Origin of the sequence: Corynebacterium gottingense (assembly GCF_002285125.1) — a bacterium.
GTDB classification, from domain to species: domain Bacteria; phylum Actinomycetota; class Actinomycetes; order Mycobacteriales; family Mycobacteriaceae; genus Corynebacterium; species Corynebacterium gottingense.
On record NZ_NSGN01000009.1, the window covers coordinates 1 to 56177 of the forward strand.

Annotated in this window: 49 protein-coding genes and 5 tRNA genes (1 of these 54 running past the window's edge); 18 read left to right on the forward strand and 36 right to left on the reverse strand. The window is 66.1% G+C overall.

Features of this window, described 5'->3' with window-relative positions:
• A partial coding sequence (locus tag CKJ82_RS11960) for a hypothetical protein (RefSeq protein ID WP_205691401.1) occupies positions 1-190 on the forward strand: 190 nt, incomplete at its 5' end.
• A gap of 237 nt (positions 191-427) precedes the next feature.
• Here the strand turns inward: CKJ82_RS11960 and murA are convergent.
• Entirely contained in the window at positions 428-1684 is a 1257-nt protein-coding gene (murA, locus tag CKJ82_RS09005; protein WP_095537865.1) for a UDP-N-acetylglucosamine 1-carboxyvinyltransferase, read from the reverse strand.
• Positions 1685-1738: 54 nt separating this feature from the next.
• Positions 1739-2578: an acetate metabolism transcriptional regulator RamA gene (gene ramA / locus CKJ82_RS09010; protein WP_095537961.1), complete on the reverse strand. Its 840-nt coding sequence runs from the start codon at positions 2576-2578 to the stop codon at positions 1739-1741.
• Positions 2579-2888: 310 nt separating this feature from the next.
• Between ramA and cysK the strand changes: the two genes are divergently transcribed.
• Together cysK and epsC are read left to right on the forward strand one after the other, a co-directional pair.
• Positions 2889-3824: a cysteine synthase A gene (gene cysK / locus CKJ82_RS09015; protein WP_095279019.1), complete on the forward strand. Its 936-nt coding sequence runs from the start codon at positions 2889-2891 to the stop codon at positions 3822-3824.
• 100 nt (positions 3825-3924) lie between these two features.
• A complete protein-coding gene (gene epsC / locus CKJ82_RS09020) occupies positions 3925-4512 on the forward strand; it encodes a serine O-acetyltransferase EpsC (RefSeq protein ID WP_095279006.1) in 588 nt (195 codons plus the stop codon).
• Between the two features lie 5 nt (positions 4513-4517).
• Here the strand turns inward: epsC and CKJ82_RS09025 are convergent, their stop codons facing one another.
• The 8 genes from CKJ82_RS09025 to CKJ82_RS09060 form a co-directional block, all read right to left on the reverse strand.
• Positions 4518-4814: a GNAT family N-acetyltransferase gene (locus CKJ82_RS09025; protein WP_095537866.1), complete on the reverse strand. Its 297-nt coding sequence runs from the start codon at positions 4812-4814 to the stop codon at positions 4518-4520.
• 101 nt (positions 4815-4915) lie between these two features.
• Positions 4916-4988, reverse strand: a tRNA-Phe gene (locus CKJ82_RS09030).
• Positions 4989-5009: 21 nt separating this feature from the next.
• Positions 5010-5083, reverse strand: a tRNA-Asp gene (locus CKJ82_RS09035).
• A 124-nt stretch (positions 5084-5207) separates the two neighbouring features.
• Positions 5208-5426 (reverse strand): hypothetical protein, encoded by a 219-nt coding sequence (locus CKJ82_RS09040; protein WP_095537867.1) that lies wholly within the window; start codon positions 5424-5426, stop codon positions 5208-5210.
• A 52-nt stretch (positions 5427-5478) separates the two neighbouring features.
• Positions 5479-6669, reverse strand: a complete 1191-nt coding sequence (gene hutI / locus CKJ82_RS09045) for an imidazolonepropionase (RefSeq protein ID WP_095537868.1) — start codon at positions 6667-6669, stop codon at positions 5479-5481.
• A gap of 10 nt (positions 6670-6679) precedes the next feature.
• Positions 6680-8374 (reverse strand): urocanate hydratase, encoded by a 1695-nt coding sequence (hutU, locus tag CKJ82_RS09050; RefSeq protein WP_095537869.1) that lies wholly within the window; start codon positions 8372-8374, stop codon positions 6680-6682.
• 117 nt (positions 8375-8491) lie between these two features.
• Complete coding sequence (hutH, locus tag CKJ82_RS09055) at positions 8492-10039, reverse strand: histidine ammonia-lyase (protein WP_095537870.1); 1548 nt, start codon at positions 10037-10039, stop codon at positions 8492-8494.
• Between the two features lie 33 nt (positions 10040-10072).
• Positions 10073-10807 (reverse strand): IclR family transcriptional regulator, encoded by a 735-nt coding sequence (locus CKJ82_RS09060; RefSeq protein WP_095537871.1) that lies wholly within the window; start codon positions 10805-10807, stop codon positions 10073-10075.
• A gap of 36 nt (positions 10808-10843) precedes the next feature.
• Between CKJ82_RS09060 and hutG the strand changes: the two genes are divergently transcribed.
• The gene (hutG, locus tag CKJ82_RS09065) at positions 10844-11794 is read left to right on the forward strand and encodes a formimidoylglutamase (RefSeq protein WP_095537872.1); all 951 of its coding nucleotides are present in this window, start codon (positions 10844-10846) and stop codon (positions 11792-11794) included.
• A gap of 11 nt (positions 11795-11805) precedes the next feature.
• Here hutG and CKJ82_RS09070 read toward each other — a convergent pair whose 3' ends face one another.
• Positions 11806-13254 (reverse strand): YjiH family protein, encoded by a 1449-nt coding sequence (locus CKJ82_RS09070; protein WP_095537873.1) that lies wholly within the window; start codon positions 13252-13254, stop codon positions 11806-11808.
• A gap of 187 nt (positions 13255-13441) precedes the next feature.
• On the opposite strand from CKJ82_RS09070, the gene CKJ82_RS09075 reads away from it, so the two are divergent.
• A complete protein-coding gene (locus CKJ82_RS09075) occupies positions 13442-15037 on the forward strand; it encodes an alanine/glycine:cation symporter family protein (RefSeq protein WP_095537874.1) in 1596 nt (531 codons plus the stop codon).
• 136 nt (positions 15038-15173) lie between these two features.
• On the opposite strand, the gene CKJ82_RS09080 is transcribed toward CKJ82_RS09075, so the two are convergent.
• The 3 genes from CKJ82_RS09080 to CKJ82_RS09090 all read right to left on the reverse strand — a co-directional run bounded on the left by CKJ82_RS09080 (position 15174) and on the right by CKJ82_RS09090 (position 17538).
• The gene (locus tag CKJ82_RS09080; RefSeq protein WP_095537875.1) at positions 15174-17192 is read right to left on the reverse strand and encodes a vWA domain-containing protein; all 2019 of its coding nucleotides are present in this window, start codon (positions 17190-17192) and stop codon (positions 15174-15176) included.
• Between the two features lie 159 nt (positions 17193-17351).
• Positions 17352-17428 (reverse strand) — tRNA-Asp (locus CKJ82_RS09085).
• Between the two features lie 34 nt (positions 17429-17462).
• A tRNA-Glu gene (locus tag CKJ82_RS09090) sits at positions 17463-17538 on the reverse strand.
• A 102-nt stretch (positions 17539-17640) separates the two neighbouring features.
• Here CKJ82_RS09090 and CKJ82_RS09095 point away from each other — a divergent pair.
• Positions 17641-17940: a metal-sensitive transcriptional regulator gene (locus tag CKJ82_RS09095; protein ID WP_095279017.1), complete on the forward strand. Its 300-nt coding sequence runs from the start codon at positions 17641-17643 to the stop codon at positions 17938-17940.
• Positions 17941-18212: 272 nt separating this feature from the next.
• Here CKJ82_RS09095 and CKJ82_RS09100 read toward each other — a convergent pair whose 3' ends face one another.
• The 3 genes from CKJ82_RS09100 to CKJ82_RS09110 all read right to left on the reverse strand — a co-directional run bounded on the left by CKJ82_RS09100 (position 18213) and on the right by CKJ82_RS09110 (position 20589).
• Positions 18213-18533, reverse strand: coding sequence for a hypothetical protein (locus CKJ82_RS09100; protein ID WP_095537876.1), 321 nt, complete (start codon positions 18531-18533; stop codon positions 18213-18215).
• Positions 18534-18897: 364 nt separating this feature from the next.
• Positions 18898-18970: transfer RNA gene (locus CKJ82_RS09105), tRNA-Lys, on the reverse strand.
• Between the two features lie 116 nt (positions 18971-19086).
• The gene (locus CKJ82_RS09110) at positions 19087-20589 is read right to left on the reverse strand and encodes a succinyl-CoA:acetate CoA-transferase ScpC (RefSeq protein ID WP_095537962.1); all 1503 of its coding nucleotides are present in this window, start codon (positions 20587-20589) and stop codon (positions 19087-19089) included.
• 320 nt (positions 20590-20909) lie between these two features.
• On the opposite strand from CKJ82_RS09110, the gene dusB reads away from it, so the two are divergent.
• Both dusB and CKJ82_RS09120 read left to right on the forward strand, forming a co-directional pair.
• Positions 20910-22082: a tRNA dihydrouridine synthase DusB gene (gene dusB, locus CKJ82_RS09115; RefSeq protein ID WP_095278684.1), complete on the forward strand. Its 1173-nt coding sequence runs from the start codon at positions 20910-20912 to the stop codon at positions 22080-22082.
• A 121-nt stretch (positions 22083-22203) separates the two neighbouring features.
• Positions 22204-22926, forward strand: a complete 723-nt coding sequence (locus CKJ82_RS09120; protein WP_095537963.1) for a phosphate signaling complex PhoU family protein — start codon at positions 22204-22206, stop codon at positions 22924-22926.
• A gap of 68 nt (positions 22927-22994) precedes the next feature.
• Here the strand turns inward: CKJ82_RS09120 and pstB are convergent, their stop codons facing one another.
• The 5 genes from pstB to mshD form a co-directional block, all read right to left on the reverse strand.
• Positions 22995-23768, reverse strand: coding sequence for a phosphate ABC transporter ATP-binding protein PstB (gene pstB / locus CKJ82_RS09125; protein ID WP_095278685.1), 774 nt, complete (start codon positions 23766-23768; stop codon positions 22995-22997).
• 36 nt (positions 23769-23804) lie between these two features.
• Positions 23805-24644, reverse strand: coding sequence for a phosphate ABC transporter permease PstA (gene pstA, locus CKJ82_RS09130; protein ID WP_240510751.1), 840 nt, complete (start codon positions 24642-24644; stop codon positions 23805-23807).
• 142 nt (positions 24645-24786) lie between these two features.
• Positions 24787-25860 carry a phosphate ABC transporter permease subunit PstC gene (gene pstC, locus CKJ82_RS09135; protein ID WP_095537877.1) on the reverse strand — a complete coding sequence of 358 codons (1074 nt, stop codon included), beginning with the start codon at positions 25858-25860 and terminating at the stop codon, positions 24787-24789.
• Positions 25861-26020: 160 nt separating this feature from the next.
• Complete coding sequence (pstS, locus tag CKJ82_RS09140; RefSeq protein ID WP_095537878.1) at positions 26021-27151, reverse strand: phosphate ABC transporter substrate-binding protein PstS; 1131 nt, start codon at positions 27149-27151, stop codon at positions 26021-26023.
• Positions 27152-27423: 272 nt separating this feature from the next.
• Positions 27424-28293, reverse strand: a complete 870-nt coding sequence (gene mshD, locus CKJ82_RS09145; RefSeq protein ID WP_095537879.1) for a mycothiol synthase — start codon at positions 28291-28293, stop codon at positions 27424-27426.
• 22 nt (positions 28294-28315) lie between these two features.
• On the opposite strand from mshD, the gene CKJ82_RS09150 reads away from it, so the two are divergent.
• Together CKJ82_RS09150 and CKJ82_RS09155 are read left to right on the forward strand one after the other, a co-directional pair.
• On the forward strand, positions 28316-29119 hold the full coding sequence (locus CKJ82_RS09150; RefSeq protein WP_240510745.1) for an LmeA family phospholipid-binding protein: 804 nt from the start codon (positions 28316-28318) through the stop codon (positions 29117-29119).
• A 69-nt stretch (positions 29120-29188) separates the two neighbouring features.
• Positions 29189-29842, forward strand: a complete 654-nt coding sequence (locus tag CKJ82_RS09155; RefSeq protein WP_095278690.1) for a heme-binding beta-barrel domain-containing protein — start codon at positions 29189-29191, stop codon at positions 29840-29842.
• On the opposite strand, the gene CKJ82_RS09160 is transcribed toward CKJ82_RS09155, so the two are convergent.
• Complete coding sequence (locus tag CKJ82_RS09160) at positions 29839-30750, reverse strand: aminodeoxychorismate lyase (RefSeq protein ID WP_420838566.1); 912 nt, start codon at positions 30748-30750, stop codon at positions 29839-29841. The genes CKJ82_RS09155 and CKJ82_RS09160 overlap by 4 nt on opposite strands.
• Before the next feature lie 41 nt (positions 30751-30791).
• Here CKJ82_RS09160 and ygfZ point away from each other — a divergent pair, with 41 nt between their 5' ends.
• Together ygfZ and CKJ82_RS09170 are read left to right on the forward strand one after the other, a co-directional pair.
• Positions 30792-31838 (forward strand): CAF17-like 4Fe-4S cluster assembly/insertion protein YgfZ, encoded by a 1047-nt coding sequence (gene ygfZ, locus CKJ82_RS09165; protein WP_095537882.1) that lies wholly within the window; start codon positions 30792-30794, stop codon positions 31836-31838.
• Between the two features lie 128 nt (positions 31839-31966).
• Positions 31967-32170, forward strand: coding sequence for a DUF3073 domain-containing protein (locus CKJ82_RS09170; protein ID WP_095537883.1), 204 nt, complete (start codon positions 31967-31969; stop codon positions 32168-32170).
• Positions 32171-32279: 109 nt separating this feature from the next.
• Here the strand turns inward: CKJ82_RS09170 and purM are convergent, their stop codons facing one another.
• The 3 genes from purM to CKJ82_RS09185 are packed head-to-tail and all read right to left on the reverse strand — an operon-like array spanning position 32280 to position 35292.
• Positions 32280-33353 (reverse strand): phosphoribosylformylglycinamidine cyclo-ligase, encoded by a 1074-nt coding sequence (gene purM, locus CKJ82_RS09175; RefSeq protein ID WP_095537884.1) that lies wholly within the window; start codon positions 33351-33353, stop codon positions 32280-32282.
• Entirely contained in the window at positions 33346-34851 is a 1506-nt protein-coding gene (gene purF / locus CKJ82_RS09180; protein ID WP_095537885.1) for an amidophosphoribosyltransferase, read from the reverse strand. The genes purM and purF overlap by 8 nt, the downstream gene beginning before the upstream one ends.
• Before the next feature lie 39 nt (positions 34852-34890).
• Complete coding sequence (locus tag CKJ82_RS09185; RefSeq protein WP_095537886.1) at positions 34891-35292, reverse strand: sterol carrier family protein; 402 nt, start codon at positions 35290-35292, stop codon at positions 34891-34893.
• 16 nt (positions 35293-35308) lie between these two features.
• Here CKJ82_RS09185 and CKJ82_RS09190 point away from each other — a divergent pair, with 16 nt between their 5' ends.
• Positions 35309-36316, forward strand: coding sequence for an acyl-CoA thioesterase (locus CKJ82_RS09190; RefSeq protein WP_095537887.1), 1008 nt, complete (start codon positions 35309-35311; stop codon positions 36314-36316).
• Positions 36317-36701: 385 nt separating this feature from the next.
• Here CKJ82_RS09190 and CKJ82_RS09195 read toward each other — a convergent pair whose 3' ends face one another.
• The gene (locus CKJ82_RS09195; protein ID WP_095537888.1) at positions 36702-36905 is read right to left on the reverse strand and encodes a DUF2283 domain-containing protein; all 204 of its coding nucleotides are present in this window, start codon (positions 36903-36905) and stop codon (positions 36702-36704) included.
• Between the two features lie 594 nt (positions 36906-37499).
• Between CKJ82_RS09195 and CKJ82_RS09205 the strand changes: the two genes are divergently transcribed.
• From CKJ82_RS09205 to CKJ82_RS09215, 3 genes are read left to right on the forward strand one after another with little or no spacing between them, the layout of a single operon-like run.
• Entirely contained in the window at positions 37500-39152 is a 1653-nt protein-coding gene (locus CKJ82_RS09205) for an ABC-F family ATP-binding cassette domain-containing protein (protein ID WP_095537889.1), read from the forward strand.
• Entirely contained in the window at positions 39149-40393 is a 1245-nt protein-coding gene (locus CKJ82_RS09210) for an MFS transporter (protein ID WP_095537890.1), read from the forward strand. The genes CKJ82_RS09205 and CKJ82_RS09210 overlap by 4 nt, the downstream gene beginning before the upstream one ends.
• Positions 40390-41376: an IS481 family transposase gene (locus CKJ82_RS09215; RefSeq protein WP_165765420.1), complete on the forward strand. Its 987-nt coding sequence runs from the start codon at positions 40390-40392 to the stop codon at positions 41374-41376. The genes CKJ82_RS09210 and CKJ82_RS09215 overlap by 4 nt, the downstream gene beginning before the upstream one ends.
• Positions 41377-41441: 65 nt before the next feature.
• Here CKJ82_RS09215 and CKJ82_RS09220 read toward each other — a convergent pair whose 3' ends face one another.
• From CKJ82_RS09220 to purS, 4 genes are read right to left on the reverse strand one after another with little or no spacing between them, the layout of a single operon-like run.
• Positions 41442-41945, reverse strand: a complete 504-nt coding sequence (locus tag CKJ82_RS09220; RefSeq protein WP_240510526.1) for a hypothetical protein — start codon at positions 41943-41945, stop codon at positions 41442-41444.
• Positions 41946-41975: 30 nt separating this feature from the next.
• The gene (purL, locus tag CKJ82_RS09225; RefSeq protein ID WP_205691151.1) at positions 41976-44261 is read right to left on the reverse strand and encodes a phosphoribosylformylglycinamidine synthase subunit PurL; all 2286 of its coding nucleotides are present in this window, start codon (positions 44259-44261) and stop codon (positions 41976-41978) included.
• 3 nt (positions 44262-44264) lie between these two features.
• Positions 44265-44945 (reverse strand): phosphoribosylformylglycinamidine synthase subunit PurQ, encoded by a 681-nt coding sequence (purQ, locus tag CKJ82_RS09230; RefSeq protein WP_095278702.1) that lies wholly within the window; start codon positions 44943-44945, stop codon positions 44265-44267.
• A complete protein-coding gene (gene purS, locus CKJ82_RS09235; protein ID WP_095278703.1) occupies positions 44942-45172 on the reverse strand; it encodes a phosphoribosylformylglycinamidine synthase subunit PurS in 231 nt (76 codons plus the stop codon). The genes purQ and purS overlap by 4 nt, the downstream gene beginning before the upstream one ends.
• A gap of 192 nt (positions 45173-45364) precedes the next feature.
• Between purS and CKJ82_RS09240 the strand changes: the two genes are divergently transcribed.
• Positions 45365-49171, forward strand: a complete 3807-nt coding sequence (locus CKJ82_RS09240) for an ExeM/NucH family extracellular endonuclease (RefSeq protein WP_095537894.1) — start codon at positions 45365-45367, stop codon at positions 49169-49171.
• 31 nt (positions 49172-49202) lie between these two features.
• Here the strand turns inward: CKJ82_RS09240 and CKJ82_RS09245 are convergent, their stop codons facing one another.
• Genes CKJ82_RS09245 through CKJ82_RS09255 form a run of 3 tightly spaced genes read right to left on the reverse strand, consistent with a single transcriptional unit; the run spans position 49203 to position 52919 of the window.
• Positions 49203-49886, reverse strand: a complete 684-nt coding sequence (locus CKJ82_RS09245; protein WP_095537895.1) for a DUF2334 domain-containing protein — start codon at positions 49884-49886, stop codon at positions 49203-49205.
• A gap of 5 nt (positions 49887-49891) precedes the next feature.
• A complete protein-coding gene (locus CKJ82_RS09250) occupies positions 49892-51997 on the reverse strand; it encodes a S9 family peptidase (RefSeq protein WP_095537896.1) in 2106 nt (701 codons plus the stop codon).
• Positions 51998-52022: 25 nt separating this feature from the next.
• Positions 52023-52919, reverse strand: coding sequence for a phosphoribosylaminoimidazolesuccinocarboxamide synthase (locus CKJ82_RS09255; RefSeq protein WP_095537965.1), 897 nt, complete (start codon positions 52917-52919; stop codon positions 52023-52025).
• 37 nt (positions 52920-52956) lie between these two features.
• Between CKJ82_RS09255 and CKJ82_RS09260 the strand changes: the two genes are divergently transcribed.
• On the forward strand, positions 52957-53661 hold the full coding sequence (locus CKJ82_RS09260; RefSeq protein ID WP_133064060.1) for a hypothetical protein: 705 nt from the start codon (positions 52957-52959) through the stop codon (positions 53659-53661).
• A gap of 378 nt (positions 53662-54039) precedes the next feature.
• Here CKJ82_RS09260 and purB read toward each other — a convergent pair whose 3' ends face one another.
• Complete coding sequence (purB, locus tag CKJ82_RS09265; RefSeq protein ID WP_095537898.1) at positions 54040-55470, reverse strand: adenylosuccinate lyase; 1431 nt, start codon at positions 55468-55470, stop codon at positions 54040-54042.
• Positions 55471-55495: 25 nt separating this feature from the next.
• A protein-coding gene (gene purD, locus CKJ82_RS09270; protein WP_095537899.1) for a phosphoribosylamine--glycine ligase crosses the window boundary here: on the reverse strand, positions 55496-56177 show its 3' portion. 584 nt of this gene lie beyond the right edge of the window; 682 of the gene's 1266 nt are visible here — the last part of the coding sequence; its start codon lies beyond the right edge, outside the window; its stop codon occupies positions 55496-55498.

Sequence of the window (56177 nt, forward strand, 5' to 3'; positions counted from 1 at the left end):
TCACAAGCAGCGCCACCGGCACACACCAACCACACAAAACGTGCAGCCAGCACAACACAGGCACGCAACCAATCCACAAACAAAAGTACATTGGCACACTATCGAGTTCTCAAACAACACACGCACATTTACCCACCACCAAGCATTTTGCTCAGCAGCTGTAAAAAGCGACTTTGTCGACACTACATAAACCACAATCCGAAAGTCAAATCCTTGACCCTACCGGACCGAAGTCCATATTTTCTTATGTCGGCCAGCGATCGTTTTCCTGACCGCCATCTCACCAGCTTTACTCCCTTGCGGAGTCTGTCTGGCGGGGCGTTGTCGGTCTCGCTGACTCACATAAAGTTACACACACCCAAACACCAACACAAATCCCCAGCGTATGGGGCCTAAATCGCGCGTTAAAGGTGTCACTTGAACGCGCTTACGCAAGCGAACGCTCGATCTTGCCGCCGAGCTCGTTGATCTGCTCGACAAACTTGGGGTATCCGCGGTCAATGTGGTGGACATCGTGCACGGTTGTCTGCCCATCAGCGACCAGGCCAGCGAGCACGAGTCCGGCGCCGGCCCGAATATCACTGGACCACACGTCAGTCGATGAGAGGTTTTCCACTCCCCTGATCACCACGTGGTGGCCGTCGACATTGGCGTCGGCACCCAGGCGAAGCATCTCGTCGACAAAGCGGAAGCGGGCCTCGAACACATTCTCCGTGATCACGGTGACGCCCTCGGCGATCGCGCTGATGGCGATGGCCATGGGTTGCAGATCCGTCGGGAACCCGGGGAACGGCAAGGTCTGGTAGTCCACGGCCTTGGGGCGCTGGTCCATGCGGACGCGGAACCCGTTTTCGTAGGTTTCCACGTTGGCGCCCGCGAGCTTGAGCTTGGACAGCGCAAGGTGCAGGTGGCGCGGGGCGATACCGGTCACAGTGATGTCGCCGCGGGTAATCGCGGCCGCGTATGCCCAGGTACCCGCCACGATGCGGTCGCCCACCACGGAGTGCTCGGTGGGACGCAGCTCGTCCACACCGTCGATGGTGATGGTGGAGGTGCCAGCGCCGCTGATCTTCGCGCCCATGGAGTTCAGCATGTCGCAGAGGTCGACGACTTCGGGCTCGCGCGCGGCGTTGTCCAGCACCGTTTGCCCCTCCGCTAGGACAGACGCGGTGAGGATATTCTCGGTCGCGCCGACAGACGGAAAGTCCAGACTGATCTTCGCACCCGTGAGCTTCTCGGCGCGCGCAACGACGGCGCCGTGCTCGATGTGCGTCGTAGCCCCCAGCTTCTCCAGGCCGGATTGGTGCATATCCAGCGGTCGCGAACCGATCGCGTCGCCGCCCGGCAGCGCCACGTATGCCTCATGGCAGCGCGCCACCAACGGCCCGAGCACGGCGACGGAGGCGCGAAATTGGCGTACCGCATCGAAGTCGGCGCGGGGAGAGACGGTGGCCGGGGTAGTAATGCGGACGGTCGAGCCGTCGATGTCGACGTCACAGCCGAGCCCGATGAGCACGTCGCGCATGAGCGGAACGTCGAGGATTTCGGGGCAGTTGTGCAGCGTCGTCGTGCCCTCCGCGAGGAGTGCCGCAGCCATCAGCTTCAGCACACTGTTTTTCGCGCCGTCGACCTTGACCACGCCTTCGAGTCGGTTACCGCCTGTTACAAGAAATCGCTCTTTCACGGGGCCTACTGTACTCAACTCGGGGTGCGGCGTGGCGTCGATAAGCAAAAAGCGTTACGGCAAGGCACCGATGCGGCGCGCGGCGTTGACCGCCTCGTAGCGGGTGTGCGCGCCGAGTTTGCGCATCACGCTGCGCAGGTAGGACTTGACGGTCTCGGCGCCGATGCCCATTTCCTCTGCCGCCTCGACGTTGGTGTGGCCGAGCGCTACGCAGGACAGTACGTCCAGCTCGCGGGCCGAGAGCTTGGTCGACTGCTTGACGCGGACGGGCGAGACCATTTGGTCACACAGCTGCTCGAGCTCCTTGCGGAGCGCGTCGTCGTCGACCCGGTTGGCCAGCATGCGCAGCTTGGAGTGCGTGGAGCGGATCTGCTCCCACTCCGCGCCGTTCATCACGCGCCCCACCTTGGCCGTTCCCTTGCCACCGTCGGCATTGCGGAGCGCGGCGTTCACGGCCAGCTCCTGTTCGAGGGTGCGCGCCGTCATCGCGACCTCCTCGATCACCTTCTCCCCCAGCCGCACCGGCGAGTGGACGCCAACATAGAGGACACCGCGAATATCGCGCAGCACGATGACCGGGACAGCGACAACGGAGTGCAGCCCCTCGTCCTGAATCTGCTTATCGTACTCGTGCGAAATGACCGCCGCACGCGTGTAGTCCGAGACGCCAACGGCGCGCCGCGTACTCACCACGCGACCGCCGACGCCGGAGCCGGTGTCTAGCACGAGGTCCTGCAGCGCGGGAGTGCGCAGCCCGATCCACTGGGTGATCTGCAGCCTGTTGTCCGGCAGCAGCGTGCCGTACATGGCAACGGGGATGCCGGTCGCCGTCTTCAGCGCCGTCAGGGCTGCCCGAATCGCGTCGTCATCGTCCTTGATCCGCTGTGCGTCCATGGTCATTGCTGTTGAGCCTTCCACCCATCTGAGTGTCCCCACGGGGCCACCCGCGAGTTGAACTTGACGTTGAATCCCAACCATCATAACGCGACTTTGGGGGTAGCCAAAGTTCACCCCTCCCGCTGTATTTACACGCGCGGGTGTGGTTTTTGGGGGCGGTGGGCCTTCGCCTATCGACGCCCCCGCGCCCCCTCCCCGCTCCAACCAGACTGTTCAGTCTACTCCGGTGAGACTACATAGTCTGTTTTATCCGTGTATAGTTGGCCGCACAACGGATTTGGATATGAACAGCAAGGAGCTGATCACCATGGCAAAGATCGCCAACAACGTCCTCGAGCTCATCGGCAACACCCCGCTGGTTGAACTGCACGGTGTGTCCAAGGATTCCAAGGCCCGCGTGCTGGCCAAGCTGGAGTTCTACAACCCGGCAAACTCGGTGAAGGACCGCATTGGTAAGGCCATCATTGAGGCCGCTGAGAAGTCAGGCGACCTGAAGCCGGGCGGCACCATCGTCGAGGCAACCTCCGGCAACACCGGTATCGCCCTCGCACTGGCTGGCGCGGCCAAGGGTTACAAGGTCATCCTGACCATGCCGGAGACCATGTCCATTGAACGCCGCGTGGTCCTGCGCGCGTTCGGCGCAGAGATCGTCCTCACCCCGGGCGCGGCCGGCATGAAGGGCGCCGTGGAGAAGGCCGACGAGATCGTGGCTAATGATGAAGGCGCGATCCTGGCTCGCCAGTTTGAGAACGAGGCCAACCCGGCCATCCACTACGCCACCACCGGCCCGGAGATCTGGAACGACACCGACGGCGAGGTCGACATCCTCGTCGCGGGTGTGGGCACCGGCGGCACCATCTCCGGCGCCGGCAAGTACCTCAAGGAGCAGAAGCCGGACGTGAAGAACGTGGCCGTCGAGCCCGCTGCGTCCCCGCTGCTGTCCACCGGCGAGGCCGGCCCGCACAAGATCCAGGGTCTGGGCGCCAACTTCATCCCGGGCACCTTTGACCGTAACCAGATCGATGAGATCATCACCGTCTCCAACGAGGACGCCGTGTCCACCTCCCGCGAGCTGGCTCGCGAGGACGCCGTCCTCGCCGGCATCTCCGCCGGCGCGAACGTGAAGGCCGCACTCGAGCTGGCCGAGCGCCCGGAGAACGAGGGCAAGACCATCGTGGTCATCATCCCGGACTTCGGCGAGCGCTACGTCTCCACCATCCTCTTCGAGGACATCCGCGACTAGCGGAGGCGTTGGCCGCGGACTGCGCGGCGTCGAAAAGCACCACCCCGTGGTGCTTTTTTATTTGCGCGGTTGTCCGAAAAGAGTAGGTAGACTACCCGTCATGCTGAGCGTAATTTCCCGCATGAGAGAAGACCTGGCCAACGCCAGGGAGCACGACCCCGCAGCGCGCGGCGATCTGGAAAACGCGGTGGTGTATTCCGGGCTGCACGCGATCTGGGTCCACCGCATCTGCCACTGGATGTGGGAGCGGGAATGGAAGGGCGCGGCGCGCATCCTCGCGCAGGCCAACCGCTTCTTTACCGGGATTGAGATTCACCCGGGCGCGACCATTGGCCGCCGATTCTTCATCGATCACGGGATGGGCATTGTCATCGGCGAGACAGCCGAGATCGGCGACGGCGTCATGCTTTACCACGGCGTCACCCTCGGCGGGCAGGTGCTGACGCAGACCAAGCGGCACCCGACGATTGGAGACAACGTCACCATTGGCGCGGGCGCGAAGGTGCTCGGTCCTGTCACGATCGGGGCGAACTCGGCCGTCGGCGCGAACGCCGTGGTGACCAAGGACATTCCCGAGAACTCGATTGCCGTGGGCATCCCAGCGAAGGCGCGCGAGCGCAAGGATACGGAGCTGCGGCGCCTGGTGGACCCGGACAGCTACTTCGACAACGGTCAGTACGTCATCTAGGGCGCTTACTCCACCAGGTCCTTGTACTCTGGGTTCTGCACGATGTAGCGGGCGACCGCCGGGCAGGACGGGACAACGCTGAGGTTGTCCGCGCGGGCGTCGTCAAGCGCGAACTTGATCAACGGCTTGGACAGGCCCTCGCCGCGAAACTTCGGGTCCACGACGGTGTGCGGCAACTCGCGTGCGGTGCCGCTGTCCTTGTAGGTGGCAAAACCGGCGAGCTCGCCGTCCACGTGGATCTCGTACTGACTTTTGTCCTCATTCTTGGACAGTTCCACGTTTGCTTGTGAAGTCTCGGGCATGATCGCTCCTTCTGAGAAGTCCGTCGGAGAGTGTTCGCTCAATCGGTGGCCCAGCCTACCGAAAGCACGAAGCCCCTCCACAATGTGGAGGGGCTGGAGTGTGGCTAGAGCCAGGATCGAACTGGCGACCCCACACTTTTCAGGCGTGTGCTCTACCGACTGAGCTATCTAGCCAGAACTGCTCAGGCAGTTCAGCGACCCTGACGGGACTTGAACCCGCGACCTCCGCCGTGACAGGGCGGCGCGCTAACCAACTGCGCCACAGGGCCATTATTGTGTTGTCTGTGCGATTCCTTCAGTGTGTTGCACTGTCGCTCGCACGAGTTGATACATTACACAGACCCCGTGCGAGCAAGCAAATCGCCTGCACAGACCCCATTTCCGGGCGGCGCGCTAGGACTCCTGCATTGCGAGGTACCGCCCGGTCTCGGACCCGGTGTGCGCATGCTTGTCGACGAGCTCTCGCACCGTTCCCGCAGCCACCACCTTGCCACCAGCAGAGCCGACGCCTGGGCCGAGGTCGATGACGCATTCGGCACGGGAAACCAGGGCCAGGTTGTGATCGACGACGATGGCGTCGTGGGCGTCTGCCGCAGCTACTTGGTGGTTCACACCGTGGAGTGTAGCCGTCGCAGATGCTTATCGACGCCCACGCGAGCCGCCCCTACCCGTACACCTTCTTCCCGGCGACCCAGGTCTGCCAGGTGATCGGCATGCCGGGCCGGTACGCCAGGTTGATGGCGTTGTCGGCGTCCAGGATGTGCAGGTCCGCCGCCGCGCCCGGCGCGAGTGTGCCCTTCGCGGGGCGGCCCTGCGGGTCCTTGCCTCCGCCGACGTTGTGGCGCCGCAGCGCCTTCGCGCCGCCCGTGGTCGCGGCCTCGATGGCCTCGTCGAGGGTGAGGCGCTGCTGCAGGACCGCGGTGGTCACGCAGAAGTTCATCGAGGAGGTGAAGGACGTGCCCGGGTTGAGGTTGGAGGCGATGGCGACGGTGGCGCCGGCGTCGAGAAGCGCTCGGCCCGGCGCGAGCTCCTCGCGCGTAGACAGGTCGCAAGCGGGCAGCAGCGTGGCGACAGTGTCGGAACCGGCGAGGAGCTGGATGTCCTCCTCGGAGAGGTAGTTGACGTGGTCGACGCTGGCGGCCCCCTGCTCCACGGCGAGCTTCACGCCGGGGCCCTCACCGAGCTGGTTGCCGTGGACGCGCACGCCCAGGCCCGCGGCCTTGCCGGCCTCGAGGACGCGGCGGGACTGCGCCTCGTCGAACGCTCCGCGCTCGCAGAAGACGTCGATCCACTGCACATGGTCCTTCACCGCCTCCAGCATCGGGCCGACGACCTGCTCGAGATACTCGTCGGCCTCCTCCCCCGGCGGCACGAGGTGGGCGCCGAGGAAGGTGACCTCGTCGACGTGGCGCGAGGCCACGCGCGCGGCCTCCGCCTCGGACTCGACGTTGAGGCCGTAGCCGGTCTTGGTCTCGAAGGTGGTGGTGCCCAGCGCGTGGGCGGCCGCAACGCGCTCGGCCACCAGCTGGTCCAGGCGCTCCTCGCCAGCGGATCGGGTGGCCTCCATGGTCACTGCGATGCCGCCGGCGGCGTAGGACTCGCCGGCCATGCGGGCCTCGAACTCCTCGGCGCGGTTGCCGTCGAAAACCATGTGCGTGTGCGAGTCCACCCAGCCGGGCAGGACGGCGCGGTTGCCCACGTCCACGGTTTCGGCGTTGTTCGCCTCCGCCGGGGCTTCGTCGGCGGGGCCGGCCCAGGCGACCACGCCATCGTCGATAAGCAATGCGGCGTCTTTGATGGTCCCGAGCTCTGAGACGGTGCGGAGCTCTGAAATTCCGGTGATAAGGGTACTCATGGGTTCCTTTCTACTTGTCGCGCGCGTGGAACTCCATGGGGATGCGCACGCCGCGCTCCTTGGCCACCTCGTTGGCACGGGAGTAGCCGGCGTCCACGTGGCGGATCACGCCCATGCCCGGGTCGTTAGTAAGCACGGCCTTGAGCTTCGCCTCGGCGAGCTCGGTGCCGTCGGCGACGGTGACCTGGCCGGTGTGAATCGAGCGGCCCATGCCCACGCCGCCGCCGTGGTGGATGGACACCCAGGTCGCGCCGCCGGAGACCGCGGTCATGGCGTTGAGCAGCGGCCAGTCAGCGACGGCGTCGGTGCCATCGAGCATGGACTCGGTCTCGCGATACGGGGAAGCCACGGAGCCGGAGTCCAGGTGGTCGCGGCCGATGACAATCGGCGCCTTGACCTTGCCCTCCTTGACCAGGTTGTTAAAGATCACGCCGGCTTTGGCGCGCTCGCCGTAGCCCAGCCAGCAGATGCGGGCCGGCAGGCCCTCGAACTCGACGTATTCCTCGGCGGCGTCGAGCCAGCGGTGCAGGTGCTCGTTTTCCGGGAAAGCCTCCTTGATGGCCTGGTCGGTGACCTTGATGTCCTCCGGGTCGCCCGACAGCGCGACCCAGCGGAACGGGCCGAGGCCCTCGCAGAACAGCGGGCGGATGTACGCCGGGACGAAGCCCGGGAACTCGAAGGCGCGGGTGTAGCCGGCCTTGCGCGCCTCGTCGCGGATGGAGTTGCCGTAGTCGAACACCTCGGCACCCTCGTCCTGGAATTCCACCATGGCCTGGACCTGCGTGGCCATGGCCTCGCGAGCCTTCTTGGTAAAGGTGGTCGGGTCCTCGTCCGCCTCAGCATCCCAGTTTTCGAACGGGATCTCAGTGGGCAGGTAGGACAGCGGGTCGTGGGCGGAGGTCTGGTCCGTCACGATGTCCACGGTCAGCTCGCCCGCGCGGTGGCGGCGCAGCATCTCCGGGAAGATCTCGGCGGCGTTGCCCACCAGGCCGACGGACAGGGCGCGCTTCTCCTCCTTCGCCTCGGTGACCAGCTTGATGGCCTCCTCGAGGTCAGTCGTGACCTCGTCGAGGTAGCGCTTGCCCTGGCGGCGCTTCAGGCGGGCCTCGTCGACGTCCACGATGAGGCAGGCGCCGCCGTTAAGGGTGACGGACAGCGGCTGCGCGCCGCCCATGCCGCCGCAGCCACCGGTCAACGTGAGGGTGCCGGCGAGGGTGCCGTCGAAACGCTTCTTCGCCACTGCCGCGAACGTCTCGTAGGTGCCCTGCAGGATGCCCTGGGTGGCAATGTAGATCCAGGAACCGGCCGTCATCTGGCCGTACATCATCAGGCCCTCGTCCTCGAGCTTGCGGAAGTGCTCCCAGTTCGCCCAGTCTCCGACCAGGTTGGAATTGGCAATGAGCACGCGCGGGGCCCACTCGTTGGTCTTCCACACGCCGACCGGCTTGCCGGACTGCACCAGCAGGGTCTCGTCGGACTCGAGGTCCTTCAGGGTTTCCACAATCGCGTCGAACGCCTCCCAGCTGCGCGCGGCGCGGCCGGTGCCGCCATAGACGACGAGGTCGTCCGGGCGCTCCGCAACCTCTGGGTCGAGGTTGTTCTGCAGCATGCGCAGCGGGGCCTCAGTCTGCCAAGACTTCGCGGTGATGTCAGTGCCTCGCGGTGCACGGACCTCGCGCGCGCCTTCAGACCAGTTCTTCGCCATGGAAATGTCCTTTCGTGTTGTCCAACCGACTTACGGTAATGAGAGTAACGGTCATCACAAGTGGGCAAAAGGGTGATATACGGCGGGGTGTCTCGTATGCGAGACACCCGCGAGCCCCTACCGCAGCTCGCCGACCACGGCTTCCACGGCCGCCACGTAGTCACCGCCCTTCACCAGCTGCACGGAATGCTCCATCTCCGGGGCGAGGAAGCGATCGGTCGCGGGGGCGTCGACAAGCGCACGAAGCGCCCCAATCGCTGCCGCGGTACCGGCTGCCGGCTCACCCTCGCGCATGTCCAGGGCGCGCGCGGCGGTGAGGATCTCCACGGCGAGCACACGCTGCAGCCCGTCGACACTGCGGCCCAGCTTGCGCCCCGCGGCCCAACCCATAGACACGTGGTCCTCCTGCATCGCGGACGATGGGATCGAATCGGCGGAAGCGGGCGTGGCGTTGCGCTTGAGCTCGCTGACAATGCCCGCCTGCGTGTATTGCGCGATCATGTGGCCGGAGTCAACGCCGGGGTCGTCGGCAAGGAAGGCGTTGAGCCCGCGGTTGCGGGCCGGGTCAAGGAAGCGGTCGGAGCGGCGCTCGCTAATCGACGCCAAGTCGGCGACCACAATGGCCAAGAAGTCCAACGCGTAGGCCACCGGCGCGCCGTGGAAGTTGCCGTTAGAGGACACTCGGCCGTCCTTGGTCACCACCGGGTTGTCGATGGCGGAGGCGAGCTCCCGGTTCGCCACGTTGGTGACGTGCGCGAGCGTGTCGCGCAAGCCGCCGGCAACCTGCGGCGTGCAGCGCACGGAGTACGCGTCCTGCACGCGGGTGGCCTTGAACTCCTCGCGCGCCGCCGCCAAAATCGGTGAGCCAGCAGCCACGGTGCGGATGTTGTATGCGGCGTCGGCCTGCCCCGGGTGCGGGCGCAGCTGCTGAAGGTCGTCGTCGAATACGGTGAGCGTGCCGGTGAGCCCCTCCACGGTCATGGCGGTGGCGATGTCGGACACCTTGGCAGCTTCGCGCAGGTCCGCGATGGCCAGGCACAGCATGCCGAGCATGCCGTCGGTGCCGTTGATGAGTGCCAGGCCCTCCTTCTCGCGCAGGACGAGCGGCTCAATCCCCGCCTGGGACAGCGCGTCCGCCGCTGGCACGACCTCGCCGCCTCGCACGCGGACCTCGCCCTCCCCCAGCAGGGCGAGCGCGCAGTGGGCCAGCGGCGCGAGGTCGCCGGAGCAGCCGAGCGAGCCGTACTCGCGCACGACCGGGGTGATGCCCGCGTTCAGCGCCGCCGCGTACGTCTCTGCAACGACGGGGCGAACACCGGTGCGGCCCGTGCACAGGGTGGACAGGCGCAGCAGCATGAGCGCGCGGATGACCTCTTCCTCGACCTCGGGGCCCGAGCCGGCGGCGTGGGAGCGCACGAGCGAGACCTGCAGCTGGGCGCGCAGCTCCTCGGGGATGTGGCGGGTGGCAAGCGCGCCGAAGCCGGTGGAGACGCCGTAGACGGGGGTGGGGTCTGCGGCGAGTTCCTCGATACGGGTGCGGGTGTTGGCGATTTCTTCGAGCGCGGCCGGGTCGATGGCCACCTCAGCGCCGTGGCGGGCGACGGCGACGACGTCCTCGATGGTCAGCGCGCCGATTCCTACTGAAACTGTCTGCTTGTTTGTCATGGGCGCGATAATAGACCATGAATGTGTTCAATCTCATAACTGGCCGAAGAAATGTGCGCGCAGGTGCGCGGCGGCGTCGGCAAGCGCGGACGCCAGCTTTCGCTCGTCGGCGCTGCCAACCGGGTACGTCACCGCCAGCGCGGCCGCCGGGCGCGAGAGGTGGTCGAGCACCGCCACGGCGACCGACTCCTGCCCGCGGGAGACATCTTGGGATTCTGTGGCCCACCCTTGGCGTCGATAAGCGTGCAGCTCCTCCTTGCACTCGCGGAAGCTGCGGCGCGACCCGGAAGCATTGAACACCGCGCGCAGCTCCGGCTCCGGCAGATGCGCAAGCATGATGCGCCCCGAGGCGGTGGAGAGCGTGGGCAGGCGCACGCCGACCTCCGTGACCAGCGAGGCGGCGCCCGGCGCGCGCACCTCGTGGAGGTAGACGGTCTCGGCGCCGGCGAGCCTGGTGAGGTGCGCTGACCCGCCGGCCAGCTCCGCAATCCGGGCGAGCGGCGCGGTGGCCAGGCGCACCAGCGGCTGCTGCGTGGTGTACGCCTGCGCCATGCGGTACGAGGCCAGCCCCAACCCGTAGGTGCCCGCCTGGCTCAAATGGACCACAAAGCCGGAATCCTCCAGCTCGCGGAGCAAGTGGTACGTACTCGAGCGCGGGAGACCCAGCTCGCGCTGGATGCGGGTGGCGGAAAGCGGCACGTCCGAGGCAGACAGCAGGGCGAGGATGCGCAGGACATTGTGCGCGGCCGGAACTTGTGGTGAATTCATCCCGCCTAGTATGCAACGGCGCTAGGCTCGGGTGGCATGAATACCGTTACCGCTCCACTGTTCTCCCCCGCATCCGATTGGTCTGGTCGCAACGACGGCCCGGGCCCCGAGCACGCCCGTTGGCACAGCACGGTCGACACTGCGGCCGGCCCTACTGCAGGCGCCGTCCACCTCATCGGCTTCGCATCCGACGAGGGCGTCGAGCGCAACGGCGGCCGCCAGGGCGCCGCGCAAGGCCCCGCCGCGTTGCGCGCCGCGCTCGGCTCGCTCGCCGTGCACGAGCCGCGAAAGCTTATCGACGCCGGCACCGTCACCACCCAAGACGACGACCTCGAGACCGCACAGCGCGAGGTGTCCGACCGCGTCCGCGACCTGGTCGCCGCGCAGGGCCCGGCCGGCATGACGGTCGTGCTCGGCGGCGGACACGAGACGTCCTTTGCCACCCACCGCGGGGCGTACGAGGCGCTCGGGCCGATGCAGGTGATCAATTTCGACGCACACTTCGACCTGCGCACCGCCGACCGGCCGACCTCCGGCACGCCATTCAGACAGATCGCGGAGCTGGTGGGGGACGACTTCGACTACTCCGTCTTCGGCATCTCGCGACCCAACAACACCAAGGTGCTCTTCGATACCGCCGAGCAGCTCGGCGTGACCACGGTGCTGGACACGGAGCTGGCGGCAATGACGGTGCGCGAGGCCGCCGAGCGCGCCCTCGCCGCCGTGGAGGGGGACCTGCCGATCCACCTGTCTATTGACCTGGACGTGCTGCCGGCCGCCGTGGCGCCCGGGGTGTCCGCGCCCGCCGGGTTCGGGGTGGACTACGCCGCGTTGCGCGCGATGGTCGCCGCGGTGGCCTCCACCGGCCGGGTTGCGCTCCTGGACGTCGTGGAGCTCAACCCGGAGTTCGACGTGGATAACCGCACCGCAAAGGCCGCGGCGCGGTTGATAGATGACGCGGTGGTGGGGGCCACGGGGCGTCGATAAGCAAAAGGCCCCTAGAACAGCAGGTGGGCCACCGGCACCGTGATCAGCACGGTGAGCACGACGCGGATGAACCAGATGGCGATCATCTTCCCGATGTTGAGCGGGATGTCCGTGGCCAGCACCGCGGGCACCATCGCGGAGAAGAAGAAGATCTGGCTCACGCACACCACGGCGATGGTGAACTTGAGCACCATGTCGTCCGTGCCCGCGGTGAGCGTGGCCGGCAGGAACATCTCTGCAAGGCCCGTGGCGAGCGCGCCCGAGGTGGCCCACGGGTCCGGCAAGCGCAGTAGCCACACGATGGGGAAGAACACGACGCCCAGCGCCTTGAACACCGGCGTGTAAGTGGCCAGGACCAAGCCGATTGCGCCGACGGACATGATGCCCGGGGTGACCTGCACGGCCATGATGAGGCCGTCACGGAAGTTCACCCACAAGACCTTGTGCAGCGGCTCGGCGCGGTTGAGCTCCTTCTTCGCCTCGCGCCACGCGGCCTTGAATCGGTTGCCGGTAATTGGCTTCTCCGGGTGCGGGGTGGCGCCCGGCGCGTACTCCTCGGGGATGCGGGTAATCGGTGGGATGCGCACCACGATCGCGGTGACGATGAACGTGATGATGAAGGTGATGAAGAAGTACGCGTTCCAGTGCTCCATCATGTCCAGCGTCTTGGCCACGATGACCATGAAGGTCGCGGACACAGTGGAGAAGCCAGACGCGACGATCGCGGCCTCGCGGCCGTTGTAGCTGCCGTTTTTGTACATGCGGTCCGTGATGAGCAGGCCCAGCGAGTAGGAGCCGAGGAAGGACGCCACCGCGTCCACCGCGGACTTGCCGGGCGTGTGAAACACCGGGCGCATGATCGGCTGGACGAGCACGCCGATAAATTCCATCAGGCCGAATCCGACGAGCAGGCCGAGGAAGATCGCGCCGACCGGGATGAGCAGACCGACCGCGATGACCAGCTTATCCAGGATGAACGGGCCGATGTCCGGGTTGAACAGCCAGGAGGGGCCGAACCCGAAAGTGAGCATCGCGCACAGCACGATCGCCAGCACGGACAAGAGGGCGAAGACCGTGCGGGCGAAGTCCTCCTTCCACCTTCCCGTCACGAACTGGTAGACCGTGCCCACGATGATGGCCAGCAGCGCCAGGTAGTGGGTGCCATCGCCGAGGGTGCTGGTGATCCAGGTGACGATGTGGTCCAGCAGGATCGTCGACTTCGAGCCGCCCACGGAAAACGGGATGAAGAACGCGAACAGGCCGATCGCGCTATATACAAAGAAGCGCCAGACCGCCTTGGGCTTCGGGTCCGCGTCTGGGGCGCCGGCCGCTTCCGGTCCGTTTGGACCGTCGTCGCTCAGTCCCTGGATGAGCACACTGGAGCCGGCGGGCAAGTCCTTGACCGGCCAGGCGGGGCTGAACCGGCGCCGCGAGTGCGGCTGCGGTGGGGTTGTCTCCATTGAAGTCCTTTCACGTTCATCGGGATCGCACGGCGGGCCCACCTCCGCGTAGTTTTCTACACCACAGATGACGCGCCTGAGTGATTAGCAATAATTTTTTCACGAAAGTGACCCACAGCACAACTCGATGGTTTAGATTCATGGGTACCGCACATTTACCCCAGGTCAACCCTGTAAGGAGGGCTCCATGGAAGGCTTTATTGACACCGTCAATAGCGTCATATGGTCAAACTGGCTCGTCTATCTCTGCCTCGGCGCGGGCGCCTATTTCACGCTCGCGACACTGTTTTTGCAGATCCGCTGCTTCCCCGACATGATCCGGCAGCTCAAATCCGGCGAGAGCTCGGACCAAGGCATTTCCTCGTTCCAGTCACTCATGATCTCCCTGGCCGGCCGCGTCGGCGTGGGCAACATCGCCGGCGTCGCCACCGCCATCGCATTCGGCGGCCCGGGCGCTGTGTTCTGGATGTGGCTGGTGGCGCTTTTGGGCTCAGCGACCTCGTTCATCGAGTGCTGCCTGGCACAGATTTACAAGGAAACGGACCGGGACACCGGCGAGTACCGCGGCGGCCCCGCCTACTACATTGAGAAGACCTACAAGCACACCGCCGCAAAGCCGTTCATGCTGGTCTACGCCATCATCTTCGCGGTCTGCATGCTCTTGGCAACCTCCTACTTCCTGCCCGGCATCCAGGCCAACGGTGTCGCGGCCGCCGTGGACAACGCCTGGGGCGTCAACGTGTGGATCTCCGCGACCATCATGGCGATCATGCTCGCGTTCATCATCATCGGCGGCGTCAAGCGCATCGCAACGTTCGCGTCGATGGTTGTGCCGTTCATGGCCGGCATTTACATCATCATTGCGATCGTGGTGCTGTTCGCCAACGCGTCACAGATCCCCGAGGTCTTTGGCACCATCGTCCGTGCGGCCTTTGACAAGGAAGCGGCGTTCTCCGGCATGCTGGGCGCGGCCATTATGTGGGGCGTGAAGCGTGGCATCTACTCCAACGAGGCCGGCCAGGGCACCGGCCCGCAATCCGCGGCAGCCGCCGAGGTCTCGCACCCCGCCAAGCAGGGCTTCGTCCAGGCCTTCGCCGTCTACGTGGACACGCTGTTCGTCTGCTCGGCCACCGCATTCATCATCATTTCCACCGACATGTACAAGGTCTTCGAGGGACAGTCCGAGGATGGGGCCGTGCTTTACGACGGCTCCCTGCCCGACGGCGTCGCTGTCGGCCCCGGCTTCGTCCAGGAAGGCCTGAACTCCATCGCGTCCGGGCTGGGGCCAGCGTTCATCGCCCTTGCCATCATGTTCTTCGCCTTCACCACGGTGCTGGCCTACTACTACATGGCGGAGACAAACTTCACGTACCTGAACCGCTGGGTGAAGAACGAGGCGGCCCGCAAGGCCATCATCTGGTTGCTGCGCGCCCTCATCATCATCGCCGTCTTCGTCGGGGCCACCACCACCCCGGGCACCGCCTGGGCGCTTGGCGACATCGGCGTCGGCGCCACCGCGTGGCTGAACATCGTAGCGATCATCTTCCTCCAGGTCCCCGCCCTGAAGTGCCTGTGGGACTACCGCCGCCAGAAGAAGGCCGGGCTGGACCCGCAGTTCGACCCCGAGGCGCTGGGCATCAAGAACGCCGACTTCTGGGTGGAGCGCAAGCAGCGCATGATCGAAGCCGGCACCTGGCCGGGTGCCACGGCCGGCGACCCCGCAACTGCCGAAACCGACGACCCGCTCAACGGCACCGGAACCGGCTCCACCATAGTCCGCTAAAACTGTGTGGCGGGACTTCTTCCGCGCGCCCGCCCGGGCGCTATTCGGCCCCGCACCGTTCCCGAGTTCATTCGGGCAACGGTGCGGGGCCCTTTACCTTCCGGGGATGACGCCCGCGCAACCGGCCTTTACCCGCCTACAGCCGGTCGCCGCGCTGCTTGCGCACGATGAAGAACACGACTGCTGCGGCGATCAGCAGGAGCACCAGCACGCCACCAAGCAGCGCCGGCACGATCCCGAAGCCGCCATCCTGCTCGTCGTTCGCCACGTTAATCTCCTCGTCACTGTTGCTCTCTTCCTGCGAAGCGGATGTCTCGGCGGTGTTGTCCGCCGCGTTAAACTTGATCGGCTCGTCCGAGGGCTCTGGCCCGTCCTCGTGCGTGGGCGTCCAATCTGGGCCGCCGTTGGCAGGCTCACCGTCCATGACGACCTCGAACTCGTACGGCTGGTCCACACCCGCGATGTCGTAGCCATCGGTCACCCATCCCATGCCGAACCAGATGTAGTAGTCGCCTTGGTACGGCGTGTTGCTGTCGTACCACACGTATTGGTTCAAGGTTTCCGGGTCGGACTCCTCCGCGTCATCGAAGAAGATGAGCTTGCCGCCCGCAACCTCGTTGCGCAGCGGGTCGAAAATTCCAAAGCCGATGTCGTCAGCGTTGCGTGCCACAGACGGCGGCGTCTTCGCTCTGAGGACGGGCCGCTGTCCGTAGGTCACCGGGATCTTGAAGAACTTGAACTCGCCCGGGATGATGGTGTCGGAGTACGAGCCCTCGGAGATCTCCACCGCATCGTTGAACCCGGTGCCGCCGGAAATGGGCTGCGGGTTGTCAATCGGCATCTCCCCCAGGTAGTCGCCGGCGCTGGTGATGCGGCGATCCTTCCACTCAGTCGCTTGCTCGTCCGAGGGGATCGGCTCGTAGAACACGTTGACCTCGAGCGCGATGTCGTCGCTCACCTCGTCGCCGTCGTTGGAAATCTGCATCTTCACCAGAATGTCGCTCATGTCGCATTCCATGTCGTCCTCGTCGTTGCGTTCAACAGAAGCGTTCGCAGCGTCGATGCCAAAGCCCGGCCCACCGGAGTCGAACTCGGTGTGCGTGGTGGGGATCCAGCCGCACTCCGGGTCGCCCTGGTTGGTCACCTCGGCGGGGTCGATCTTCAGGTGGGAGTGCTCATAGTTTCCTTCGGTCTGCCGCATCGGCGTGAACACCATTCGCGCGTGATGGCGCGGCGGCACAGAGATGCGGAAGTAACGGTCGGTCAGGGAGACGCGGTCAGGCGTCACCGTGGTCTGGTACTGCCCCTCCCCCAGCCATTTCGCGTCTTCAGGCGTGTCCGAGAACTCGAAGTGAGTGCCAGCCGTCTGGTACTTGGTTACCGAGCGCTGGGAGAGGAACTTCAACGACTCCGCCAGGCTCGTCGAGTCCGCTGCCTCGAGGAACTGCCCGCCGCCGGCCTCGGCAATGCACTCGAGTTCCGCGCGGGCGTCCTCATCGGCCTTGAATCCAACGGTGTGAATGGTCAAGTCCACGCCCTGCCCCGCGAGTTCCTTGGCCACGTCGCACACTTCAGGCGGCGCGCACGTATCAATGCCGTCGGAGACCAGGATGATCGAGCGCTCACCATCGTTGCCCAGTTCGTCCGCGGCCTTGCGCAACGCATTGCCCATCGGGGTGTAGCCCTTCGGCGTCAGCCCGTCGATAGCGGACTTAAATTCCGCCTTGTCTATCGTGTCCACGGGGACGAGACGCTGGATGTCCTTGCAGCCCCGCTCCCTGTTGTCGGGCGCATTCGATTCCTGCGCGCCGTACGTGAGTAGGCCCATCTTCGCGGTGTCCGGCAGGGAATCGACCAGCTCGTTCGTGGCCTTCTTCGCGGCGTCGATACGCGGCCCATCCGCGTCCTCCTCGAGCATGGAGAAGGACGCGTCGAGGATGAGCGCCGCTTTCGCGTCGGCGGAGCCAGTGCTTGCCGACGCCCCCTTGCCCTCCTTCACCCGCGTCGTCGAGCTCGACAGCGTCTTCGTTTCGGTGCTGACCGCCGTGCTCGATTCGGTGGCGAACGCTGGCGCCATCCACATTGCGGCGCACGCGATGGCCAGTAGCACCGCCACCACTGCCTGCGTGCGCCCAAACCGTATTGTGTGAGACATCCCCAAACTCCTATCCAGGCTATGACAAGTATCACAGACAACAGTAAAGGACTAGCCGTAGTGGTGCAACAGGTGTCAGGGACTTCTTTGGGCGACTAAACCACACTCCCCCTGGAACGCAAAAAGCCAGCTCCCGCGCTTGGGAACTGGCTTGATATTTGGCGACCCTGACGGGACTTGAACCCGCGACCTCCGCCGTGACAGGGCGGCGCGCTAACCAACTGCGCCACAGGGCCATCGCACTGCAACCCCCACCGTAACGGGGATCACTGGTACCCCCAACGGGATTCGAACCCGTGTTGCCGCCGTGAAAGGGCGGAGTCCTAGGCCTCTAGACGATGGGGGCTAGCGACTTGATCCAATCTAGTTCATCGCCTGTGGCAATGGCAAAACGGCTGCGCACACCGCGTTTCTCACCCCCCTGGTAGAGGTCGGTTAAGATGACCGCATGCAAGAAGACTCGTGCCAGCACGGCTACTTTGATGAGAAGTCCCGCTACCTCGCCCGCCTCAAGCGCATCGAGGGACAGGTGCGCGGCATTCACCGGATGGTGGATGAGGACCAGTACTGCATTGACATCCTCACCCAAATCGCGGCGATCGACTCCGCCCTGGAAAACCTCGGCCTCGCCCTGTTGGAGGACCACCTCAACCACTGCGTGAAGGGCGCGCTCGCCGCGGGCGACGACCAGGCCGACGAGAAGGTCGCCGAAGCCATGCTGGCCATCAAGCGGATGGTGAAGTCCTAAGAGGCAGTCGCTTTTCGACGCCCACGCTGCCCTTCCGTGCCGGCCCGAGCCACGCCTGCGCGGGTCCGGGCCCTCCCAAACGCTAGATACCGATACTAAGACCCCGATTTCGCCCGCCAGGAGCGTGTTGTCGGGGTCTTACTATCGGTATCTGCGCCTAAAGCGCTGCAGCGCCCGACGCAAAGCTCCCCACCAGCCGGGCACTGATGCCTCCGTCCGGCTAGTGGGGAGCAGTTCATTCCCGGACGAGTGCCCGGGCCTTGGTGCGCGACTTACTTCTCGGTCTTGCCGTCCTTCGAGGACGAACCGCCGAGGGACGACGCCTCATCCGCGCCCTCCGGGCGCACGGTGGTCATCCCGTTATCGCCCTTGGACGAGCTGGTCCAGCCGTCGAAGCCTTCCGGCTTACATGCTTGGTTGATCAGCGCGATGCCGACGGCTGCGGCACCGATGACGGCCAGGCCGATGCCCAGCGGTCGCAGCTGCTCGCCCACACCGGCGTACTGCTGTTGGAGGCCAGCAAACTGCTGGTTCACGGCGTCTGCCTGGGCCTCTAGCTGGCGGTACCACTCGGGCTTGTTGTTGCCACCCATGCCCACGTCCGGCAGGTCCGGCGTGTTCTCGCGGATCTTCTGGTTGATCTGGCCGGTGATCTGGCCAAATGCCTGGTTGATCTGCGGGCCGAACTGCTGGGACAGCGGGCCACCAACGGCAGCAAGGAGACCAATCGGTACCAGCCACAGCAGCGGGCTGTTCGCGGCGAACGCGATGTTTCTGCAACTCGACTGGCCAACAAGTGTACTCGGCTTGTACAGGAGTTTACAAGCAATTAGTCATACCTAAAAAGTTTGGCGTGCTTGGGTGATGGCGGGATGGGATTACGGGGGCGTCGATAAGCACCTTGCCCCCTACATACGCGCAAACCCCCGGTCCGGGAAAGACCGAGGGTATTCACGGTGGGCCCTGCGGGGATCGAACCCGCGACCTGCGGATTAAAAGTCCGTAGCTCTACCAGCTGAGCTAAAGGCCCATGCGAAATATAGTAGCGGGCCACATACGCGGGGCGGAAATTGACCGACGCACGCAACCAAACGCCCGCGCTACCTGCATGAACAAAACGGGGGTAGCGCGGGCGAAAGGGCTCACCTACTTCTGCATCGTGCCCGTCTCCATGATGCGGTTGTGGAAGTCGAAGGCGTGGCGCAGGTCGTGCGGGGTGGCCTGGTACTTGCACTTGGCAGCCTGCTCGACGTACTCCTCAAGCAGCGGGCGGTACGTCGGGTGGGCGATGGAGATCATCTTGGACACACGGTCGCGCGGGGCCAGGCCGCGCAGGTCGGCCACGCCGTACTCGGTAATGAAGACCATGGCGTCGTGCTCGGTGTGGTCAACGTGCGAGACCATCGGCACGATCGCGGAGATCGCGCCGTCCTTGGCCACCGACGGGGAGATGAAGGAGGAGATGTAGGCGTTGCGGGTGAAGTCGCCGGAGCCGCCCAGCGCGTTCATCAGGCGGGAGCCGTTGATGTGCGTGGAGTTCGCGTTGCCGTAGATGTCCGCCTCGATCATGCCATTGGAGGCAATCAGGCCCGTGCGGCGAATAACCTCCGGGTGGTTGGAGATGGACTGCGGGCGCAGGATGATGGACTCGCGGTACCGCGCGGCCTCCTCGTTCATCTTGTGCGCGTAGTCCGGGGAGAGGGAGAACGAGGTCGCGGAGGCGACGGTCATCTTGCCCGCGTCGATCAGGTCGACCATGCCGTCCTGGATCACCTCGGTGTAGGCCTGGATGTTCTCAAACTTGGAGTCCATCAGGCCCGCCATCACGGCGTTCGGGACGTTGCCCACGCCGGACTGCATGACGTAGCCGTCGTACGCCAGGCGGCCGGCCTTGACCTCGTTCTCCAGGAAGTCCAGGAAGTTGCCGGCGATCTGCTCGGAGATCTCGTCCGGGGCCTTGAACGGGGCGTTGCGGTCCGGGTCGTTGGTGTGGATCACGGCGACGACCTTTTCCGGGTCGATCTCGATAAAGGAGGTGCCGATGCGGTCGCCACACTTGGTAATCGGGATCGGGATGCGGTTCGGCAGCGGCGGCACAGTCCAGATGTCGTGCATGCCCTCAAGTTCCTCGGACTGCCACTCGTTGACCTCAATGATGATCTTCTTCGCGGCGTTGAGGAACTCCACGGAGTTACCCACGGAGGACGACGGCACAATGTTGCCCTCCTCCGTAATACGGACTGCCTCGACAATGGCCAGGTCAACCTCGCCGAAGAAGCCCTGCTCCACCATCATGCCGGAGTGCGACAGGTGGATGTCCTGGAACTTCATCTCGCCGGCGTTAATCTTGCCGCGCATGGTCGGGTCCGACTGGTACGGCATGCGGTAGCGCAGCGCGCCCGCCTCCGCCATCACGCCGTCGCACTCCGGTGCCGTGGACGCGCCCGTGTAGACGTCAATGCTGAAGTCCTGCCCCTTGTCGTGCGCGGCCTTCGCCTTCTCTGCGATGACGCCCGGCATGGCCTTGGGGTAGCCGGCGCCGGTGAAGCCGGACATGCCAACCTTGTCGCCGTGGTTGACAAACTGGCCCGCCTCCTCGGCGGTCATGACCTTGTCACGAAGCTTTGCGTTGGCGATACGGTCGCCCATGTTCATCCCTCACTTGTGTTCGTCGGTACGGAATAACAACTCCACTGTATTGTGACCTATCCCGCATTGCCAGCACGTGAGCGCGCACACCTCTCCGCTTCGCACCACCCCGAAAATTGGTATTACCAGCAGCTTCGCAGGTCGCGGGGGCTTCAGGACGCTTATCGACGCCACTCCACCCCCACAAACCAGACCCCCAATCCCCCGACGTCACCCCCAAAGGGGGTGGAACAGTACGCACTGCGACCCCTCTCGCCTCCACGCCACAGGGCCACCAACGAATTGCGCTTATCCCCTCCCAACAGGAACAATAGAGAACCATGACAGCACCGACGACCAGCGCAGGCCCCGCGCTACGCATCGGCGGGATGGACCTGGACTCCCCCGTCATCCTGGCCCCCATGGCCGGGGTGACCAACATGCCATTTCGCGTCCTGTGTCGCGAGATCGAGCAGGAGCTCACCGGAACCAGCTCCGGGCTCTACGTCTGCGAAATGATCACCGCGCGCGCCATGGTGGCCCGCAACCCGAAGACACTGCACATGACCACCTTCGCGGACGTGGAGACGCCGCGCTCGATGCAGCTCTACACCGTGGACCCCAAGTTCACGTATGACGCGGTGCGCATGATCGTGGAGGAAAACATCGCCGACCACGTCGACATGAACTTCGGCTGCCCCGTCCCCAAGGTCACCCGCAAGGGCGGCGGCTCCGCTATCCCCTACAAGCGCCGCCTGTTTGGCAACATCGTCGCCGCCGCCGTGCGCGCGACCGAGGGGACCGACATCCCCGTCACCGTGAAGTTCCGCGTGGGCATTGATGCTGAGCACCACACCCACCTGGATTCTGGCCGCATTGCCGCCGAGGAGGGCGCGGCCGCCGTCGCCCTGCACGCCCGCACCGCGGCGGAGCGCTACTCCGGCACCGCACACTGGGACGAGATCGCCCGGCTGGTCGAGCACATGGACGGCACCGGCGTGCCCGTCATTGGTAACGGCGACATCTTTGCTGCCGGCGACGCGCAGCGGATGATGCAGGAGACCGGCTGCCACGGCGTCGAGGTCGGCCGCGGGTGCCTCGGAAGACCGTGGCTGTTCGCCCAACTCGGCGCGCAGCTACGCGGCGAAGCAGTTCCCGCGGAACCGACGCTGGGCAAGGTTGCCAGGATCCTCTACCGTCACGCGGAACTGCTGGCGGACCACGACGGCGAGGAGCACGCCTGCCGCGACATCCGCAAGCACACCGGCTGGTACCTGCGCGGATTCCCCGTGGGCGGTGAGTTCCGCAAGGAGCTCGCGCAGGTGACGTCACTCGGCCAGCTGTGGGACCGGCTGGCACCGATTGCAGATTCTGATGCGAAGGCGGAGCAAGCTGACAGCGCGCGCGGCCGCCAGGGCGGGTCCTCCAAAGTCGCGCTGCCAGAAGGATGGTTGGATGATCCCGAAGATGACGCTGTCCCACAGGGCGCGGAAATTGAAAACAACGGCGGGTAGCCCGGAGGCACCGAACGCACGCGAGCCCGAGGAGCCCTCGGAGCACGCCGAGCCGGCCCACGCAGGCGAGGCGGGTGACGGCGGTGACGGTGGCGTCGATAAGCATGACGGCCCGACGCAGCTGCGGACCGCGTACCGCGAGCACCTCGAGGCGTTCAACGCGGACCTGCTCGAAATGTGTGACCGGGTGCGGGCGGCGATGGCGCAGGCCTCCGAGGCCTTGCTGCGCCAGTCGCTCGAGGGCGCGGAAGACACGCTGTCGCAGGTCGACGCACTGCGCGAGCTCAAGACCCGGTGCGAGGAGCGCGGCATGAGCCTGCTTGCGCTCGAGAGCCCCGTGGCCTCTGACCTGCGACAGGTGCTGTCGTCGATCTACATTGTGGAAAACCTGTCGCGCATGAGCTCCCTCGCCATGCACGTGGCCACGCTCACGCGCGCACGCCACCCGGATGCCGTAGTGCCCGGCCCGCTCGCCGGCTTCATGGAGGAGATGGCGCGGCTCTCCGACGCCATGGTGGCCCAGACCCGCGAGCTCCTCCTCCACCCCGACGCGGAATGCGCGGCGCAGCTGCACACGATCGACGAGGACATGGACGACATGAAGGCGTATCTACTCAACCTGGTCACCGCCCCGGAGTGGGAGTACAGCAACCGGGAGGCCGTGGATGTGGCCATGATGGTGCGGTACTACGAGCGCTTCGCCGACCGCTGCGTCAACGTGGGCAACCGCATCGTCTTCCTGGTCACCGGGTTGCAGCCGGAACAGTACCGGGAGCAGCGCGACGGCGATTACGACTTGAAGGAAAAGTTCGCCACGATCGAGCGGCGCTTTACCCGCAAGTAGTACCGAGACATGCGACGGCGCCCCGGATTGCTCCGGGGCGCCGTACTTTCTGCGGGGACTGTCGGCCCTTAGCCGAAGCGGCCGGCGATGTAGTCCTCGGTCTCTTTCTTCTCCGGGTTCTCGAAGATGGTGGTCGTGTCGTTGAACTCGACCAGGTTACCCGGCTTGCCGGTTGCCTCGAGGGAGAAGAACGCGGTCTTGTCGGACACACGGGCTGCCTGCTGCATGTTGTGGGTCACGATGACGATTGTGTAGTCGGCCTTCAGCTCGTGGATGAGGTCCTCCACCGCGAGGGTGGAGATCGGGTCGAGCGCGGAGCAGGGCTCGTCCATGAGCAGGACCTCGGGGCGCACAGCGATCGCGCGGGCGATGCAGAGGCGCTGCTGCTGGCCGCCGGAGAGGCCGCCGCCCGGCTTGTCCAGGCGGTCCTTAACCTCGTCCCACAGGTTCGCGCCGCGGAGAGATTCCTCGGCGACCTCCTTGAGCTTCTTCTTGTTCTTCTCGCCGGAGAGCTTCAGGCCAGCGACAACGTTGTCCTCGATGGACATGGTCGGGAACGGGTTCGCCTTCTGGAACACCATGCCGATGGTGTTGCGGACGGACACCGGGTCCACGTTCTTGCCGTAGATGTTGTGGCCGTCGAGCAGGATCTCGCCCTTGACGCTGGCCTTGGGGATGACCTCGTGCATGCGGTTCAGAGTGCGCAGCACGGTGGACTTGCCGCAGCCGGACGGGCCGATGAAGGCGGTGACGGCCTGTGCGGGGATCTTCATGTTGACGTCGCGGACGGCGTGGAAGTCGTCGTAGTAGATGTTGACGTCGTTGAGTTCGAGCTTAGACATCGGGGATTCTCCTCAGATGATGGTTGTGTGGGGCGGTTACTTCTTCACGGAGTACTTCTTGGCAATCGCGCGTGCGAGCAGGTTGAGCACGACGACGATGACTACCAGGGTGAGGGCTGCGCCCCACAGGCGTTCTGCGGCAAAGCCGGTTGCACCGGACTTCCACATTTCGAGCATGAACAGCGGAAGCGAGGACTGCGGCTCGCCGAACAGGCCGAACCAGTTCAGTGCCGGGGTGGAGCCGACGAGGATCAGCACCGGAGCGGACTCGCCCATGACGCGGGCCACTGCGAGCATGATGCCGGTGACGATGCCGGACAGGGCGGTCGGCAGCACGATGCGCAGGATGGTCTTCCACTTCGGCACGCCGAGCGCGTACGACGCCTCGCGCAGGTCCATCGGGACGACGCGGAGCATCTCCTCGGTGTTACGCACCACCAGCGGGACCATCAGCAGGATGAGTGAGAGCGAGACGGCGAAGCCGGAGCGGTCCATGCCCAGGATGGTGATCCAGAGGGCGTAGACGAACAGCGCGGCGACGATGGACGGCACGCCGGAGAGGATGTCCACCATGAAGGTGGTGAGCTTGCCCAGCCTGTTGCCGTTGGAGTATTCGACCAGGTAGACAGCGGTGAACACGCCGATCGGGATGGAGATCAGCGACGCGATGAGCGTCTGCATCAGCGTACCGGCGATGGCGTGGAGGGCGCCGCCGCCTTCCTTGGAAATGCGCACGCCGATCATGTCGCTGGTCCACCAGCCGAGGTCGAACACGGCTGGCGCGCCGCGCACGATCACGGTGATCAGCAGCCAGAGCAGCGGGATGAGCGCGAGAATCATGCACGCCCACATGAGGCCGCCCATGAGGGAATTCATGGTCTTACGGCCCGAGGAGATGTCGGTGAAGGGGTTGTCTTTCGCGGAGCGAGTGCTTTTCGACGCCACGTTGGCCGTCGCGTTGCCCGCGCCCTGAGCACCGGCGTTGTTGGGAACTGCTGTAGACATTCGCTTGCCTGCCTTACTTCTTGTTGACGATCGCGCGGGCGATCGAGTTGACAACAAAGGTCAGCACGAACAGGACAAGGCCTGCCGCGATGTAGGCACCAGCAGAGATCGGGTTGTTGAACTCTGCGGATGCGTTCGCGATGGCGGTAGCGAAGGTGGTGCCACCGTCAAAGAGCGAACCACGGAAGTCATTGGCCGGCGCGACCACCATGTAGAGCGCCATCGTCTCACCAAGCGCGCGGCCGAGGCCGAGCATGGAGCCGGCGATGAAGCCGGAGAGGCCGAACGGGATGACGGTCATGCGGATGACTTCCCAGCGCGTTGCGCCGAGCGCCAGTGCGGACTCGATCTGCCCCGGAGGGGTCTGGACGAAGATCTCGCGGGCGGTGGCCGCGATGATCGGCAGGATCATGATGGCCAAGACGATGCCACCGGTGAGCATGTTGCGGGCCGTGGAGAACGGCGGGGAATTCTGGTAGGTGGCGAACAGGAAGAAGCCGCCGCCCCAGGAGTTGATCCACTCGTAGAACTTGCCCAGGGCCGGGCCGAGCACCTGCGCGCCCCAGAGGCCGTACACGATGGAGGGGACCGCAGCGAGCATGTCCACGAGGGTGCCCAGGGGGCGCACCAGGTTCTTCGGCGCGTAGTTGGAGAGGAAGAGCGCGATGCCGAGTGCGACCGGCATGGCGAGGATCAGCGCGATGAGGGAGATCATCACGGTGGAGAAGAACAGGTTCGGGATACCGAACTGCATTGCGTCCAGGTTGGCAGTCTGCCAGTTGCCGCCGTAGGTGAAGAAGCCACCGACGCCGCCTTCGTTTCGGCTCAGCGGCGGGATCGCCTGGATCACCAGGAACAGGCCGATCGCGATGATGATCACGGTGATCAGCGTTGCCGAGGCGGTCGAGAGGAATTCAAATACGCGGTCGCCCGGGCGCTTCACGCCCGCGCCGGAGGTCGTTTCCACCGGGGCCGCCTTGGTGTTTTGCGGCGGCGTACCGGTAGCGGACTGGACCTCGGGCTGCGCAGGCGCAGCCGTCGACCCCACTCGGCGGTCGTCCGCCGGAGTCATTTCGTTGTCAGCCATGGTTACTGGTCCTTATACGGTTGAAAAGAGGGGGAGCCAAGCTCCGAATGTTCAATTTTTTGGTAACGGTTTGCACACTTGGTGTTAACCGTGCCCTCACATGGGCGTGCCCCCCGCAACGGCATTCGCCGCGTTGGGGGGCACCACACCGCCAAGTGGCTTACTGGATGGCGTTGACTGCCTCGCGCAGGCGCTCAGCGTGTGCGCCGGCGACCGGGATGAAGCCCTCAGCTGCGAGCTCGTCATCCTGGGAGTCCAGAGCAACGTTCAGGAAGTCCTTCACCATCTTGGAGGTGGACTCGTCGTAACCAGCGGAGCAGACGATCTCGTAGGTGGTCAGCACCAGCGGGTATGCGCCCTCTGCGTCGGTCTTGAACAGCTTGTCAGCGTCGACGACCATGTTGTGACCCTCGGTCTTGAACTCCAGGGTGTCCAGGGTCTTCTCAACGGACTCGTCGGTCAGCTCGACCGGGCCGGAACCGAAGTCGATGTTGGCCTTCTTGTCAGCGAAGCCAGCCTCGACGTAGGTGATTGCGCCCGGGGTGTTGTTGACCTCGGTAGCAACGCCGGAGGAGCCGTTCGCACCGGTGCCGACCTCGCCCGGGAAGGACTTGCCGGAGCCGGTCCACTTGCCGTCCGAAGCAGCAGCCAGGAACTTCTGGAAGTTGTCGGAGGTGCCGGACTCGTCAGAGCGGTAGAACGGCTTGATCTCCTGGTCCGGAAGCTCGGCGTCCGGGTTGGACTCGGCCAGAGCCGGGTCGTTCCAGTTGGTGATGTTGCCCTGGAAAATGTCAACAACGTTGTCGACGGTGAGGTTCAGCTCGTCAACGCCGTCCAGGTTGTACGCGATGGCAACCGGGCCGATGACGAACGGCAGGTGCCATGCCTCGTTGCCACCGCAACGCTCAGCGGCAGCCTCAACCTGGTCATCCTTCAACGGGGAGTCGGAGCCAGCGAACGCAGCCTGGTTAGCGATGAAGTTCTTCTGGCCGGAGCCGGAACCGGTGGCGTTGTATGCCAGGGTCGCGCCCGGAACTTCCTCGGCGTAGCGAGCTGCGAAGTAGTCCATTGCGTTCTGCTGAGAGGTAGCACCCTCGCCGACCAGCTGGCCCGTCTGGCCGGAGAGCTCTGCGCCGGCACCCTCAGATTCGGAGCCCTCAGCGGCGGAGGAAGCCTCGGAGGAGGTGTCGGTGGAGTCAGAGTCAGAGGAATCGCCACAAGCGACGAGGGCTGCGGAGGAGACTGCGACGGCGCCGATGATGGCGGCGGTGCGCTTAAAGTTGCGGTTCACGGGATACCTTTCCGGTGCTTAGTTAGTTACCACTCGAGCATCGGTGCCACTCTCGGCCGGTTTTGCCCACAGCGAGGTGGACGAAACTCTTTCCGATTACTCACGGTTACTCAACCTAGAAGTCAGCGGTTAACCCCGAGTGTCCAGTTTGGTAAACAGTCGGTGAACTTCTACAACACGCCCGAAAAAGCCTGATAAAACACTGCGGATGCGATGAATGTCACACACTCAGGGGTTGACTCACACCCCCTTAGCCCCACTAGCAACAGCGGTTACGCGCTTTCCGACGCCGCGCCGTACACCACGTGCCGCTCCGCCACAGCAAAGCCGAGGCCCTCGTACCGCGCCACAGCCGGCGCGTTATCCGCCTCCACGTACAGGATGACGCGATCCTTCCCCTCCCCCACCAAATGGGAGAGCGCAAGCTGCATCAGCGGGGCGCCGAGCCCGCGGCCGCGGTAATCATTGGCCAGGCCGACGACGTACACCTCACCCGTACCGTCCGGGTGCACCTTGGTCCAGCTGAAGCCCGCGAGCTCGTCCCCGCAGGAGAGGAACCAGACCCCCTCCGGGTCAAACCACTCCGCCCGCATCGCGCGGTGGAGACGCTCCAGGTCCCACCCGCCCTGCTCGGGGTGCCAGGAAAATGCCTCGTTGTTGACGCGCAGCCACTCGCGCTCGAGCGCGTCCTGCTCGCCCGCCGCTTTCGCGCTAGCAAGGGTGCGCGCTTGGTAGCCATCCGGGAGCGTGAGCTGCGCTGCGTCCCGTAGATCGTCCCCCTCGCACGCCATGACCAGGAGCTCGCGCGTGGGCTCCAGCCCCAGCGACGCCGCCAGGGCGCGCGCCCCCGGCAGATTGCCGTGCGCCCACAAGCCGGCGTCGGGACGCTGCTCGAGCACCCGGCGCGCCAGCTCGGCACCGATTCCGCGACGGCGGGCCTCCGGGTGCACCACCAGCTCCGCGGAGCCGTCCGGGGCGATGGAGGCCAGGCCCGCGAGCCCACCGGGGACGTCGGTGGAAGGGGTGGTGAGGAGGGAATGGTTCAGGGTGGCGTCGCTAAGCGCCTGCTCGAACGCCTCGGAGAATGGGGCGACCCCGTCGGCGTCGGTGGCTGCGTGGAGGATGGTGCTGTAATCGTGCATGGACCCAGGCTACGGTACAAGTATGCAATTGAAGCGAAGTGCGGCTGTCGGGGTCGCGGCGATCGCGCTGCTGGGCTACCTCGCGGACACGGCGGCGGGGATGCGCGCCGAGCACGCACTCTCCGCGCGCGCCGCTGAGCTGGGCGAGCTGTCCACAGCCCCCGCTGCGTATGTTGGCGGCCTGCCTTTCGGCCGCACCGTACCCCGCATCACCGTCGACGCCCTGGATGTGCCCGTTGCCGGCGTCGGCGTGGGCAACGTGGGCATCAAGCTTGTCGACGTCACCCTGCCTCACCCCCGCACCGCGCACCTCGTGGACGACCTGCCCGGCGCGAAGGCGAGCCTCGTGCGCCGCATCGTCCGGCTCGACGGCGTGGCCTTCGGGCAGTTGCTGGGCATGACGGACCTGGACATCGCGAGCCCCTACGACATCTCCCCGTCCGGCGGCGGCGCGAGCGAGGCGCGGCTGACCGGCACCATTCCTGGCACGGAGGACCCCGTGACGGTGGTGGTGACGCTGCGAATCGACGGCACGAAGTTTGTCATGCGCCCGAGCGAGCTCGTGGACGTCCCCCCGGAGCTCACCGACCGCGCCGTGCAGGCGTTCAGCCTGGAGCGCGATACCCGGGACCTGCCGCTCGGTGGCCCTGCCGACTGTGTGCAGCTCACCGGCGGATCGATCGAGTTTTCGCGGGACCGTATTAATACCGTCGTGGAGGAGACGGACCTTACCCCGCTCCTGCGGGACCCGTCGACGGACGAGGGCGCCCGGCAGGCGGAGGATTCACCGCTGGCGTCGGACGCGGAGGATGCCTCGGCAGGCTAGGCAGGCGAGGCAGGCGAGGCAAGCGAGGCGGGGTGCGGTCGCGGCACGCCAACGACTACCCTGGCTGGCATGGCTGATACAGAGAACACCACCCCCGAGAACACCGGCTCGCTCAACGGCAACGACGCCGTCAACCTGGCCGCGGAGCAATCGAAGAACACGGCGCACCGAAACATCCCGGCGCTGGGCTTTGAGGACTTCCCGCTAGAGGAGGACACGGCGAACCTGCGCCAGGGTCCGAGCCTGCACGACGGGCTGCTGGCGCTGTTGCCGCTGGTCGGCGTGTGGACCGGCACCGGCCAGGCCAACGACAACGGCGAGGAGTACGCCTTTGGCCAGCGCCTGGTGATCTCTCATGACGGCGAGAACTACCTGCGCTTCGAGTCGCGCATCTGGCGCATCGACGAGGACGGCAACGCCACCGGCGCCGACCAGCGCGAGGTGGGTTTCTGGCGCATCTCCCTGAAGGACGAGATCGAGGTGACCCTCACCAACTCCCGCGGCCTCGTCGAGGTGATGTACGGCGAGCCGGTCAACGAGCGCGCCTGGCAGCTGCAGAGCGCCACCACCCTGGCCACCGAGTCCGGCCCGAAGCAGCACGGCGCGGGCAAGCGCCTCTACGGGCTCATGCCCAACAACAACCTGGGCTGGGTGGACGAGCGCGCCGTCGGCGGCGAGATGGTTCCCTACATGTCCGCCGAGCTCAAGCGCATCGCCGGCTAAGCCTTATCCAGCGCGGCGACGATCAGCTTTTGCACCTCCGCCGCGTTGTCCGGCGCCGGGAGCTTCTTCCCGTTCAGCTTGCGCACCCGCGCGTACATGCGCGTGGAGCTGACCAGCCAGACGGATTCCGCCTTGAGCAGCTCGCTGAGGTACATGTCCTTCTGCTTGCACTTCCACCCCTTCTTTTCCGCGTGCGCGAACAGCGCCGCCTGGGTGGTGCCGGGCAGGATCCCCGGCCCCGGCTTCGGGGTGCGCAGCCGCCCGCCCTTCTTCACAATCACCACCGTCGAGGTCGCCCCCTCCAGGACACGGTCCGTCTCCGGGTCGATATAGATGACGTCGTCGTACCCCTCTCCGCGGGCCCACCGCAGCGCCGCCATGGACGCCGCGTAGTTCAGCGTCTTCGCGCCCACCCGCATCCAGGGGACCTCCGCCTCCCCGCCTTCGCCGCGGTTGATGGTGTAGCCGCGCGGGGTGGTCACCACGCTCACCCCGTTCTTGCGCTCCTCCAAGACCGAGTCCGGGATCGGCCGGATGGTCAGCCAGGCGGTGGGCACGCCGGTAGTCTCGCGCCCGCGCGACATGGTCCAGACGCACTTCGCGTCCACGTCCTCCGCAGCGAGCCCACGTTCACGCACGTAGTCGGCCACCGCCTCCCGGGTCGCCTTGATCCAGTGCTCCCTGCCGGGGTCGGGCAAGTCGAGGGTGGCGGCGGAGCGCCGGAACCGCTCCACGTGCTGCTCCAGGTTCGCCGGCTCGCCCTTGCGGATGAGGATCGTTTCAAAAATGCCGTCGCCACGCGTCACAGCCGCGTCATCCCAGAAGATGTGGGGCGTGTTCGCGTTTTGTCTGCGCACGGAGCCGCCGAAGGGCTCGACGAGGTAAATGACCGGAGCGGGTGGGAGCATCGATGCCATACTGTCCCATTATGCCCGTATGATCGGGGTCTATGTCGTATTCGTCCGATCTTTTACAACTGCCCGGCGCCACCCCCATCGAGTCCAACCCGCTCGCCGAGGGAGTGGCCTGGCACTACGGCAATCCGCTCGCGGAACAGCAGGGCTTACGCATCATCGACCGCTCGCACCGCCGCGTCATCGCCGTCTCCGGCCCCGACGCCGCCGAGTTCCTGAACAACCTGCTTTCGCAGAAGCTTATCGACGCCACACCGTCCCTCACCGCCGCCGCCCTCGACCTGGACATCCAGGGCCACATCCTGCACCACGCCGACCTCGCACTCGTGGATGGCACGTTCTACCTCGACGTCCCGCCCGCCCAGTTCGACTCCTTCGTGGACTACCTGCGCAAAATGGTGTTCTGGTCCGACGTGACCGTTGAGGAGGCCGACTTGGCCATCCTCACCCTGCTTGCAGACGACGCCGAGTTCCCCGCCATCGACGAGGCCGTCTTCACCCGCCGCGTCAGCGACTTCTCCCCCGCTCGTCTGGACGTGGCGGTCCCGTGTGGGGAGGCGCTGGGCGTGGCCAAGCACCTCCACGAGCAGGGGGTGGCCTACGCCGGCATGATGGCGTTTACGGCCGCGCGGGTGCGCAACGTCGAACCCGAGCTGGGCGTGGACCTGGACGAAAAATCCATCCCGCACGAGGCGCCGCGCCTGATCAACCGCGGCGAGCACATCGGGGCCGTCCACCTGAACAAAGGCTGCTACCGCGGGCAGGAAACCGTCGCGCGCGTGGAAAACCTCGGCCGGTCCCCTCGCCTGCTGGTCATGCTGCAGCTCGACGGCTCAGCCCCGCACGACCCGCAGCCAGGCGAGACCATCACCTCCAACGGGCGCAAGGTAGGCCGACTGGGCACCGTCGTCCAGGACGCCGACTACGGCCCGGTCGCGCTCGGACTGGTCAAGCGCTCCGCCCTCACCGCCCCGCTGGACATCGAGGGGGTCGCTGCGAGCGTGGACCCGGACTCGCTGCCTACCGACGAAGGCGAGAAGCTTGGCCGTCTCGCGGTGGACAAACTGCGCCGCGGGCGTTAATCCCAGCTCAGGGGCCGGGTGAGCATTTTCGTGGCGTACAGGCTATTATGTCCCCCAGGACAATAACTATCGAAAGTATGAGGCCGCCTTCTTAGGCCGCCCTAGAACCACCTCAAGGGGGTCACGCCATGGGCCGCGGACGCGCCAAAGCAAAGCAGACCAAGGTTGCTCGCCAACTTAAGTACAACACGCCTGAAATGGACCTCGATTCTCTGCAGCGTGAGCTTGCAGGCAAGGCACCGCAGCGGCGTTGGGACGAGGACGGTGACGAGGTGGATGACCAGTACGCCGAGTACGCGGACTGGGACGATGATGACGAGGACCGGAAGTAAGTCCGCCCGGCCCCACAACGCCACCATTCACACCGTTTGAGCACAAGCACCCGGCAACCCCGGGTGCTTTGTTCATGCGCGGGGTGCGCCGAGCTAGTACTGCGGGCGCCTAGTACTGCGGGTGCTCGCCCACCAGCACTGCGCGCTCGGTCTCGCCGTTGTCCGCAGCGCGGACCTCGCCGAGGACCCAAGAGTCCACGTGGCGGGCGGCCAGGATCGCCAGCGCGCGGTCCCGGTCCTCCGGCGCGACGACGGCGACCATGCCGACGCCCATGTTGAAGGTCTTCTCCATCTCCTCGTCCGGCACCTGGCCGACCGACTTGATCGTGCGGAAGATCTGCCCCGGCGTCCAGGTGGCGCGGCGCATCTCCGCAACCAGACCCTCCGGGATGATGCGGACCATGTTGCCCGCCAGGCCACCACCGGTGACGTGGCAGAAGGTGCGCACCTCGCACTCGGAGGCCAGCTCGAGGCAGTCGCGGGCGTAGATGCGGGTCGGCTCCAGGAGTTCCTCGCCGAGGGTGCGGTCGAACTCCTCAATGTGGCCGTCAAGCGGCAGACCCGCCTTCTCCAGCAGGACGTGGCGCGCCAGCGAGTAGCCGTTGGAGTGCAGGCCGGACGAGGCCATGGCGATAATCGTGTCGCCCTCGCGCACGCGGTCCGGGCCGAGCAGCTCATCCGCCTCCACGACGCCGACGGCGGTGGCGGAGACGTCATAGTCGTCGGCCTCCATCACGCCGGGGTGCTCCGCGGTCTCGCCGCCGAGGAGCGCGCAGCCGGCCTGGACGCAGCCTTCGGCGATGCCGCCGACGATGTCCGCGATCTTCTCCGGCACGACCTTGCCGGTAGCGATGTAGTCCTGCAGGAACAGCGGCTCGGCGCCGCAGACGACCAAGTCGTCGACGCACATGGCGACCAGGTCGATGCCGATGGTGTCGTGCTTGTCCATCGCCTGGGCGACAGCAAGCTTGGTGCCCACGCCGTCGGAGCCGGCCGCGAGCAACGGCTCGCGGTACTTGCCCAGGGCGAACAGACCGGCGAACCCGCCGATGCCGCCCTTGACCTCCGGGCGGGACGCACGCTTGGCGTGGTCCTTGAGCAGCTCGACGGCGCGGTCGCCGGCCTCGATGTCAACGCCCGCGGCGGCATAGGAGACGGAAGGGTCGGAGTTCTGGTTAGTCATGTCGGGTGTCACCTTTCTGGATGCGCCGGACAAGGTCGGCGTTCGGGTTGCCGTCGGGAAGCCCGAGCGGGTAGTTGCCGTCGAAGCAGGCGGCGCAGAGGTTTTCTGCGGGGTGGTTGGTGGCGGCGATCATGTTGTCGATAGGCACGAAGGCCAAGGAATCAGCGCCGATCATGGTGCGGATGGACTCGGCGACCTCCGCATCGGTGCCGCCGCGGCCGTGGTTGGCAATGAGCTCGCCGGGGCTGGCGAAGTCGATGCCGTAGAAGCACGGCCACTTCACCGGCGGCGACGCGATGCGCACGTGTACCTCGGCGGCGCCCGCCTCGTGCAGCATGCGGATCAGCTTGCGCTGGGTGTTGCCGCGCACGATTGAGTCGTCCACCACCACGAGCCGCTTGCCCTCGATGGCGGCGCGCACCGGGTTCAGCTTCAGCCGCAGCCCGAGCTGCCGCAGCGTATCGGACGGCTGGATAAACGTACGACCCACGTACGCGTTCTTCATCAACCCCTGCTTGAAGGGGATCCCGGACTCCTCGGCGTAGCCGATCGCCGCGGGGGTGCCCGACTCAGGCACCGGCATGACCAGGTCGGCCTCCACCGGGGCGACTCGCGCTAATCGACGCCCAATCTCAACGCGGCTGGCATTCACCGTCTGGCCGTCAAGTACCGAATCCGGGCGCGCCACGTAGACGTACTCGAACACGCAGCGGGCCTTGCGCGGCGCCTCGGCGAACCGCTCGGAGCGGATACCGGTGGCGTCGATGGCCACGAGCTCGCCCGGCTCGATGTCGCGGACGAAGGAGGCACCGACGATGTCCAGGGCGCACGTCTCGGATGCGACGACCCAGCCGCGCTCCAACCGGCCCAGGGAGAGCGGGCGCACGCCGTGCGGGTCGCGGGCGGCGAAGAGGGTGTCGCCGTCGGTGACCATGAAGCAGAAGGCGCCTTGGAGGCGAGGGAGGAGGTCGAGGGCGGCGTCGATAAGCGTGTGCTCCCCGCGGATCCGGTCGGCGAGCAGCGCGGAAACGACCGCGGTATCGGAGGACGAGCCCTGGCCCTGCACGCCATCGGCCGGGATGAGCTTGCGCTCGATCGCCTCGGCCTGCAGCTCCTGGTAATTGGTCAGGTTGCCGTTGTGCGCGAGCGCGACGTCCGTGCCGTTTGGCGAGGTACGGAACATCGGCTGCACGTTATCCCAGGAATTGCCGCCCGCGGTGGAGTAGCGCGTGTGCCCGATGGCCACATCGCCCTGGAGGGCATCGAGGACGGACTCGTCGAAGACCTGGCTGACCAGGCCCGTGTCCTTAAACACGACGATGTTGGAGTGATCGCCCACCGCAATGCCCGCGCCCTCCTGGCCACGGTGCTGGAGGGCGAACAAGCCGAAATAGGACAGTTTGGAGACGTCTTCACCAGGCGCCCACACGCCGAACACGCCGCACTCATCGCGCGGTGCGTCGTCGAGCTGCGCCCGGGAGTCCCCGTCATTTTCCATGCTCACGGTATGCACGGCCCTTACTTTAACGGACCGCGCCTACGAAAGGGCAATTACGGGCAACCCCCGCGCGATCTCGCCCGCCCGGGAGCCGGAGGCGTCGATCCTGCCCGCGGCCACCTCATCCTCAAACGTGCTGCGACCGGTGGCGATGCGCAGCCAGGTCTCCGGAGCCATCTCCACCACGTTCGGCGGGGTGCCGCGGGTGTGCCGCGGGCCCTCGACGCACTGCACCGCCACGATCGGGGGCACGCGCAGCTCCACCGACTTGCCCGGGAGTTCTTCGGCGAGGGTACGGGCGGTGCGGCGGGTGGCGTCGGCAAGCAATGCCCTGCCGGGTGTCTCCCCTTGACCATCGAGCCACGCAGCGACCGCCGCCACCGCCTCGCGCGTTGCCGCCGGGTCCTGCTTCGAGCTTCTGCTGGATGCCATAGCCCCCATACTAAGATGCCTAGCCATGACGAACACAGCAGTCCCCGTGAACCGGTCGGCGTCCATCACGCTGCGGTTCATGGCATCGCCTACCGACGTCCTCATCGCCGGCGCCCAGGGCGTCTCGGGCGGCCGCGTCCTCGAATGGATTGATAAGGCCGCCTACGCCTGCGCCGCGCAATGGTCCGCCACCTACTGCGTGACCGCCTACGTGGGGCACATCCACTTCACCCGGCCAATCCCGTCCGGCCACATTGTGGAGGTGCGCTCCACGATCGCCATGACCGGGCGCAGCTCCATGCACATTGTCAACGAGGTGCTCTCCGCCGACCCCCGCGAAGGCAAGTTCACCCGTGCCTGCGACTGCCTCGTCATCTTCGTGGCCAAGGACCCGGAGACCGGCAAGTCCATGCCCGTGCCGACGTTCGTGCCGATTACCGACGAGCAGCGCCGCGTCGAGAAGGCCGCGAAGTCGCGCGTGGACCTGCGCAAGGCCATCGAGGCGTCCATGGAAGAGCAGACCTACACCGACGACGGCACCGCGCCGCGCCTGACCCACCGGTTCATGGCCAAGCCCACCGACGTGAACTGGGGCGGCAACGTCCACGGCGGCACCGCAATGGAATGGATCGACGAAGCCGGCCTCGCCTGCTCCATGGAATGGTCCGGCGAGCGCACGGTCGCCGTCTACGCCGGCGGTATCCGGTTTTACAAGCCCATCCACATCGGCGACCTCATCGAGGTGGAGGCGCGCATCACGCGCACCGACTCCCGTTCCATCCACGTTTCCACCTTCGTCCGAGCCGGCGACCCGCGCGGCGGGCGCGACGAGCTGGGGACCGCCATCCACGCCTCGTTTACCTACATCGGCATCGACGTCGACGGCAACCCGCTGCCCGCGCGCAAATTCGTGCCGGTGACAGACGAGGACAAGCGCCTCTGGGAGCACACCCAGACGCTCAAGGACCTGCGCGGCCAGTACGAGCCGGAGCCGCTGGTCGAGCGGCCGGGTCCCACGCAGCGGGTGGACTAGGGCTGGAACCGCCCGACTACAAAGATACCGCTATTAGGACTCCGATAATGTAACGCCATCGTGGCAAGTGCTTTGCACTCGGTGGTCGTGCCGCATTGGGCTGTGGTTGAGCATGTCGCTTCCGTCTTTATGCGAGTGACATAGCCACCCACAGGCTTAGCCATTGTCTGAGCATTGAGCTGCATCGCGCTAACGCGTCCGCCAGCGCCGTGTGCAGTGCGACCCATTCGCCGCAGCCCTTTTGGCAGGAGAGGCGACACACGCCGTTGACGTGCACCAAAGGTGGCGCCAACTTGGTCTACTCATACTCGCTCCCAGCTGGAGACTGGGTGATAAGCGAACCCTGTAGCGGTTCGCAGATCAGCAAGAAGTCCCCCAAGGTGCATCAGGAGAGGCAGTCTGAAGGAAGAATCAAGGAAGCATTCACGAACTCAATGCCAATGACCTTGCCATTTTCATCCACGTCGATTTCTATTTCCCCTTCCATTCCTTCTGTAGTTATTGCTGATATCTGTCTTTCCGGAAGGACATCTGACTGCGTAATGGTTAGATAGGCTGCGTCAGCTTCTGAGTCATAATCGAAATTCATGATTAGGCCCTCGTAACAGTAATCACATTTCCGGTCAAATTATAGTCGATAACACGAATCCCGTTGCCGCTAAACATTGTGGTATTCCCATTGCCTCGGCTTGTTCTGCCTGTTTTTCATAACCTTCTCGACTAGCTCTTTAGTGATCTTTCGCTTAGCCATCTGAGTCAGCGCGTGACGCGTGAGATGGCCACCCATGATGCCTAAGAATGGGCTCCAAGCGTGCCCCCTCGTCCAAATGGAGCTAGCTCCATTTAGGGTTCACGATTCCGCGCGACCAGGCGATTCACCGGCCGGGCACGTCCAAATGGAGCTAGCTCCATTTAGGGTTCACGATTCCGCGCGACCAGGCGTTTCACCGTCGGCGCAGGTCCAAATGGAGCTAGCTGTACTGACCGGGGACGTTAGTTGACTTGCGTGGCATCGCCCGGGCTCTGTATCCTCGGTCGCATGTACTCAGGCATCGCCTCGATGAAGCTGCGTTCCGTCCGCTGACGGCGGCGGGACCCCTTATGACCTCTCGTCTGCCGTCCTGGCCATCTGCCGGGCGGCCGCTTCGTGGTGCCCGGCTCCATGACGAGCTGAAAGTACGCAATGCCAACCACAGAACCTTTACGATCATGTGCCTGGATCGGGACATCCCAAGGGCCCGCTGCACACATCCGCGCTGAATCACTCCACCTGACACTCGGCGACAGGCCGCTGCTGAGTGGGACTGACGTCACCGTCTCCACCGGGTCGCGACTGGCGATCGTCGGCGACAACGGCCGGGGCAAGACCACCTTGCTCCATATACTGGCGGGGATCTTGAAACCCGACTCGGGAGTGGTGACCCGGGTGGGTTCCCTCGTCCTGGTCAAGCAGGACATGGCCACCGAGGGCGATCGCACGGTCGGTGACCTCATTGCCGAGGCGACCGCCCCATCCAGGGCCGCTCTGCAGGCCCTCGACGTGGCTACCGCGGCGCTGGCCGCGGGCGATGACGCGGCCGACGCCTATTCCGCCGCACTCGAGGCGGCCACGCGGCTGGACGCCTGGGATGCAGACCGCCGTGTTGACATCGCCCTGGCGGGCCTGAACGCCTGTAGCGACCGCGATCGGGTCCTGTCGACCTTGTCGGTCGGCCAGCGGTACCGGGTACGGCTGGCGGTCGCCCTCGGATCGACCCCTGACCTGTTGCTGCTGGACGAGCCCACCAACCACCTGGACGCTGCAGGGCTGTCCTTCCTGACTGAGCGCCTGCGGGACCACCCCGGTGGCCTGGCCTTAGTCAGCCACGACCGCGCCCTGCTGCGCGACGTGGCGACCAGCTTCCTGGACCTCGACCCGACCCGCGATGGCCTTCCGCGCACCTACGCGGGCGGTTACGAGGGCTGGATCGAAGGGCGGCAACGAGAACGGGCCGCCTGGGAGCAAGACCATGCCGCCCAGGTCGCCCGGCATCAGGAACTGACCCGCGCCGCCGCCGACGCACGCTCCCGCCTGTCGCAAGGCGGTTGGCGACCCGACAAGGGAACGGGCAAGCACCAACGGGCCACGCGCGCTGCCGGGGTGGTACAGGCTTTCAACCGCCGCATCGTGGACCTGGAGCGTCATCAGATCGACGTGCCAGAGCCACCGCTGCGGTTGGCATGGCCCACATCGTCAGCGCGGACCGGTCAGAACATCGTCAACGCCTCCATGCTCACCGTGACTGACCAGTTGGCCACCCCGGTCTCGGTGGACATCAGCGGTGGAGACCGGTTGGTGGTCACCGGGCCGAACGGTGCTGGGAAGTCCACACTGTTGGGGCTTCTCGGTCGGCGACTGGCCCCGAGTACAGGCCAGCTGCGGGTGAACCCGAGGGTGCGCGTCGCCCTGTTGTCTCAAGAGGTCCCTGACTGGGACGACGCCCTCCCCGCACACGTGGTCTACGAGACGTACCTGGCCACGCAGGGCCGCCGATCACAGGCACCCTCCCTCGGCTCACTCGGGCTGCTTGAGCCCGCGGCAACCCGCACACCCGTGGGGCACCTGTCGCAAGGGCAACAACGCCGCCTCCATCTGGCCATGTGCCTGGCGGTGGACCCGGACCTGTTGCTCCTGGACGAGCCCACCAACCATCTGTCATCGAGCCTCGTCGACGACATCACCACCGAGCTCCTGCGGACCCCCTGCGCCACGATCGTCGCCACGCACGACCGGCAGATGCTCGACGACCTCACCGACTGGCCCCACCTCAGCCTTGCCCCAAAGGACCTGCCATGAACCCCCTTCGCCCCTTGTCCGTCCCCGGCTACCGACCGCTGTATGCAGCGATGGTGCTCACCGTCTTCGCCCAGGGCGGCTGGGCCCTCTACTTAGCCATGCAGACCCTCGACCTGGGCGCCACGGCGGCCACCTTGTCGGGTGTCGTGGCGTGGAGCGGCATCGGCCTGCTCGCAGGATCCTTGCCCGCCGGGGTACTTGCGGACCGCGTCGCCAAGAAGTCCGTCATCGTCGGCGTCCTCACTGTCAACCTCGCCGCCTCGACGACGACCTCCACCGCCGCCATCTTCGACGCGGCCGCTTTCTGGATGCTGGCAGTGTCCGCGTTCGTCATCGGCGTCTCGACCGCCTTCTTCTTCCCGGCCTACACCGCGCTCGTGCCCGTCCTCGTGGGAAGCGACGACCTGATGGCCGTCAACGGGCTCGAAGGGACCACCCGGCCGCTGGTAGGACAGACCCTCGCCCCCGGCGTCGTCGGTGCCGTCATCGGCGCGAGCGTGCCTGCCGCGGGCGGGTACCTCATCGCCGGCGCGCTCGGACTCGCCCTGATCGCCGCCCTGCGGCTTCCTGCCCCTTGCTCAGCCGAGACCGACGCCGAAGCTCCGGCCACCTCTGCGCTGCGGGACCTGCTCGACGGGTTCGGCTACGTCGCCCGCACGCGCTGGGTTCGCTCCAGCGTGCTGTTGGCGGCCGCCATGGGCCTGGCCGTGACCGGTCCGCTGGAAGTTCTCCTGCCCGCGGTCATACGCTCGACCCATGACAACGGTCCGGCTGTGTACGGAGTCGTCCTCGGAGTTCTGGGCGTCGGCGGCCTGGTGGGTTCCCTCGTCGCCGGCTCATGGCCCACCCCCTCACACTTCCTGCCCGTAATGGTCGGCGCATGGGCACTCGGCTGCCTTCCACTGGCCATCCCCGCACTCACCAACAATCCGTGGATCATCAGCGCCGGACTGGCGGTCTACGGTGCGTCGATCGGAGTCGGGATGGTCATCTGGGGCACGGTCCTGCAGGAACACGTACCGCTGGAGATGCTCGGCCGAGTCGCCAGCCTCGACTTCTTCATCTCCATCGCCTTCATGCCACTGTCCATCGCACTCACCGGACTCCTCAGCCGACACATCGCCGCTGCCAGCTTGTTCATCGCCGCCGGACTCGTGCCGCTCGCCACGACGATCCTCCTTGCAGTCCTGGGGCAACTCCGAACGCCGCGGACGACGCCCGTCGCAGCAGGTGAGGGGTGATGCACGCCAACGCCACCCTGACACCTCGCCACCGGCTCAAGGTGGCCCAGCTCGTCGTCGACGACGGTTGGCCCATCAGCGAAGTCGCCGCCCGCTTCCAGGTCTCCTGGCCGACCGTGAAGAGGTGGGTCGACCGCTATCGCGCCGGCGAGTCGATGCAGGATCGCTCGTCCCGGCCGAAGACCTCACCGAACAAGACGGACAAGGCGACGACGAAGCGGTGCGTCAGCCTGCGGATACGGCTGCGTGAGGGCCCCGTGCAGCTCGCCGCCCGACTCGGCATCGCGCCCTCGACCGTCCACCGCATCTTGGCCGGTGCCCGACTGAACCGGCTCTCCTACATGGACCGCGAGACTGGCGAACCGATCCGCCGGTACGAACACCCCCACCCCGGCTCCCTGGTCCACGTGGACGTGAAGAAGCTCGGGAACATCCCCGACGGCGGCGGCTGGCGCTACGTCGGCCGCCGCCAGGGCGACCACAACCGAACGGCGACACCGGGTAAGCCGAAGAGCAAGTGGCACAACCCCAGGCTCGGGTACGCGTTCGTGCACACCGTCATTGACGACCACTCCCGCGTCGCGTACACCGAGGTCCACGACGACGAGACCGCCGTCACCGCGGTCGGGGTCCTGCATCGGGCTGTGGCGTGGTTTGCCGATCGCGGCGTCGCCGTGGAGCGGGTGCTGTCCGACAACGGTGGCGCCTATCGCTCGCACCTGTGGCGGGACACCTGCGAGGCCCTCTCGATCACCCCGAAGCGAACGCGTCCGTACCGGCCGCAGACCAACGGCAAGGTAGAGCGCTTCCACCGGACCATGGCCGACGGGTGGGCCTACGCCCGCTGCTACACCAGCGAGCAAGAACGACGCGACGCCCTGCCGGATTGGCTGCACCAGTACAACCAGCACCGCCCGCACACGGCCTGCGACAACCAGCCGCCGTTCTCACGATTGATCAACGTCCCCGAGCAGTACAGCTAGCTCCCTTTAGGGTTCACGGATCCGCACGACCTGGCGTTTCACCGGCCGGGCAGGTCCAAATGGAGCTAGCTCAGTTTATGCCCCTCGTGCAGCCGCGTCAGTACCCGGATCTGCAACAGCACCGGATAGAGGTGCCCCACCACTCCGACGGCCAGCAACACAGCTACGGCTGACCACCCGCCAGCCAGCGCCGCCCACGCCGCGGCAACGACATGGAGCACCAACGCCCACGCATGCCCGGCGGCCGCAGCCTGCATATGCCGCGGATTCCTGCGTTCAGCAGCGCCAGACTCACCAACGCCAAACCCGCGCATAGCCACAACCTGCTGGTTCCACCCAACCCGGGTGAGAAACGCGTTGAAGTGGTCCACGCCCAGGCCCCGAGCAGTACGAGCCGAAAGAGAAAATCTGCCCCACACCGAGCACGGCAGCAGCCGTTGCAAAGAGTCGCCGACGAAGGGCGCCAGCCCGAACCCCAGCAACGTCGCAGAAACGACAAAGCCCGCCGTGCCGGCACCTGTGGCACCGGCGACGACGGACAAGCCGAAGACAGCGGCGAGCGTCAGCAATAGCGCAACCACGTGACGCCCGCCTGGACGCTACACCGCTGCGTTCGGGGCGTGCGCTGCGGCAAAGTGTGACGGCAGGGTGTCGGCCCAGGCGTCGCGAAGCTGGGCGATCTCCAGCTGCTCGGAGCCAAAGCGCAGGACACCCTCCGCGTTCGTACGGCCGATCAGCGCGGCCGGCACGCCTGCGGCACCGGCGCGCTCAACAAGCGCGTCCGCACGGTCTGCAGTCACGGCGACCAGGACGCGGGATGCGGACTCCGAGAACAGCGCGGTGAACGCGTCCTCGTGCGCGGCCGCGAGGTCCAGGTCAGCGCCCTTGCCGGAGGCCTGCAGCATCTCGAACACGGCCTGCGACAGGCCACCCTCGGACAGGTCGTGGGCGGCGGTCACGCCGCCGTGGTCGGCGACGTCGGCGAAGAACTTCGCCAGCCGCTCCTCGTTTGCCAGGTCCACCTTCGGCGGCACGCCGCCCAGGCCCGCGCCGGAGATGTCCTGCCACACGGAGCCGCCGAACTCGTCGGCGGTCTCACCGAGCAAGACCAGGGAGAACTCCTCCTCCGTCGAAGGCACGGCGTACGGGTTCGCCTTGGCCACGTCGTCGATGACGCCAAGCACGCCCACGACCGGGGTGGGCAGGATCGGGGTCTCGCCGGTCTGGTTGTAAAAGGACACGTTGCCGCCGGAGACCGGGATGTTCAGCTCGGCGGCGCCGTCGGCAAGCCCGTGCACTGCCTCGCGGAACTGCCACATCACGTCCGGGTTCTCGGGCGAGCCGAAGTTGAGGCAGTTGGTCACCGCGACGGGGGTCGCGCCGGTGACGGCAACGTTGCGGTAGGCCTCGGCGAGCGCCAGCCGCGCGCCCGCGTTCGGGTCGAGGTAGGTGTAGCGGCCGGAGGCGTCGGTGGCGATGGCAACGCCGCGGTTCGTCTCCTCGTTGATGCGCAGCACGCCGGAGTCCGCGCCGTGGGCCTGCACCGTGTTGCCGCGCACGTAGCGGTCGTACTGCTGCACGATGTAGTCGCGCGAGCACAGGGCGGGCGAGGCCACCATCTTCAGCCATGCGGCCGAAAGGGCCTCTTGCTTATCGACGCCCCCTCGCTCCCCAACCTCGTCAATCCAGTCAGGGCGGGCGTAGGGCCGCTCATAGACCGGGCCCTCGTCGATCGATGACGGCGGCGCGTCCAGCACGACCTCGCCGCCGTGGGTGACCACGTAGCGGTCCTTCTCGTCGGTGACCTCGCCGATGACGGCGGCGCCCACCTCCCACTTCGCGCAGATTTCCATGAAGCGATCCACGTTGTCCGGGGTGACCACGGCGCACATGCGCTCCTGGGACTCGGAGGCGAGGATCTCGGCGGCCGACATGTTCTCGGCGCGCAGCGGGACGTTGTCCAGGTTGACGCGCATGCCGCCGTCGCCGGCCGCGGCCAGCTCGGAGGTGGCACAGGCCAGGCCGCCGCCACCGAGGTCCTGAATGCCCACGACCACGCCGGCGTGGTACAGCTCCAGGCAGCACTCGATCAGCACCTTCTCCGCGAACGGGTCGCCGACCTGGACGGCCGGCAGCTTGCGCTCTTCGCCCTCCTCGAAGGTGGCAGAGCCCAGCACGGAAACGCCACCGATTCCGTCCAAGCCGGTGCGCGAGCCGAAGAGCACCACCTTGTTGCCGGTGCCGGAAGCGAAGGCGAGCTTGAGATCCTCCACCTTGAGCGTGCCCACGCACAGGGCGTTGACCAGCGGGTTGCCGGCATACGCGGCGTCGAAGACGGTCTCGCCGCCGATGTTGGGCAGGCCGAGCGAGTTGCCGTAGCCACCGATGCCGTGGACCACGCCGGGGAGGACGCGCTTGGTGTCCTCGGCATCCGCCGGGCCGAAACGCAGCTGGTCCATCACGGCGATCGGGCGCGCGCCCATGGCCATGATGTCGCGTACGATGCCGCCCACGCCGGTTGCGGCGCCCTGGTATGGCTCCACAAACGACGGGTGGTTGTGGCTCTCCACGCGGAAGGTCACCGCGTCGCCGTCGCCGATGTCCACCACACCGGCGTTCTCGCCAATACCGGCGAGGATTTTGGAGGCCATCTCCTCGGTCATCGTCTCGCCGAAGTAGCGCAGGTGCACCTTGGAGGACTTGTACGAGCAGTGCTCGGACCACATCACGGAGTACACGGTCAGCTCCGCGTCCGTGGGGCGGCGTCCCAGGATGGACTTGATCTTGTCGTATTCCTCGTCGCGCAGGCCCAGTTCCGCGTACGGCTGCTGAAGGTCAGGGGTTGCTTGCGCGTTCTCGACGGTGTCGTCGTGCACGGTCATTATCGTTTACGCTCCGATCTTCGAGATAGCGTCGATGGCGGATTCGAACAGGCCCAGACCATCAGTGGACGGGCCGGTGAGCAGCTCGATCGCGTGTTCCGGGTGCGGCATGAGGCCGACGACGCGGCCCGACTCATTGGTCACGCCCGCGATCGAATTGGCGGAGCCGTTGAAGTTGTCGGTGTAGCGGAAGACCACGCGGCCCTCCTGCTCCAGCTGGTGCACCGTCTCTTGCGAGGCCTGGAAGCGGCCCTCGCCGTGCTTCGCTGGCACCAGGATCTTCTGGCCAGCCTCGAAGCGGGAGGTCCACGCGGTGTCCGCGTTGGCGATCTCCAGGTAGGTGTCCACGCAGTGGAAGTCCAGGTGCTGGTTGCGGGTGAGCGCGCCCGGCAGCAGACCGGCCTCGGTGAGGATCTGGAAGCCGTTGCAGATGCCCAGTACCGGCATGCCCTTCTTCGCGGCCTCCACCACGGCACCCATCATCGGTGCCTGCGCGGCGATCGCGCCGGAGCGCAGGTAGTCGCCGTAGGAGAACCCGCCCGGGACGACGACGGCGTCCACGCCGGTCAGGTCGTCGTCGGCGTGCCACAACTGCTTCGGCTCGGCTCCTGCGAGGCGGACGGCGCGGAGGGCGTCGACGTCGTCAAGCGTGCCTGGGAACGTGATAACCCCGATGGTTGCCGTCATCGAACAACCTCGAAATCCTCGATCACGGTGTTGGACAGGAGGGTCTCCGCGACGCGAGCGAGCTCCTCATCCGTGACGGAGTCGTCCACCTCGATCTCGAAGCGCTTGCCCTGGCGGACATCCTGGACCCCGTTCACCCCGATTCGCCCAAGTGCGCGCTGGACAGCCTGGCCCTGCGGATCCAGGATTTCAGCCTTCGGCATGACATTTACCACGACACGTGCCATGAGATTCCTTCATTAGTCAGAGGTCAGCAGACGTGGGCAAGTATATCCGACGCCCCCGGGGAACCAATAGCGGTCCAACAGATGAACAATGCCTGAACTTTAAGTTTTTACTGAGTTTATACCCAGCGCAGCCTAGCGACCGGCGTTATTTTAACTGGGAAATTACTCCATCCTCTCAGCAAAGGGTTCCACATGCGTTTCAACCACCGCCACGGGTTCTCCGCAGCGTTCATCGTCGCGCTCGCAGCCGGCACCATCACCGTCCCCACCGCGCACGCGGCGACCGACGGCTCCAACGTTGTCATCAACGAGGTCTACGGAGGCGGCGGCAACTCCGGCTCCACCATCTCCAACGACTTTGTCGAGCTGTACAACCCCACCGACAAGGACATCGACATCACCGGATGGGTCCTCGACCAGCAGTCCGCCGAGGGCAATACGGGCAACACGACCAAGCTTTCCGGATCCGTGCCTGCGGGCGGGTACTTCCTGATCAAGGGCGCCGCGGGCGACGACACGTCTCACCCGATCGAAAATGCCGACTACGAAAGCTCCTTCAACTTCAGCAGCACGAAAGCGAGCGCAGTGCTTACCGACGCCTCCGGCAACCAAGTCGACCTCGTCGGCTGGGGCGGGGCGAAAAACTTTGAGGGCAAAGCCGCCGAGGTGACCTCGAACACGACTGCCATCCAGCGCAAAGAGGCGGGCGTAGACACCGACGACAACGCCGCTGACTTCCACGCAGCCGCGCCGACCCCGCAGGGCTCGGGCAGCGATCCGGTCGTGCCGTCTGAGCCGACCGACCCCGCTGACCCGTCCGACCCCGCGCAGCCAGCCCCGGAGCCCGGCGCGATCACCCCGATCGCTGAGATCCAGGGCACCGGCGCCGCTTCCCCGCTCGAGGGCAAGACCGTGACCACTGAGGGCGTGGTCACCGCCGTGTACGACGAGGGCGGCAAGAACGGCTTCTTCCTGCAGACCGCGGGCACCGGCGGCGCAGAGAAGAAGGCCGGCGACGCCTCCGACGGCATCTTCGTCTACATGGGCGAGAACAACGACTTCCCGCAGCGCGGCGACTCTCTCCAGGTGACCGGCAAGGTCTCGGAGTACCACAACCAGACCCAGATCACCGTTTCCTCCAAGCAGAAGCCGGATGAGGAGCTCGAGGCACCGAAGGCAGTGGAGCTCACCGAGCTCCCGGCTGGCGACGACGCCCGCGAGCCCTACGAGGGCATGCTGGTCCGCCCCGGCACTTACACGGTGACCAACAACTACAACCTGAACAACACGGGTGACCTCGGCCTGGTGGCGGGCACCGAGCCGATCTACAACTTCACCGACAAGAACAAACCGAGCGTCGATGGCTACCGCAAGTACGAGGCCGAGCAGTCCGCCCGCGAGGTGTACCTGGACGACGGCCGCACCAAGAACTATTTCCGCACGGATAAGAACACCCCGCTGCCGTACCTGGTCACCTCGGATAAGGGCGTGAAGTCCATCCGCACCACCGACCAGGTGGAGTTCCAGACCGACGTGGTTGTGGACTACTCCTTCGACCAGTGGCGCTTCCAGCCGCTGCAGCCGATCACCGGTAAGAACACCGCGGAAGAACTGCCGATCACGTGGGAGGACTCCCGCGCGAAGTCCATCGACGTGCCGGGCACCGTGAAGGGCGACTTCTCCCTCGGCTTCTTCAACGTCCTCAACTACTTCAACTCCCTGGGCAAGGATGAGGACAACTGCAAGGCTTACAAGGACATGAACGGCACCCCTGTCGGGTCCAACTACTGCAAGGTGCGCGGCGCGTACACCGAGGACGCGTTCAAGGACCAGCAGGTCAAGATCGTCACCGCGATTAACACGCTCGACGTCGACGTGCTCGGCCTCTCCGAGATTGAGAACACGGCGACCGTCACCGGTGACGTGTCCAAGCGCGACGAGACCCTGCAGAACCTGGTCGACGCGCTGAACAAGGCCGCGGGCGAGGAGAAGTGGGACCTGGTGAAGTCCCCGACCGAGCTCGGCACCGACGAGGACTACATCCGCGTCGCGTTCATTTACCAGAAGGACAAGGTCCGCCCGGTCGGCGAGTCCAAGATCTTCGACGACTCGGCCTTCACTGGCACCGCCCGCCAGCCGCTGGCCCAGGAGTTTGAGCCGGCCGAGGGCGGCGACAACTTCGTGGCCGTGGTCAACCACTTCAAGTCCAAGGGGTCCGTTGCTAACAACGACAAGGATTCCGGCGACGGCCAGGGCAACAACCCCGCCGTTCGTAAGGCCCAGGCACAGGCGCTCATTGATCACCTGAGCAAGGAAGACAAATGGACCGACCTGCCGACCTTCATTCTCGGTGACCTGAACTCCTACACCAAGGAGGAAGCCATCACCGCCATCGAGGGTGGCGGCTTCTCCCTGGTCCACCACGAGAAGAACTTTGACCAGGCTTCCTACCAGTTCGGCGGCCGACTCGGCACCCTCGACCACGTGCTGGCCAACGTGTCCGCAAAAGACCTGGTCCAGGACTCCGCAGTGTGGAACATCAACGGCGACGAGTCGGTCGCGTTCGAGTACTCCCGCCGCAACTACAACGCGCAGGATTTCTTCGGCAGCGGCGACGACAAGCTCTACGGCTACGGCAACCCGTTCCGCTCCTCCGACCACGACCCGGTCAAGGTCGGCTTCAACATCAAGGTCGATCCGAAGCTGCTTGACGACGACTCCGCCACCGAAGAACCCACCCCCGCCGAAGAACCCACCGCCGGCCGCTCCATTATCAAGGCCGAGGTGCGTGACGACGGCCACCTCTGGGTGACCTACTCCGACGACAAGGACAACCCGGTCGACCTGGGCAAGGTCACCGGCGAGGACGGCGCCGCAGGCAAAGATGGCGCCCCGGGCAGGGACGGCCAGGATGGCGTTGACGGCAAGGATGGCGCCAAGGGCGAGAAGGGCGACAAGGGTGACAAGGGCGAAACCGGCGAGCCGGGCGCCGCTGGCAAGGACGGCGCCAAGGGCGAGAAGGGCGACAAGGGTGACCCCGGCGCCGCAGGCAAAGACGGTGCCGACGGCGTTGACGGCGCTAACGGTAAGGACGGCGCCAAGGGCGAGCAAGGCGAAAAGGGCGACAAGGGTGACAAGGGTGACAAGGGCGAAACCGGCGAGCCGGGCGTCGACGGCAAGGACGGCGCCAAGGGCGAGAAGGGCGACAAGGGCGAACCCGGCGAGCCGGGCGCCGCAGGCAAGGACGGTGCCAACGGTGCCAACGGCAGCGATGGCAAGGACGGACAGGACGGCAACGACGGCCGTGGCATCGAGTCCGTCGCCATCAATGAGGATGGCGAGCTGATCGTCCACTACAACGATGGCCACGCCGAGAACGCTGGCAAGGTCAACGGCACCAGCGGCGAGGATGGCGCAGACGGTAAGGACGGCGCAGACGGTAAGGACGGGGCTGCTGGTAAAGACGGCCAGGACGGTGAGAAGGGCGACAAGGGCGAGACCGGCGCTGCCGGCCGCGGCGTTGCTGGCTTCGAGGTCGTCGACGGCGAGCTCGAGGTGACTTACACCGACGGCACCAGCCAGAAGGTCGGCCCGATCGCTGGCCAGGACGGCGCCACCGGCACCGACGGCCAGGATGGCAAGGACGGTGCCAACGGTACCGACGGCAAGGATGGCAAGGACGGCGCTGCCGGCCGCGGCGTTGAGAAGGTCGAGGTTGACGGCGAGGGCAACCTGGTTATCACCTTCACCGACGGCACCACCCAGAAGGCCGGCAAGGTGCAGCCGGACGCACCGAAGCAGCCGCAGAAGCCGATCCAGGACGGCGGCGACCAGGGCACGTCCGCGGACGGCAGCTCCACCTTCGGCACGATCCTCGGCATCATCGCAGCCATCTTCGCGGCGCTCGGTCTCGCGGGCGCGGCTGCGTACCACTTCATGCCGCAGCAGGTGAACGATCTGCTCAACCAGCTGGGGTGCGCTAAAGGCCTCGCTGAGTAAGCCGCGAGGAAGCCCGCCCTACAGGAACGCCCTACAGGAACGCCCTGTAGTCGGCGGGCTCTGCGCCGTTGGCCTGGGCGCACAGGACGGCCGCGGTGAAGTCGCGGCGGACCTTCTTCTTGTGCAGCTCGCGGGCGGAGATAGACAGACGGATCGTGTTGCCCTTCTCCGCGCCGCGGACGGCGGCAGCGATGATGTTGCGTCGCCACCATTTGGCCGTGCCGTAGCCCTCGCCGACGGAGAGGTTGCGGCAGCGGGTGAAGGGGGTGGCGGTGGCGTCGGTAAGCGAATAGATGCCCTTCGTTGACACGGCGAGGCGGAACCCGAAGTCCGGGAGCACGCCGAGTGTGCCTGGGGACATGCGCCAGCGCGGCGGGGCGAACATGTCGAGGTGGAAGCCGAGCGCCTCCATCTGGCGGGTTGCGCCGGTGAGGCGGAGGCGCGCTTCGTGCTCGCCGAGCGCCGCGAATTCGGAGCGGCGGCCCTGCACCGCCTGGTCGAAACCGTTGAGGAGCAGGGCGCGGTGCGCGGCCTGCTCGAGGAGCCAGCCGCGGGTGCGCGAGTCCTTGGCCAGGTGCCACTTCTTGTCGATGTGCGGTGCGACCAGCAACGACACCGGCACGCGTTTGCGGTCCAGCCCCTCGACGAGCCGGACCACGTCATCGAGCGTGTCATCAAAAATGGACGAAATTGAGACGAGAACGCGACCAGACATACCCGCTATTCTCCCACAGCGGCCACGGCTTTGCTCTTCACCAACGTCCACGCGTACTCGAACGCCGTCTGCTTCCACTTGGCGTAGCGGCCGGACACGCCGCCGTGGCCCGCGGACATTTCGGTCTTGAGCAAAATCTCTCCGCCGGTGGCGTGCTCGCGCAGCTTGGCCACCCACTTCGCGGGCTCAACGTAGAGCACGCGGGTGTCGTTCAGGCTGGTCACGGCCAGGATGTCGGGGTAGTCCTGCGCGATGATGTTCTCGTACGGCGCGTAACCGACCATGTAGTCGTACACCTCGGGGTCGTGGTACGGGTCGCCCCACTCCTCCCACTCGCCGACGGTGAGCGGCAGCTCGGGCTTGAGGATGGAGGTCAGCGGGTCCACGAACGGCACGATCGCCTGGATGCCCGCGAACTTCTCCGGCGCCATGTTCGCCACCGCGCCCATGAGCAGCCCGCCCGCAGAGCCGCCCTCGGCGACGAGGTGCTCCGGATCGGTCATGCCCAGTTGGATGAGCGTGTCAGCGCACGCGATGAAGTCCGTGAACGTGTTCTTCTTGTGCAGCATCTTGCCCTGGTCGTACCAGCTGCGGCCCATCTCGCCGCCGCCGCGCACGTGCGCGCACGCCCACACCATCCCGCGGTCCAGCAGCGAGAGTCGCGCGATGGAGAAGCCTGGGTCCATCGACGCCTCGTACGAGCCGTAGCCGTACAGCAAGGTGGGCGAAGCGTTCGGGGCAGTCGCTTTTCGACGCACCACCGACACCGGAATCTCCACCCCGTCCTCAGCCTTCGCCCAGATCCGCTCGGCAACGTACTCGTCCGGGTTGTAACCGCCCTCAACCTCCTGCTCCTTGAGCAGGGTGAACGAGTCGTCCTTAACCCGGTAATCCAACAGCTGCGACGGCTGCGTGTACGAGGTGTAGCCCACCCGGACCACGGGCGCGTCCCACTCCGGGTTGCCGGCCAGGCTCGCGGTGTAGAGCTCCTCGGAGAACTCCAGCTCCTTGAAGGGGGCGAAGTCCTCGCCCGTGAGCGGCGCAACGGCCAGGCGCGGGATCCCGCCGCGGCGGTACGACATGAACACGAAGTCGCGGTAGACGTCCAGCCCCTCGATGCGGGTCGTGTCCGAGTGCGGGACGATGACGTGCAGGTCGCGCAGGTCCGGTAGCTCGGCGGCGAGTGCGACCGCGCTGACCGCGAAGTTCGGCCCCGCGGCGTTGTGCGTGACCAGCCAGTACTCGCGGTCCCCCAGCGCGGCGTAGTCCGGGTGGTACTCCACGCCCTCCTCGCGAGGGCGCATCACCTGAAACTCGGCGGTGGGGTGCTCAAGCGGCGCGACGCGGTACTCGGTAGTCAGGGACGACGAGGACAGGATGTAGAGGAAGCGCTCCGCGCGGTCCGCGCCCACGCCGACGCCGAACTTCTCGTCCTTCTCCTCGAAGACCAGGACGTCCTCGGACGCGTCCGTGCCCACCTTGTGGCGCCAGATCTGATGGGGCCGCCAGGCGTCGTCGCAGCGGACGTAGAACAGGTAGTCATCGCCTGCCCAGGTCGCGCCGTAGAAGACGCCCTCGATGACGTCGCCGAGCAGCTCGCCGGTCTCCAGGTCCTTGATGCGCAGGTCGAAGCGCTCGTCGCCGGTGGTGTCCACCGAGTAGGCCAGGAGGCGGCCGGAGGTGGTGACCGAGGAGGCGCCGATGGAAAAGAATTCGTGGCCGTCGGCGAGCTCGTTGGCGTCGATAAGCACCTGCTCCCCGGGCATCTCCTCCGAGACCTCGGGCGGGGTCCAGGGCTCGTCGGCGGCGGGGACGCGGCACGAGAGGGCGTAGTTCTTGCCCTCGATGGTGCGGCCGTAGTACCACCAGTCGCCCGCGCGCTGCGGCACGGACATATCCGTTTCCTTCACGCGCGACTTGATCTCGCCGTAGATCGCGTCGGTCAGATCGCTCAGGTGCGCGGTGGCCTGCTCAGTGGCGGCGTTTTCCGCCTCCAGGTACGCGATCGTCTCCGGGCTGTCTTTGTCACGCAGCCACTCGTAGTTGTCCACGAAGTCGCGGCCGTGGAACGAGCGGGTGATCGGGTGCTTCGGTGCCTTGGGGAAATCCATAGGCACCCAGCCTAGGGCACCGCGCTTACGCGTTGGCGCCCGGCCAGTCGCCGAATTTCTCGCCGCTCAGGCGCTCGTACGCCTCGATGTAGCGGTCGCGCGTGGCCTCCACCACGGAGCCCGGCAGCTCCGGCGGCTGCGTGCCCTCCGACGGGCGCCAGCCCGACTTCGGGCCGGTGAGCCAGTTGCGCACGTACTGCTTGTCAAAGCTGGGCTGCTTCTGCCCCTCCTTGTAGGAATCGGCGGGCCAGTAGCGGGAGGAATCCGGGGTCAGGACTTCGTCTGCAAGCACGAGCTCCCCGTTGCTGTCCAGGCCGAACTCGAACTTGGTGTCCGCCAGAATGATGCCCTTGGTCTCCGCGTACTCCGCGGCGCGCGAGTAGACCTCGAGGGTGCGATCATGCAGGCGCTCCGCCAGCTCGGTGCCGATCTTGCCCGCCATGTACTTGAACGTCACGTTTTCGTCGTGATCGCCCTGCGCGGCCTTCGTCGCCGGGGTAAAAATCGGCTCCGGCAGCTTCGACGCCTCGACCAGCCCCTCTGGCAGCTTCACGCCGCAGACCATGCCGCGCTCGTCGTACTCCTTCTTGCCCGAGCCGGTGAGGTAGCCGCGGGCGACGCACTCGAAGTCGATCATGTCCAGCTTCTTCACCACCATCGCGCGGCCCAGCACCTCCTCCGGGATCCGCGGATCATCGATCGGCCCCGCGAGGTGGTTCGGAATCCCGTCCAGCAGGTCGAAGAAGAACATCGACGTTGCGGTGAGAATCCGCCCCTTGTCCGGGATCTCGGGCTCGAGCGAGAAGTCGAAGGCGGAGATGCGATCCGAGGCCACCATGAGCAAGGTGTCCGCATCTACCTGGTAAATCTCGCGGACTTTGCCGCCGGAAAGGTGAGTGTAGTCAGAAAGCTCTGGACGCATGGCACCAAGCATATACCGCGCCACTACCATGTTCCGCATGGTCTCTCGCCTCCCAGTGTTGCTCGCGCTGCCGCTCGCCGCCGCACTCGCCGCGTGCTCGCCGCAACCCGCCAGCACGGACGCCGCCGACATGCCCGACTTCGCCCCCACCCGCGACAACGCCGTCCTCAGCTTCGGCGACACCGCGCGCGTCGCCACCGAGGACCCCGCAACCGGCACCCAGGTGCAGTGGGAGGTCACCGTCGAGCGCCCGCGCCGCATCACCGGCACCCAAGCCGCCAACAACCTCCGCTCGCCCGACCCGCAGCGGTTCGCCGCGTTCACCTGCTTCCCGGTCACGCTCACGCCCGTCGCCATCGGCAGCAACCCCACCGGCCCCACGGTGCCCGTGCCGGAGCTTTCGCTTATCGACGCCACCCCCGCCCCCTCCACAACCCTCACCGCCAACTCCGTCCCGTCCCAGCCGGGCAGCGGCACGGGCCTCGGCGACGGGTCGGGTGCTGGATCGCGGGCTGGGTCTGGTTCGCGGGCTGGGGCTGGTGCTGTGCCTGGGGCCGCTTCGCCGTCCGCGGCGGAGGCGTACTGCGACATGGGCAGCGGCGCCCCCTCCGGCTACACCGCTGACCTGGAGGAAGGCCGCGCCTACACCACCGCGCTCGCATCCTGGGAGCGCCGCGTGGACCCCGGCGTTCCCGCTACCGGCGTGCGCCTCGACGCCACCGGCGTCCGCTGGGCGGAGTAGACCCCGCCCCGGGTCGGCGGTCGGCGCTGCTCCTTCCAAACGGAGCTAGCTCCATCTACACGCAACCAACCAGCAAAACCCCAGGTCGCCGATCAACACAACCCCCAAACGGAGCTAGCTCCATCTAGACGCGAGCCACCGACAAAACCCCAGGTCGCGGATCAACACAACCCCCAAACGGAGCTAGCTCCATCTACACGCAACCAACCAGCAAAACCCCAGGTCGCCGATCAACACAACCCCCAAACGGAGCTAGCTCCATCTACACGCGAACCACCAGCAAAACCCCAGGTCGCCGTTCAACACCAACCCCAAACGGAGCTAGCTCCTTTTAGACGCAGACAGCACCGACTACGCCCGCCCCCCGGCCGCGGCGAGCTACAGGATCTCGCCTGGGCGGTAGTTGGCGGCGTCGGGGTACTTGTGTACGAGGGCGTCGATACGCGTGAGCACGCGGTCGACCTGCGACTCTGCCGCGCCGATAAACGCGTGCCGGTCCGCGAGAGCCTCCTCAAGCTGGCCGAGGTCCAGCGGCAGGCGATCGTCGTCGGCAAGACGCTCGACCAGGTTCTGCTCGGCGCCGTTCTCGCGCATGTCCAGGGCCATGGCGACGGCGTTCTCCTTGATCACCTCGTGGGCGGTCTCGCGGCCCACCCCGGCGCGCACGGACGCCATGAGGATGCGGGTGGTGGCCAGGAACGGCAGGTAGCGGTCCAGTTCGCGGGTGATCATGGCGGGGAACGCGCCGAACTCGTCGAGGACGGTGAGGAAGGTTTCCAGCTGCCCGTCGATGGCAAAGAAGGCGTCCGGCAGCGCGACGCGGCGCACGACGGAGCAGAACACGTCGCCCTCGTTCCACTGTTGCCCGGCCAGGTCAGCGGCCATGGTGAGGTAGCCGCGCAGGATGACCTGGAAGCCGCCGACGCGCTCGCAGGAGCGCGCGTTCATCTTGTGCGGCATGGCGGAGGAGCCGACCTGGCCCTCCTTGAAGCCCTCGGTCACCGTCTCGTTGCCCGCCATGAGGCGGATCGTGGTGGCCAGCGAGGACGGACCGGCGCCGAGCTGGACCAGCGCGGAGATCGCCTCGAAGTCCAGCGAGCGCGGGTAGACCTGGCCGACGGAGTCGAACACGGTGTCAAAGCCCAGGTGGCCGGCCACCTTGGATTCCAGCTCGGCGAGCTTCGCCTCGTCTCCGCCCATGAGGTCGAGCATGTCCTGCGCCGTCCCCATCGGGCCCTTGATGCCGCGCAGTGGGTAGCCGTCAAGCAGCGACTCGATGCGGTCTACGGCGACCAAGATCTCGTCGGCCGCGGACGCGAAGCGCTTGCCCAGGGTGGTCGCCTGCGCCGCCACGTTGTGGGAGCGGCCCGCCATCACCAGCGACTTGTACTCAGAGGCTCGGTTGCCCACAGCCTTGAGCAGCGCGACCGCCTTGCCGCGGATCAGTTCGAGCGCGCGCACGATCTGCAGCTGCTCCACATTCTCGGTCAGGTCTCGGCTGGTCATCCCCTTATGGATGTGCTCGTAGCCGGCGAGCGCGTTGAACTCCTCGATGCGCGCCTTCACGTCGTGGCGCGTGACGCGCTCCCGCTCCGCGATGGAGTTGAGATCGACGCGGTCGATGACGGACTCGTAGGCGTCGATAGCCTCTTGCGGGATCTCCACGCCGAGCTCACGCTGGGCGCGCATGACGGCGATCCACAGCTGCCGCTCGAGGATGATCTTGTGCTCGGCGCTCCACAGCGTCGCCATCTCCGGCGAGGCGTAGCGGTTGGACAGGACGTTGGGGTTTGCAGGCTTTTCAGTCACGCCCCTAAGTATCGCACAGCGGGGCCTATTGCTTCTCGACGCTCACCTCACCCGCCACCGCACGCCGCCCAATATCCTTCCTGTAGAAGGACCCGCGCATCTCGATCCCCCCGATGACGCGGTAGGCGTCCGCGATCGCGTCCTCCAGCGTGGCACCGTGGCCGAGCACGTTGAGCACTCGCCCGCCCGCGGAGACGTACCCATCATCCCCGCGCGCAGTGCCCGCGTGCAGCACCTTGTCCGGGTTGTCCAGCTCCGGCCCCGTGATCGCGTCGCCCTTGGCGGGGCTGGCCGGGTAGTTCTCCGCGGCGAGCACGACCGTGGCGGTGTAGCCGTCCTTCCACTGCAGCGGCGGCAGGTCCGCGAGCGTGCCAGTGGCCACGGCGTACAGCGGCTCGGCGAGCGGGGTCTCCAGCATGGACAGCACGGCCTGGGTCTCCGGGTCGCCGAAGCGGGCGTTGAACTCCACCACGGCCGGGCCCTCCGGCCCCCACGCAGCGCCCACGTAGAGCAGGCCCTGGTAGGGGGTGCCACGGTTGACCATCTCGCGCGCGACCGGCGCCGCGACCTCGTCCACGATGCGCTGCACGCCGTCCTCCGGCAGCCACGGCAGCGGGGTGTAGGCGCCCATGCCGCCGGTGTTCGGGCCCTCGTCGTTGTCGTAGGCGCGCTTGTGGTCCTGCGCGGGCAGCAGCGGGACCACGGTT

What these genes read in the sequence shown, in the direction of transcription:
- pstC (WP_095537877.1), bottom strand. Translation starts at nt 25,860, where the DNA reads ATGGCTGACAACGAAATGACTCCGGCGGACGACCGCCGAGTGGGGTCG.
- CKJ82_RS09100 (WP_095537876.1), bottom strand. Translation starts at nt 18,533, where the DNA reads ATGGGTGGCAACAACAAGCCCGAGTGGTACCGCCAGCTAGAGGCCCAG.
- CKJ82_RS09025 (WP_095537866.1), bottom strand. Translation starts at nt 4,814, where the DNA reads ATGCCCGAGACTTCACAAGCAAACGTGGAACTGTCCAAGAATGAGGAC.
- CKJ82_RS09210 (WP_095537890.1), top strand. Translation starts at nt 39,149, where the DNA reads ATGAACCCCCTTCGCCCCTTGTCCGTCCCCGGCTACCGACCGCTGTAT.
- hutH (WP_095537870.1), bottom strand. Translation starts at nt 10,039, where the DNA reads ATGACAAACAAGCAGACAGTTTCAGTAGGAATCGGCGCGCTGACCATC.
- purF (WP_095537885.1), bottom strand. Translation starts at nt 34,851, where the DNA reads ATGGAAAATGACGGGGACTCCCGGGCGCAGCTCGACGACGCACCGCGC.
- CKJ82_RS09195 (WP_095537888.1), bottom strand. Translation starts at nt 36,905, where the DNA reads ATGAATTTCGATTATGACTCAGAAGCTGACGCAGCCTATCTAACCATT.
- cysK (WP_095279019.1), top strand. Translation starts at nt 2,889, where the DNA reads ATGGCAAAGATCGCCAACAACGTCCTCGAGCTCATCGGCAACACCCCG.
- purS (WP_095278703.1), bottom strand. Translation starts at nt 45,172, where the DNA reads ATGGCACGTGTCGTGGTAAATGTCATGCCGAAGGCTGAAATCCTGGAT.
- purM (WP_095537884.1), bottom strand. Translation starts at nt 33,353, where the DNA reads ATGACTAACCAGAACTCCGACCCTTCCGTCTCCTATGCCGCCGCGGGC.
- CKJ82_RS09170 (WP_095537883.1), top strand. Translation starts at nt 31,967, where the DNA reads ATGGGCCGCGGACGCGCCAAAGCAAAGCAGACCAAGGTTGCTCGCCAA.
- mshD (WP_095537879.1), bottom strand. Translation starts at nt 28,293, where the DNA reads ATGCACGATTACAGCACCATCCTCCACGCAGCCACCGACGCCGACGGG.
- CKJ82_RS09150 (WP_240510745.1), top strand. Translation starts at nt 28,316, where the DNA reads ATGCAATTGAAGCGAAGTGCGGCTGTCGGGGTCGCGGCGATCGCGCTG.
- CKJ82_RS09205 (WP_095537889.1), top strand. Translation starts at nt 37,500, where the DNA reads ATGCCAACCACAGAACCTTTACGATCATGTGCCTGGATCGGGACATCC.
- CKJ82_RS09250 (WP_095537896.1), bottom strand. Translation starts at nt 51,997, where the DNA reads ATGGATTTCCCCAAGGCACCGAAGCACCCGATCACCCGCTCGTTCCAC.
- purQ (WP_095278702.1), bottom strand. Translation starts at nt 44,945, where the DNA reads ATGACGGCAACCATCGGGGTTATCACGTTCCCAGGCACGCTTGACGAC.
- hutI (WP_095537868.1), bottom strand. Translation starts at nt 6,669, where the DNA reads ATGAGTACCCTTATCACCGGAATTTCAGAGCTCCGCACCGTCTCAGAG.
- CKJ82_RS09080 (WP_095537875.1), bottom strand. Translation starts at nt 17,192, where the DNA reads ATGTCTCACACAATACGGTTTGGGCGCACGCAGGCAGTGGTGGCGGTG.
- CKJ82_RS09260 (WP_133064060.1), top strand. Translation starts at nt 52,957, where the DNA reads ATGGTCTCTCGCCTCCCAGTGTTGCTCGCGCTGCCGCTCGCCGCCGCA.
- CKJ82_RS09240 (WP_095537894.1), top strand. Translation starts at nt 45,365, where the DNA reads ATGCGTTTCAACCACCGCCACGGGTTCTCCGCAGCGTTCATCGTCGCG.
- CKJ82_RS09095 (WP_095279017.1), top strand. Translation starts at nt 17,641, where the DNA reads ATGCAAGAAGACTCGTGCCAGCACGGCTACTTTGATGAGAAGTCCCGC.
- CKJ82_RS09060 (WP_095537871.1), bottom strand. Translation starts at nt 10,807, where the DNA reads ATGAATTCACCACAAGTTCCGGCCGCGCACAATGTCCTGCGCATCCTC.
- pstA (WP_240510751.1), bottom strand. Translation starts at nt 24,644, where the DNA reads ATGAATTCCCTCATGGGCGGCCTCATGTGGGCGTGCATGATTCTCGCG.
- pstB (WP_095278685.1), bottom strand. Translation starts at nt 23,768, where the DNA reads ATGTCTAAGCTCGAACTCAACGACGTCAACATCTACTACGACGACTTC.
- epsC (WP_095279006.1), top strand. Translation starts at nt 3,925, where the DNA reads ATGCTGAGCGTAATTTCCCGCATGAGAGAAGACCTGGCCAACGCCAGG.
- CKJ82_RS09185 (WP_095537886.1), bottom strand. Translation starts at nt 35,292, where the DNA reads ATGGGGGCTATGGCATCCAGCAGAAGCTCGAAGCAGGACCCGGCGGCA.
- CKJ82_RS09255 (WP_095537965.1), bottom strand. Translation starts at nt 52,919, where the DNA reads ATGCGTCCAGAGCTTTCTGACTACACTCACCTTTCCGGCGGCAAAGTC.
- ygfZ (WP_095537882.1), top strand. Translation starts at nt 30,792, where the DNA reads ATGTCGTATTCGTCCGATCTTTTACAACTGCCCGGCGCCACCCCCATC.
- CKJ82_RS09075 (WP_095537874.1), top strand. Translation starts at nt 13,442, where the DNA reads ATGGAAGGCTTTATTGACACCGTCAATAGCGTCATATGGTCAAACTGG.
- hutU (WP_095537869.1), bottom strand. Translation starts at nt 8,374, where the DNA reads ATGGCGAAGAACTGGTCTGAAGGCGCGCGCGAGGTCCGTGCACCGCGA.
- dusB (WP_095278684.1), top strand. Translation starts at nt 20,910, where the DNA reads ATGACAGCACCGACGACCAGCGCAGGCCCCGCGCTACGCATCGGCGGG.
- CKJ82_RS09160 (WP_420838566.1), bottom strand. Translation starts at nt 30,750, where the DNA reads ATGCTCCCACCCGCTCCGGTCATTTACCTCGTCGAGCCCTTCGGCGGC.
- hutG (WP_095537872.1), top strand. Translation starts at nt 10,844, where the DNA reads ATGAATACCGTTACCGCTCCACTGTTCTCCCCCGCATCCGATTGGTCT.
- ramA (WP_095537961.1), bottom strand. Translation starts at nt 2,578, where the DNA reads ATGGACGCACAGCGGATCAAGGACGATGACGACGCGATTCGGGCAGCC.
- CKJ82_RS09155 (WP_095278690.1), top strand. Translation starts at nt 29,189, where the DNA reads ATGGCTGATACAGAGAACACCACCCCCGAGAACACCGGCTCGCTCAAC.
- CKJ82_RS09190 (WP_095537887.1), top strand. Translation starts at nt 35,309, where the DNA reads ATGACGAACACAGCAGTCCCCGTGAACCGGTCGGCGTCCATCACGCTG.
- CKJ82_RS09245 (WP_095537895.1), bottom strand. Translation starts at nt 49,886, where the DNA reads ATGTCTGGTCGCGTTCTCGTCTCAATTTCGTCCATTTTTGATGACACG.
- CKJ82_RS09110 (WP_095537962.1), bottom strand. Translation starts at nt 20,589, where the DNA reads ATGGGCGACCGTATCGCCAACGCAAAGCTTCGTGACAAGGTCATGACC.
- CKJ82_RS09070 (WP_095537873.1), bottom strand. Translation starts at nt 13,254, where the DNA reads ATGGAGACAACCCCACCGCAGCCGCACTCGCGGCGCCGGTTCAGCCCC.